Annotated in this window: 46 protein-coding genes and 1 pseudogene; 15 read left to right on the top strand and 32 right to left on the bottom strand. The window is 74.8% G+C overall.

Annotation, left to right across the window (positions count from 1 at the left end; all coding sequences use genetic code 11):
* Window positions 1–109: 109 nt before the first annotated feature.
* From dapF to ACSNN9_RS10285, 3 genes are read right to left on the bottom strand one after another with little or no spacing between them, the layout of a single operon-like run.
* Entirely contained in the window at window positions 110–961 is an 852-nt protein-coding gene (dapF, locus tag ACSNN9_RS10295; protein WP_436672816.1) for a diaminopimelate epimerase, read from the bottom strand.
* Window positions 962–968: 7 nt separating this feature from the next.
* A complete protein-coding gene (gene miaA / locus ACSNN9_RS10290) occupies window positions 969–1,895 on the bottom strand; it encodes a tRNA (adenosine(37)-N6)-dimethylallyltransferase MiaA (RefSeq protein WP_436672815.1) in 927 nt (308 codons plus the stop codon).
* Entirely contained in the window at window positions 1,892–2,611 is a 720-nt protein-coding gene (locus ACSNN9_RS10285; RefSeq protein ID WP_436672814.1) for a hypothetical protein, read from the bottom strand. Before ACSNN9_RS10285 ends, miaA begins: the two co-directional genes overlap by 4 nt.
* A gap of 278 nt (window positions 2,612–2,889) precedes the next feature.
* Here ACSNN9_RS10285 and ACSNN9_RS10280 point away from each other — a divergent pair, with 278 nt between their 5' ends.
* The 3 genes from ACSNN9_RS10280 to ACSNN9_RS10270 all read left to right on the top strand — a co-directional run bounded on the left by ACSNN9_RS10280 (window position 2,890) and on the right by ACSNN9_RS10270 (window position 7,269).
* A complete protein-coding gene (locus ACSNN9_RS10280; protein WP_358091695.1) occupies window positions 2,890–4,098 on the top strand; it encodes a DUF349 domain-containing protein in 1,209 nt (402 codons plus the stop codon).
* Window positions 4,099–4,432: 334 nt separating this feature from the next.
* Window positions 4,433–6,034, top strand: coding sequence for a cellulase family glycosylhydrolase (locus ACSNN9_RS10275; protein ID WP_436672813.1), 1,602 nt, complete (start codon window positions 4,433–4,435; stop codon window positions 6,032–6,034).
* 275 nt (window positions 6,035–6,309) lie between these two features.
* Window positions 6,310–7,269, top strand: a complete 960-nt coding sequence (locus tag ACSNN9_RS10270) for a pectate lyase family protein (RefSeq protein WP_436672812.1) — start codon at window positions 6,310–6,312, stop codon at window positions 7,267–7,269.
* A 52-nt stretch (window positions 7,270–7,321) separates the two neighbouring features.
* On the opposite strand, the gene miaB is transcribed toward ACSNN9_RS10270, so the two are convergent.
* Window positions 7,322–8,848 (bottom strand): tRNA (N6-isopentenyl adenosine(37)-C2)-methylthiotransferase MiaB, encoded by a 1,527-nt coding sequence (gene miaB, locus ACSNN9_RS10265; RefSeq protein ID WP_436672811.1) that lies wholly within the window; start codon window positions 8,846–8,848, stop codon window positions 7,322–7,324.
* Between the two features lie 52 nt (window positions 8,849–8,900).
* Between miaB and ACSNN9_RS10260 the strand changes: the two genes are divergently transcribed.
* On the top strand, window positions 8,901–9,131 hold the full coding sequence (locus ACSNN9_RS10260) for a DUF2277 family protein (protein ID WP_436672810.1): 231 nt from the start codon (window positions 8,901–8,903) through the stop codon (window positions 9,129–9,131).
* Window positions 9,132–9,230: 99 nt separating this feature from the next.
* Here the strand turns inward: ACSNN9_RS10260 and ACSNN9_RS10255 are convergent, their stop codons facing one another.
* Both ACSNN9_RS10255 and selD read right to left on the bottom strand, forming a co-directional pair.
* Complete coding sequence (locus ACSNN9_RS10255) at window positions 9,231–9,710, bottom strand: hypothetical protein (RefSeq protein WP_436672809.1); 480 nt, start codon at window positions 9,708–9,710, stop codon at window positions 9,231–9,233.
* A gap of 232 nt (window positions 9,711–9,942) precedes the next feature.
* Window positions 9,943–10,932, bottom strand: coding sequence for a selenide, water dikinase SelD (gene selD / locus ACSNN9_RS10250; RefSeq protein ID WP_358091687.1), 990 nt, complete (start codon window positions 10,930–10,932; stop codon window positions 9,943–9,945).
* 189 nt (window positions 10,933–11,121) lie between these two features.
* On the opposite strand from selD, the gene ACSNN9_RS10245 reads away from it, so the two are divergent.
* The 4 genes from ACSNN9_RS10245 to ACSNN9_RS10230 are packed head-to-tail and all read left to right on the top strand — an operon-like array spanning window position 11,122 to window position 14,525.
* Window positions 11,122–11,877: an amino acid ABC transporter ATP-binding protein gene (locus tag ACSNN9_RS10245; RefSeq protein WP_091620503.1), complete on the top strand. Its 756-nt coding sequence runs from the start codon at window positions 11,122–11,124 to the stop codon at window positions 11,875–11,877.
* A 58-nt stretch (window positions 11,878–11,935) separates the two neighbouring features.
* The gene (locus ACSNN9_RS10240) at window positions 11,936–12,814 is read left to right on the top strand and encodes a glutamate ABC transporter substrate-binding protein (protein WP_436672808.1); all 879 of its coding nucleotides are present in this window, start codon (window positions 11,936–11,938) and stop codon (window positions 12,812–12,814) included.
* Between the two features lie 41 nt (window positions 12,815–12,855).
* The gene (locus ACSNN9_RS10235; protein WP_358091683.1) at window positions 12,856–13,563 is read left to right on the top strand and encodes an amino acid ABC transporter permease; all 708 of its coding nucleotides are present in this window, start codon (window positions 12,856–12,858) and stop codon (window positions 13,561–13,563) included.
* On the top strand, window positions 13,560–14,525 hold the full coding sequence (locus ACSNN9_RS10230) for an amino acid ABC transporter permease (RefSeq protein ID WP_358091681.1): 966 nt from the start codon (window positions 13,560–13,562) through the stop codon (window positions 14,523–14,525). The genes ACSNN9_RS10235 and ACSNN9_RS10230 overlap by 4 nt, the downstream gene beginning before the upstream one ends.
* A gap of 60 nt (window positions 14,526–14,585) precedes the next feature.
* Here the strand turns inward: ACSNN9_RS10230 and rny are convergent, their stop codons facing one another.
* The 9 genes from rny to ACSNN9_RS10185 all read right to left on the bottom strand — a co-directional run bounded on the left by rny (window position 14,586) and on the right by ACSNN9_RS10185 (window position 25,211).
* The gene (gene rny / locus ACSNN9_RS10225) at window positions 14,586–16,352 is read right to left on the bottom strand and encodes a ribonuclease Y (protein ID WP_436672807.1); all 1,767 of its coding nucleotides are present in this window, start codon (window positions 16,350–16,352) and stop codon (window positions 14,586–14,588) included.
* A gap of 805 nt (window positions 16,353–17,157) precedes the next feature.
* The gene (locus tag ACSNN9_RS10220) at window positions 17,158–17,871 is read right to left on the bottom strand and encodes a 3-keto-5-aminohexanoate cleavage protein (RefSeq protein ID WP_436672806.1); all 714 of its coding nucleotides are present in this window, start codon (window positions 17,869–17,871) and stop codon (window positions 17,158–17,160) included.
* A gap of 135 nt (window positions 17,872–18,006) precedes the next feature.
* A complete protein-coding gene (locus ACSNN9_RS10215) occupies window positions 18,007–18,702 on the bottom strand; it encodes a regulatory protein RecX (RefSeq protein WP_436672805.1) in 696 nt (231 codons plus the stop codon).
* 14 nt (window positions 18,703–18,716) lie between these two features.
* Window positions 18,717–19,763: a recombinase RecA gene (gene recA / locus ACSNN9_RS10210; protein ID WP_089001435.1), complete on the bottom strand. Its 1,047-nt coding sequence runs from the start codon at window positions 19,761–19,763 to the stop codon at window positions 18,717–18,719.
* Window positions 19,764–19,947: 184 nt separating this feature from the next.
* On the bottom strand, window positions 19,948–20,148 hold the full coding sequence (locus tag ACSNN9_RS10205) for a DUF3046 domain-containing protein (protein ID WP_121395993.1): 201 nt from the start codon (window positions 20,146–20,148) through the stop codon (window positions 19,948–19,950).
* A 4-nt stretch (window positions 20,149–20,152) separates the two neighbouring features.
* On the bottom strand, window positions 20,153–21,469 hold the full coding sequence (locus tag ACSNN9_RS10200) for an MFS transporter (RefSeq protein ID WP_436672804.1): 1,317 nt from the start codon (window positions 21,467–21,469) through the stop codon (window positions 20,153–20,155).
* Between the two features lie 78 nt (window positions 21,470–21,547).
* Window positions 21,548–22,690 carry an acyl-CoA dehydrogenase family protein gene (locus tag ACSNN9_RS10195; protein WP_436672803.1) on the bottom strand — a complete coding sequence of 381 codons (1,143 nt, stop codon included), beginning with the start codon at window positions 22,688–22,690 and terminating at the stop codon, window positions 21,548–21,550.
* A gap of 346 nt (window positions 22,691–23,036) precedes the next feature.
* Complete coding sequence (locus ACSNN9_RS10190; protein ID WP_436672802.1) at window positions 23,037–23,783, bottom strand: UdgX family uracil-DNA binding protein; 747 nt, start codon at window positions 23,781–23,783, stop codon at window positions 23,037–23,039.
* Window positions 23,784–23,870: 87 nt separating this feature from the next.
* The gene (locus ACSNN9_RS10185; protein ID WP_436672801.1) at window positions 23,871–25,211 is read right to left on the bottom strand and encodes an aminotransferase class I/II-fold pyridoxal phosphate-dependent enzyme; all 1,341 of its coding nucleotides are present in this window, start codon (window positions 25,209–25,211) and stop codon (window positions 23,871–23,873) included.
* Between the two features lie 33 nt (window positions 25,212–25,244).
* Here ACSNN9_RS10185 and ACSNN9_RS10180 point away from each other — a divergent pair, with 33 nt between their 5' ends.
* A complete protein-coding gene (locus ACSNN9_RS10180; protein ID WP_436672800.1) occupies window positions 25,245–26,489 on the top strand; it encodes a bifunctional pyridoxamine 5'-phosphate oxidase family protein/GNAT family N-acetyltransferase in 1,245 nt (414 codons plus the stop codon).
* A complete protein-coding gene (leuE, locus tag ACSNN9_RS10175; protein ID WP_436672799.1) occupies window positions 26,486–27,154 on the top strand; it encodes a leucine efflux protein LeuE in 669 nt (222 codons plus the stop codon). Before ACSNN9_RS10180 ends, leuE begins: the two co-directional genes overlap by 4 nt.
* A gap of 11 nt (window positions 27,155–27,165) precedes the next feature.
* Here leuE and ACSNN9_RS10170 read toward each other — a convergent pair whose 3' ends face one another.
* From ACSNN9_RS10170 to ACSNN9_RS10125, 10 genes are all read right to left on the bottom strand, one after another.
* Complete coding sequence (locus ACSNN9_RS10170) at window positions 27,166–28,092, bottom strand: sporulation protein (RefSeq protein WP_436672797.1); 927 nt, start codon at window positions 28,090–28,092, stop codon at window positions 27,166–27,168.
* Between the two features lie 201 nt (window positions 28,093–28,293).
* The gene (locus ACSNN9_RS10165; protein WP_436672795.1) at window positions 28,294–29,358 is read right to left on the bottom strand and encodes a hemolysin family protein; all 1,065 of its coding nucleotides are present in this window, start codon (window positions 29,356–29,358) and stop codon (window positions 28,294–28,296) included.
* Window positions 29,355–30,704 carry a hemolysin family protein gene (locus ACSNN9_RS10160; protein ID WP_436672794.1) on the bottom strand — a complete coding sequence of 450 codons (1,350 nt, stop codon included), beginning with the start codon at window positions 30,702–30,704 and terminating at the stop codon, window positions 29,355–29,357. The genes ACSNN9_RS10165 and ACSNN9_RS10160 overlap by 4 nt, the downstream gene beginning before the upstream one ends.
* 260 nt (window positions 30,705–30,964) lie before the next feature.
* Entirely contained in the window at window positions 30,965–31,297 is a 333-nt protein-coding gene (mnhG, locus tag ACSNN9_RS10155; protein WP_436672793.1) for a monovalent cation/H(+) antiporter subunit G, read from the bottom strand.
* A complete protein-coding gene (locus ACSNN9_RS10150) occupies window positions 31,297–31,566 on the bottom strand; it encodes a monovalent cation/H+ antiporter complex subunit F (RefSeq protein WP_091620573.1) in 270 nt (89 codons plus the stop codon). Before ACSNN9_RS10150 ends, mnhG begins: the two co-directional genes overlap by 1 nt.
* The gene (locus ACSNN9_RS10145) at window positions 31,563–32,144 is read right to left on the bottom strand and encodes a Na+/H+ antiporter subunit E (protein WP_436672792.1); all 582 of its coding nucleotides are present in this window, start codon (window positions 32,142–32,144) and stop codon (window positions 31,563–31,565) included. Before ACSNN9_RS10145 ends, ACSNN9_RS10150 begins: the two co-directional genes overlap by 4 nt.
* The gene (locus ACSNN9_RS10140) at window positions 32,141–33,646 is read right to left on the bottom strand and encodes a Na+/H+ antiporter subunit D (RefSeq protein ID WP_436672791.1); all 1,506 of its coding nucleotides are present in this window, start codon (window positions 33,644–33,646) and stop codon (window positions 32,141–32,143) included. The genes ACSNN9_RS10145 and ACSNN9_RS10140 overlap by 4 nt, the downstream gene beginning before the upstream one ends.
* A 25-nt stretch (window positions 33,647–33,671) precedes the next feature.
* Window positions 33,672–34,151 carry a Na(+)/H(+) antiporter subunit C gene (locus ACSNN9_RS10135; protein WP_436672790.1) on the bottom strand — a complete coding sequence of 160 codons (480 nt, stop codon included), beginning with the start codon at window positions 34,149–34,151 and terminating at the stop codon, window positions 33,672–33,674.
* The gene (locus ACSNN9_RS10130; RefSeq protein WP_436672789.1) at window positions 34,148–36,982 is read right to left on the bottom strand and encodes a Na+/H+ antiporter subunit A; all 2,835 of its coding nucleotides are present in this window, start codon (window positions 36,980–36,982) and stop codon (window positions 34,148–34,150) included. Before ACSNN9_RS10130 ends, ACSNN9_RS10135 begins: the two co-directional genes overlap by 4 nt.
* 244 nt (window positions 36,983–37,226) lie before the next feature.
* Complete coding sequence (locus tag ACSNN9_RS10125; RefSeq protein WP_436672788.1) at window positions 37,227–37,628, bottom strand: hypothetical protein; 402 nt, start codon at window positions 37,626–37,628, stop codon at window positions 37,227–37,229.
* Window positions 37,629–37,764: 136 nt separating this feature from the next.
* Between ACSNN9_RS10125 and ACSNN9_RS10120 the strand changes: the two genes are divergently transcribed.
* Window positions 37,765–42,519, top strand: a complete 4,755-nt coding sequence (locus ACSNN9_RS10120; protein ID WP_436672787.1) for an Lhr family helicase — start codon at window positions 37,765–37,767, stop codon at window positions 42,517–42,519.
* Window positions 42,520–42,714: 195 nt separating this feature from the next.
* Here the strand turns inward: ACSNN9_RS10120 and ACSNN9_RS10115 are convergent, their stop codons facing one another.
* Together ACSNN9_RS10115 and ACSNN9_RS10110 are read right to left on the bottom strand one after the other, a co-directional pair.
* A complete protein-coding gene (locus tag ACSNN9_RS10115; RefSeq protein WP_436672785.1) occupies window positions 42,715–44,343 on the bottom strand; it encodes an ABC-F family ATP-binding cassette domain-containing protein in 1,629 nt (542 codons plus the stop codon).
* Between the two features lie 249 nt (window positions 44,344–44,592).
* Window positions 44,593–45,174 (bottom strand): hypothetical protein, encoded by a 582-nt coding sequence (locus ACSNN9_RS10110; RefSeq protein ID WP_436672783.1) that lies wholly within the window; start codon window positions 45,172–45,174, stop codon window positions 44,593–44,595.
* Window positions 45,175–45,322: 148 nt separating this feature from the next.
* Between ACSNN9_RS10110 and ACSNN9_RS10105 the strand changes: the two are divergent.
* Together ACSNN9_RS10105 and ACSNN9_RS10100 are read left to right on the top strand one after the other, a co-directional pair.
* A pseudogene (locus tag ACSNN9_RS10105) lies at window positions 45,323–45,688 on the top strand (GNAT family N-acetyltransferase); the annotation flags it as partial.
* A gap of 168 nt (window positions 45,689–45,856) precedes the next feature.
* Window positions 45,857–46,699 (top strand): SAM hydrolase/SAM-dependent halogenase family protein, encoded by an 843-nt coding sequence (locus ACSNN9_RS10100; RefSeq protein WP_436672818.1) that lies wholly within the window; start codon window positions 45,857–45,859, stop codon window positions 46,697–46,699.
* A gap of 70 nt (window positions 46,700–46,769) precedes the next feature.
* Here ACSNN9_RS10100 and ACSNN9_RS10095 read toward each other — a convergent pair whose 3' ends face one another.
* Window positions 46,770–47,978, bottom strand: coding sequence for a hypothetical protein (locus ACSNN9_RS10095; protein WP_436672781.1), 1,209 nt, complete (start codon window positions 47,976–47,978; stop codon window positions 46,770–46,772).
* A 110-nt stretch (window positions 47,979–48,088) separates the two neighbouring features.
* Here ACSNN9_RS10095 and ACSNN9_RS10090 point away from each other — a divergent pair, with 110 nt between their 5' ends.
* Window positions 48,089–48,997: a zinc finger domain-containing protein gene (locus ACSNN9_RS10090; RefSeq protein ID WP_436672780.1), complete on the top strand. Its 909-nt coding sequence runs from the start codon at window positions 48,089–48,091 to the stop codon at window positions 48,995–48,997.
* A gap of 205 nt (window positions 48,998–49,202) precedes the next feature.
* A complete protein-coding gene (locus ACSNN9_RS10085; RefSeq protein ID WP_436672778.1) occupies window positions 49,203–52,850 on the top strand; it encodes a hypothetical protein in 3,648 nt (1,215 codons plus the stop codon).
* A 124-nt stretch (window positions 52,851–52,974) separates the two neighbouring features.
* On the opposite strand, the gene pspM is transcribed toward ACSNN9_RS10085, so the two are convergent.
* From pspM to ACSNN9_RS10065, 4 genes are all read right to left on the bottom strand, one after another.
* A complete protein-coding gene (pspM, locus tag ACSNN9_RS10080; RefSeq protein ID WP_358084224.1) occupies window positions 52,975–53,754 on the bottom strand; it encodes a phage shock envelope stress response protein PspM in 780 nt (259 codons plus the stop codon).
* Between the two features lie 23 nt (window positions 53,755–53,777).
* Window positions 53,778–54,650: a PspA/IM30 family protein gene (locus ACSNN9_RS10075; protein ID WP_436672776.1), complete on the bottom strand. Its 873-nt coding sequence runs from the start codon at window positions 54,648–54,650 to the stop codon at window positions 53,778–53,780.
* A 204-nt stretch (window positions 54,651–54,854) separates the two neighbouring features.
* The gene (locus tag ACSNN9_RS10070; RefSeq protein WP_121396018.1) at window positions 54,855–55,289 is read right to left on the bottom strand and encodes a helix-turn-helix domain-containing protein; all 435 of its coding nucleotides are present in this window, start codon (window positions 55,287–55,289) and stop codon (window positions 54,855–54,857) included.
* 145 nt (window positions 55,290–55,434) lie between these two features.
* A complete protein-coding gene (locus tag ACSNN9_RS10065; protein WP_436672773.1) occupies window positions 55,435–55,992 on the bottom strand; it encodes a CinA family protein in 558 nt (185 codons plus the stop codon).
* Between the last annotated feature and the right edge of the window lie 75 nt (window positions 55,993–56,067).

Raw genomic sequence — 56,067 nt, 5'->3', positions numbered from 1 at the left:
ATCATGCAGTTGTGGTGCCCCACAAACGGGGTTCCGGAGGGCAGACCGCCCACCACAACTGCATGATCGACGCCTGGGAGGAGCGAGGAGCGCCGAGGGGCGAGGCGGGTCAGGCAGCGGTGGTGAGGGTGGTGGGGTCGAGGGTGCCCGCAGCCACCAGGGTGGCCGGGCCGGCCAGCCAGCAGGAGTCCTCGGTCACCGTGACCGACAGGCGTCCGCCGGGGACGTCCACCGCCAGTACGCCGATGTCCCGGCCGGCGTCGCGCAGGGCCACCGCGGCCACCGCGCAGGCCCCCGTGCCGCAGGAGAGCGTCTCGGCGGAGCCGCGCTCGTACACGCGCATGAGCACGTGCCCGTCGGTGCCGTCGACCGGCTCGCCCGGTGCCGTGAACTCCACGTTCACCCCGGCCGGGAAGACCGCCGAGTCGACGTCGGGGGCCCGGGTGAGGTCGAGCGCGGTCAGCTCCAGCCCGGCCGGCAGCGCGCAGACCAGGTGCGGGTTGCCCACGTCGACCGCCGTGCCGGGCAGGGTCAGCCCGCCGAGGGTGGCGGTCGCGGTGTCGTACAGCCGGGGGCGGCGCATCTCGACGGCGACGGCGTCGGCCGTGACCAGCGCGCGCACGACGCCGGCCCGGGTGGCCACCGGCAGGGCCCCCTCCTCCGGCTCGGCCAGCCCGGAGGCGACCAGGTAGCGGACGAAGACCCGGGCACCGTTGCCGCACATCTCCGCGAACGACCCGTCGGCGTTCCAGTAGTCCATGAACCACTCGGCCTCGCCGGACGCCCCGGCGCCCTCCGGATGCGCGGCCGCCCGGACCACCCGCAGCACGCCGTCGCCGCCGAGCCCGCGTCGCCGGTCGCAGAGGGCCGCGACCAGCCCGGGTGTCAGGTCGAGCCGGTTGTCCGGATCGGGCAGGATGACGAAGTCGTTGCCGGTGCCGTGGCCCTTGGTGAACTGCACGCCCCCATCATCGCGCAGCGGCGGGAAGCCGGCGCAGGGCGGCCGGGATCAGGTCCGGCGCGCACGAGTCCAGCCAGTGGATCCGCGGGTCGCGGCGGAACCAGGAGCGCTGCCGCCGCACGAAGCGCCGGGTGGCCCGCACGGTCTCGTCGTGCGCCTCGGCCTCGGTCAGCTCCCCGGCGAGGAAGCGCAGCACCTGCTGGTAGCCGAGCGCGCGGCTGGCCGTACGCCCCTCGGACAGGCCGCGCCCGACCAGGCCCCGGGTCTCGGCGACCAGGCCGTCGGCCCACATCCGGTCCACCCGCAGCGCGATCCGCTCGTCCAGCAGCGCGGTGTCCAGGTCCACGCCGAGCTGCACCGAGGGGTAGTACGGGCTCGGGTCGGGCAGCGAGGCGGTGAACGGCGCCCCGGTCAGCTCGATGACCTCCAGGGCGCGGACGATCCGCCGGCCGTTGCCGGGCAGGATCCCCGCCGCGGCCGCCGGGTCGGCCTCGCGCAGCCGGGCGTACAGGGGCGCGGGGCCGACCTCGGCCAGCTCCCGTTCCAGCCGCTCGCGCACCGCCGGGTCGGTGCCGGGGAACTCGAACCGCTCCAGCACCGCCCGCACGTAGAGGCCGGAGCCGCCGACCAGCAGCGGCACCCGGCCCCGGGCCAGGATGTCGTCGACGGCGGCGCGGGCCAGCCGCTGGTACTCCGCGACGCTCGCCGGCTCGGTGACGTCCCAGATGTCCAGCAGGTGGTGCGGCACCCCCTCGCGCTCGGCCGGGGTGAGCTTGGCGGTGCCGACGTCCATGCCCCGGTAGAGCTGCATCGAGTCGGCGTTGACGACCTCGCCGTCGAGGGCGTGCGCGAGGGCGATGCTCAGCGCCGACTTGCCGGCCGCCGTGGGGCCGACCACGGCGACGACCGTCCCGGCCGGCGGGCGGGCGGTCACGCCGGCGCCCAGGACGACACGAGGTAGGCGACGCCGTAGGGCGCCGAGTAGTGGCGCAGCTCGCCGCGCCAGTCGCCGCCCGTCGCGCGGACCGCGCCGGCCAACACCTGCCAGGGCGCGCGGCCGGCGGCCTTCAGCTGCGCCGACAGGTCCGGGTCCAGGTCGAGCAGGGCCTCGGCGTCCGCGTCGGCCAGGGCGCGGGCGACCCCGTCGTCGTACGCCTCGGCGCGCGGGTCGTCGTAGCCGGGCGACTTCGGGCCGCGGCAGGCCGACCCGTCCCCCGTCACCAGCAGCGCGGTACGCGGCTCCGTCGCCGCGCCGAGCGCCGCCCCCAGCTCGGCGCACCGCGCCGGGGACGCGTCGGTCGCGACGGAACGGGCCAGCCGGGGCAGCTCGGTGCGGGAGCGCCCGACCAGCCACGCGCCGATGGTCAGGCTCAGCGGCAGCCGCTCGCCGCCGGCGCAGTTCACCTTCCACAGCCGCACGTCCCGGTCGAGGCCGAACTGGCGCAGCGAGCCGCGGTCGGCCGCGTTGAAGCGGGTGGTCTCCGGCCCGCCGCCGACCAGGACGATCACCTCGGGCCGGGCGGCGAGCAGGCCGGCGACCGCGGCGTCGCAGGCGGCACGGAGCTCGTCGAGCTCGGGCGCGGCGGCACCGGCCAGCTCGGGGACGATCAGCGGCGGATGGGGGCAGACGGCGGCGGCGACCAGGGGCACCCGGCAACGGTATCGGCACGACGGCGTCCGGCGCCCCGCACCCGCCCGACGACGGCCCCCCGCGTCGGGGCGCGCCGTACGGTACGCCGTACGCCGGATTCCGACACTCCTCCCAGGAAGCCTGTCCGCGGGCGCTAGGACACCGTATGGTCACGGTCGGCGATAGGCGCTCGACGGGAACGGGGTCGCACCTGTGACAATGCCGGGGGGAAACTTTGCTGCGCCGTGGCGGCGATCGCGGGACTGCTCCCCGACGCCGGGAGAACGAGGATGGGCACATGAGCGACTGGACTGCCTTCGGACGGGTGGACGCGGACGGCACCGTGTACGTCAAGACCGCCGACGGCGAGCGGGTGGTCGGATCCTGGCAGGCGGGAGCGCCCGAGGAGGGGCTGGCCCACTTCGCCCGCCGCTTCGACGACCTGGTGACCGAGGTCAACCTGACGGAGGCCCGGCTCAACTCGGGTGCCGCCGACGCCGGCCATTCACTGACCACCATCCGGCGGATCCGCGCGTCGCTGGCCGAGGCGCACGTCGTCGGCGACATCGACGCCCTGGCCGCCCGGCTGGACCGGCTCGCCACGGTCGCCGAGGAGAAGGCCGGCGAGGCCAAGGCCGCCCGGGAGGCCGCCCGCGGCGAGGCGCTCGCCCGCAAGCAGGCCCTCGTGGAGGAGGCGGAGAAGCTGGCCGCCGAGTCGACCGGCTGGAAGACCGCCGGGGACCGGCTCAAGGAGATCCTCGACGAGTGGAAGACCATCCGCGGGGTCGACAAGAAGACCGACGGCGAGCTGTGGAAGCGCTTCGCCGCCGCGCGGGACGGCTTCACCCGCCGCCGGGGTGCTCACTTCGCCTCCCTCGACGCGCAGCGCAAGCAGGCGCAGACGGTCAAGGAGGAGCTGGTCGCCGAGGCCGAGAAGCTCAAGGAGTCCACCGACTGGGCGGCCACCGCCAACCAGCTCAAGGACCTGATGAACCAGTGGAAGGCCGCCCCCCGCGCCTCGAAGGAGGCGGAGCAGAAGCTCTGGGAACGGTTCCGTGCCGCGCAGGACGAGTTCTTCACCCGGCGCAGCGAGGTCTTCTCGGCCCGCGACAACGAGCAGCGGGGCAACCTGGAGCGCAAGCAGGCGCTGCTCGCCGAGGCCGAGGCGCTGGACGTCGACGGCGACCCGAAGGGCGCGCAGGCCAAGCTGCGGGAGATCCAGGCCCAGTGGCACGAGGCCGGCCGGGTGCCCCGTGAGGCGGCGGCCGGGCTGGAGCGCCGGCTGCGCGCGATCGACGAGAAGGTCCGCGAGGTGATGGACTCCGCGTGGCGGCGGACCACCAAGGAGGACAACCCCCTGCTCGCCCAGATGCGGGCGCAGGTCGCCGAGGCCGAGGAGCGGCTGGCCCGGGCCCAGGCCGCCGGGGACGCCCGGCGGGTCAGGGAGGCCGAGCAGGCGCTGGCATCCAAGCGGCAGTTCCTCCAGCTCGCCGAGCAGGCCGGCTGAGCCGGACGAGCCACCACGGAAGCCCCCGGTCCGCCACGGACCGGGGGCTTCCGGCTGTCCGCCCGGGGCCGTCCGCCCGGGCACGGGACGGTTGACGCATCGAGGCGCGCTGATCAGAATGAGCGGCGGAGCCAGGTCCGGCACCGGTGTGAGGGCACCGAGGGCGCACACCGCGTCGTCGGGAACGCCGGGTGGTCCCGCGAGCGGCCGCATCCCGCGTGGCACGTCCCGTCGCGCCCTGTCCGCGTACTCCCTCCAGGGAGCGTGACGGCCGTCGCCCGGTTCCCGTCCGCGCCACCTCGGGTGGCGGCGGGCAGTTCGAAGTGGAGCTCGCATGCACCGACGCAGCGCCCTCGGCGGCGCGATCACCGCGCTCGCCACCGCCGCGGCCGGCGTCCTCGTCGCCGCCGCCGTCAGCACCGCCCCGGCCGTCGCCGCCCCCGCCGGCACCGGGACCGGCTACCTGCACACCAACGGCAACCGGATCGTCGACAGCACCGGCGCGACGGTACGCGTCACCGGCATCAACTGGTTCGGCATGGAGACCGACAACAAGACCTTCCACGGGCTGTGGTCCACCAACCCGTGGCGGGGACAGATCGACAAGATGGCCAGCCTCGGCTACAACACGCTGCGCGTGCCGTACTCGAACGACGCGTTGAAGCCGGGCGCCACGGCCAGTGGCATCAACGACTTCGTCAACCCGGACCTGGTCGGGCTCTCCCCGTTGCAGATCCTCGACAAGGTCATCGACTACGCCGGCGGCAAGGGGATGCGGGTCATCCTGGACCGGCACCGGCCGACCTCGGCCGGCCAGTCCGCGCTCTGGTACACCCCGACGGTCTCGGAGGCGACCTGGATCGACGACTGGAAGATGCTCGCCCGGCGGTACGCCGGCAACACCACCGTGATCGGGGCGGACCTGCACAACGAGCCGCACGCCGAGGGGACCAACCCGGCGGCCACGGGCGCGTGCTGGGGCTGCGGCGATCCGGCGCGGGACTGGCGGCTGGCCGCCGAGCGGGCCGGCAACGCGATCCTGTCGGTGCAGCCGAACTGGCTGATCTTCGTGGAGGGCGTGAGCTGCCCCAGCGGCGGCCTCTCGAACGTCTGGGACAACGACCCGAGCAACGACGAGGACTGCGGCTGGTGGGGCGGCAACCTCACGAAGGCCAAGGACTTCCCGGTCCGCCTCGACGTGCCGAACCGGCTGGTCTACTCGCCGCACGAGTACGCCACCTCGGTCTTCGAGCAGGCCTGGTTCAAGAGCCCGGACTTCCCGGACAACCTGCCGGGCATCTGGGACAGGTACTGGGGCTACCTGCACAGGCAGAACATCGCGCCGATCATGCTGGGCGAGTTCGGCAGCACCCTGGCCGACCCCCGGGACAAGGTGTGGCTGGAGAAGCTGATGGCCTACACCGGCACCGGAGTCGACGGGATGTCCTTCACCTACTGGTCGTGGAACCCGAACTCCGGTGACACCGGGGGCATCGCGCTGGACGACTGGACCAGCATCAACACCACCAAGCAGGCCATCCTCCAGCCGTACCTGATCCCGCCGGTCGGCGGCGGGGGCGGCCCCACGGGCACGCCGACGGCGACGCCGACCTCGTCGCCGCCGCCCACCGGGGGCTGCACCGCCGCGTACCGGCAGGCCAACGCGTGGCAGGGCGGCTTCCAGGGGGAGCTGACGGTGACGAACACGGGCACCGCGGCGGTCGACCCGTGGCGGGTCACCTGGAGCTGGCCGGCCGGGGTGACCCTGGCAAGCGGCTGGAACGCCACGGTGACCCAGTCCGGTCAGACGGTGACGGCGGCGGCCCCGACCTGGGCGGCGGCGCTGGCGCCGGGCGCCTCGGTGACCGTCGGTTTCACCGCCAACGGCCCGTCCACCGCGCCGGGCACGGTGCGCCTCGACGGCGTCGCCTGCTGAGCCACCCTCCGATCGGCGGTCGTCCCCGCCTCGGGGACGGCCGCCGATCCTTGTGCGGGCCGAGGGCCTTTACATCGATGAGGGTCTGTGTTTATATCAGGAAAGCGCTTACCTGATCGCTCGGGAGCGCCAGCACGGGAGCCGCAACTTCGCGCAGCCAGTCCGCACCTCTGCGGGGCCGCAGCCCGCCGTCCCCGCCGACCAGACGCCACCGGGCACGGCGTCGCAGGGTCGGCCCGCGGTCCGCGAGCCCGCCACCACCGAAGGGAAGCACCATGCGTACGTCCCGACGTCGCACCATCCTGCTCACCGCCGCCGCCAGCGCCGCGCTGCTCGCCGCGGGGGCGCTGACCACCGGCACCGCACCCGCCTCGGCCGCCCCCACCGGCCTGGTCGGCTGGGCCACCCAGAACGGCGGCACCACCGGCGGCAGTGGCAACCCCGTCACCGTGACCACCGCCTCCGCCCTGACCAGCGCGGTCGGCTCCAGCAGCGCGGCGGTGATCCGGGTCTCCGGCACCATCTCCTGCTCCGGCATGCTGCGCGTGCGGTCCCACAAGACCATCCTCGGCAACCCCGGCGCGACCATCGCCGGCTGCGGCTTCAACATCAGCGGCGACCGCAACGTCATCATCCGCAACCTGACCTTCCGGAACTGGAACGACGACGCGATCAACGTGCAGGAGTCGGCCACCAACGTCTGGATCGACCACAACAGCTTCACCAACGGCTACGACGGCGCGGTCGACATCAAGCGCGGCTCGGACTTCGTCACCGTGTCGTGGAACCGGGTCTACGACCACGACAAGTCGATGCTGCTCGGGCACAGCGACAGCAACGGCAGCCAGGACACCGGCCACCTGCGGGTGACCTACCACCACAACTGGTTCGACGAGAGCACCCAGCGCCATCCCCGGGTCCGCTTCGGCAACCCGGTCCACGTGTTCAACAACTACTACGACAGCAACAGCGGCTACGGCGTGGCGTCCACCGAGAACGCCGGGGTGCTGGTCGAGGGCAACTACTTCGAGAACGTCGAGGACCCGTACCACCTCGGCGAGGGCGACTCCGGCCCCGGCACGCTGGTGGCCCGGAACAACCACTTCGTCAACTCCGGCAGCGGCCAGGCCGGCGGCAGCGTACGGAGCATCCCGTACTCGTACAGCCTGGACGCCGCGAGCAGCGTGAAGTCCATCGTGACCGCCGGCGCGGGCGCGGGTCGGATCACCGTCTGACGGCCTGAGCGCACCGGCCGGGGTCCGTGCGCGGGCCCCGGCCGGTCGCGGGTCAGTGTGCGGCGCAGCCGGTCGTCGGCGCGGGCGCCGCGGCCGGCGCGCCGATCGTGGGCAGCCCGAGCAGCACCCCCGGCGTACGCGGGGCGCGCCCCGCCTCGGCGGCGTCGCCGGCCCGGGTGCGCCGGTGCGACAGCGGCTCGCCGTCGGCGTTGAGGTGGTGCGGGGCGGCGTAGGTGATGGTGGTGTGCACGATGTCGCCCGGGCGGATCCGCCCGGCCGGGGAGCCCTCCTCGCCGGCCCGGCCGTCCGCGCCGGTGGCGAAGTGGACCAGGCGGCCGTCGCGGGCGCGGCCGGACATCCGGCCCGTGCGCTCGTCCTTGCGCCCCTCGCCAACGGCGACCAGCACCTCGACGGTCTCCCCCACGAGCTTCCTGTTCTCCGCCCAGGTGATCTCCTCCACGCAGGCGATCAGCCGCTCGTAGCGCTCCTGCACGACCTGCTTGGGCAGTTGGCCGTCCATGGTGGCGGCCGGCGTGCCGGGGCGCTTGGAGTACTGGAAGGTGAACGCGGAGGAGAAGCGGGCCTCGCGGACCACGTCGAGGGTGCGCTCGAAGTCGGCCTCGGTCTCGCCGGGGAAGCCGACGATGATGTCGGTGGTGATCGCCGCGTCCGGCATCGCCGCCCGGACCTTTGAGATGATGCCGAGGTAGCGGTCGGCCCGGTACGAGCGGCGCATGGCCCGCAGCACGTCGTCGGAGCCGGACTGGAGCGGCATGTGCAGCGAGTGGCAGACGTTGGGCGTCTCGGCCATCGCGGCGATCACGTCGTCGGTGAAGTCCTTCGGGTGCGGGCTGGTGAACCGGACCCGCTCCAGCCCCTCGATGTCGCCGCAGGCGCGCAGCAGCTTGCCGAAGGCGAGCCGGTCGCCGAACTCGACGCCGTAGGAGTTCACGTTCTGCCCGAGCAGGGTCACCTCCAGCACACCCTCGTCGACGAGCGCGCGGACCTCGGAGAGGATGTCGCCGGGGCGGCGGTCCTTCTCCTTGCCCCGCAGGGAGGGCACGATGCAGAAGGTGCAGGTGTTGTTGCAGCCGACGGAGATCGACACCCAGCCGGCGTACGTGGACTCGCGCCGGGTGGGCAGCGTCGAGGGGAAGACGTCGAGGGACTCGAGGATCTCCACCTCGGCCGCCGTGTTGTGCCGGGCCCGCTCCAGCAGCACCGGCAGCGACCCGATGTTGTGCGTGCCGAACACCACGTCGACCCAGGGCGCCTTGCGGACGATCTCGCCCCGGTCCTTCTGGGCCAGGCAGCCGCCCACGGCGATCTGCATCCCCGGGTGCCTGGCCTTGACGGGGCGCAGGTGACCGAGGTTGCCGTAGAGCCGGTTGTCGGCGTTCTCCCGGACGGCGCAGGTGTTGAACACCACCACGTCCGGGTTGTCGTCGGCGTCGGCGGCGCGCACGTAGCCCGCCTGCTCCAGCAGGCCGGAGATGCGCTCGGAGTCGTGCACGTTCATCTGGCAGCCGTAGGTGCGCACCTGATAGGTGCGCGGGCTGCTCGCCGCTGCGGTAGTCATGACCCGGACAGCGTATCCGCCACCCACCGACCGAACTCAACGAGGAGCAGCCGTGTGCCGGAGCATCAAGACCCTGCGTGAGCCGTACGTCGCCGAGGTGACCCCGGCCGACGTCGACGCGGCGGCGTTGCAGTACGTCCGAAAGATCTCGGGTTTCCGCAAGCCCGCCGCCCACAACGCCGCGGCCTTCGACGCCGCCGTCGCCGCGGTCGCCGCGGCCACCGCGACCCTGCTCGCCCAGCTGGAGGTACGCGGCGGCCGCTCCGCCGGCCCGGCGAGCTGATCCCGCCGCCGGGCCGGGTGGGGGACCTCGCCCCCATCCGACCCGGCGCTCGGGCTGCCTCCGCCGGGTTGGCGCGGGAGCCGACAGCCGGTGGGCGGGTCAGGCGGCGGCGAGCGCCGGGAGCACCGAGTCCGGCGCCCAGCGCGAACGGTGGCACTGCGACCAGCCGCGACAGCGGGGATCCGCGTCGGTGCACAGGCGCTGGTTGGCCAGCAGCTCGCCGTCGTCGGTCTCCCGGACGTCGAAGTGCACCGGCCGGATCGTGCCGTCGGGCGCGACGAGCAGGTGCCGCCCGGCGTCGAGCGTGTCGTCGCGCAGCAGGCAGTTGCGGTCCAGCAGCCGCGCCAGCGCGGCTATGCTGCCGTGCTCGGAGAGGCGTTCGGGCACCCCGTAACAGTCCACGATCGTGGCGAACTCCCCCGGCGCCTGCCAGACGTCGCAGATCACCGCGTACGTCGGCAGGCGGGCGGGGTCCGCCGCCGCCAGGGGCATCACCACCCGGCCGAGCGCCTCGGCCAGTGCCGGGTAGACCTCCACCGGCCGCACCTGCTCGATTCTCCAGTTCCACAGCTCGGTCATGCCGCCTCCTCGCTGTGCTCGTCCCACCGGCCTCCGGATCGGGCCTTAATGACGATGGTGGGGTGCATATGACCTCAGCCGGGGGCAAGTTACCGGTCTGTGACCATTCCGGGCAAAATTTCCTCGAGCGCCGTTGCTCGGAGTAGCGGAAAGGTGACAGTTTATCGGGTACGGTGGCCGGCCCGGCGCGCCACCACGCCGGTCGGGCGAGATTCCCGCCGGCGGGCCGCCCTCAGCGCACGACCACGCGGTGCTCCCCCAGCGGCAGCAGCTCGCCGACCACGGTGGCGCCCGGCAGCTCGCCGGCGACCAGCAGGCCGCCCGAGGTCTGCGCGTCGGCCAGCAGCAGCCGCTCGTCCTCGGCCACCCGGCCGAAGTCGGTCCACGGCGTCACCCACTCCAGGTTGCGCCGGCTGCCGCCGCTGACGTGCCCGTCGCGCACCGCCTCCCGGGCGCCGGCCAGGTAGGGCACCCGGGCCGCGTCGATCGCCACCGTGAGCCGGCTCGCCCGGGCCAGCTTGGACGCGTGCCCGAGCAGGCCGAAGCCGGTCACGTCGGTGCCGCAGCGGACGCCGGCCGCCACCGCGGCCCGCGCCGCGTCGCGGTTGAGGGTGGTCATCGCGGCGACCGCCTCGGGGAAGCTCTCGCCGGTGGCCTTGTGCCGGGTGTTGAGCACCCCCACGCCGAGCGGCTTGGTCAGCGACAGCGGCAGGCCCGCCCGGCCGGCGTCCAGGGTGATCAGCTCCTCCGGCCGGACCACCCCGGTGACGGCCAGCCCGTACTTGGGGCCCTCGTCGTCGACGCTGTGCCCGCCGGCGAGGTGGCAGCCGGCGTCGCGGGCCACGTCCTGCCCGCCGCGCAGCACCTCCCTGGCCAGCTCCAGCGGCAGCACGCCGCGCGGCCAGCAGAGCAGGTTGAGCGCGACGAGGGGGGTGCCGCCCATGGCGTACACGTCGGAGAGGGCGTTGGTCGCGGCGATGCGCCCCCAGTCGTACGCGTCGTCGACGACGGGGGTGAAGAAGTCGGCGGTGGTGACCAGGCCGGTGCGCTCGTCGAGCCGGACCACCGCGGCGTCGTCGCCGTGGTCGAGCCCGACGAGCAGCTCGGCGGTGCCGGTGGCCGGGCCGAGCCCGGCGACCATGGTCTCCAGCTCTCCCGGGGGGATCTTGCACGCGCAGCCGCCACCCCGGGCGTACCGGGTCAGCCGTACCGGTTCGGTCATCCCCACATGATCTCCGGGCCGCCCCGGCTCCGCCACACCGGCGGTCCGGATCGCGGTCAGAATCGGACTCTTGACCCCGATCCCAACTGGTGTTATCGCTCCGTGACCAACTGAGTTGCGTACCGCCACATCCCCCCGCCTACAGTTGCCCAACCGGGGGTCACCCGACCCCGCGCGACGACAGGGACGGTGAACGACGTGACGACGGGCGAACCGCTCATCGTGCTGGACTCGGTCAACAAGTGGTTCGGGCCGCTGCACGTGCTGGACGACGTCTCACTGTCGGTCGGGCGCGGCGAGGTGGTCGTGGTGATCGGCCCGTCGGGCTCCGGCAAGTCGACGCTGTGCCGCACCATCAACCGCCTCGAACCGATCAGCTCCGGCACGATCACCTTCGACGGGCAGCCGCTGCCGGCCGAGGGCAAGGCGCTGGCGAAGCTGCGCAGCGAGGTCGGCATGGTGTTCCAGTCGTTCAACCTCTTCGCGCACAAGACGATCCTCGAGAACGTCACCCTGGGGCCGGTCAAGGTCCGCAAGGAGAAGCCGGCGGCGGCGCGCGAGCGCGGCCTGGCCCTGCTCGACCGGGTCGGCATCGCCAACCAGGCCGACAAGTTCCCGGCCCAGCTCTCCGGCGGCCAGCAGCAGCGGGTCGCGATCGCGCGGGCGCTGGCCATGCAGCCCAAGGCGATGCTCTTCGACGAGCCGACCAGCGCGCTGGACCCGGAGATGGTCGGCGAGGTGCTGGACGTGATGACGTCGCTGGCCCGCGAGGGCATGACCATGGTCGTGGTGACCCACGAGATGGGCTTCGCCCGGCACGCGGCGAACCGCGTCATCTTCATGGCCGACGGGCAGCTGGTCGAGGACGCGCCGCCGGCCGAGTTCTTCGCCAACCCGCGCAGCGAGCGGGCCAAGGACTTCCTCTCCAAGATCCTCACGCACTAGGCGTCCGTACCTGGAGCGCGCCGTCCCCCGGCGGGTTCCGTCGAAGAAGGAGAACAACATGCGTATCACGCGCGTAGCGGCGCTCGCGGCGGCCGCCACCCTGGCGCTCGGCATGACCGCCTGTGGTGGCGACGACGCCGAGGAGGGCACCGGCGCCGGCAGCAAGTCCTTCGCCGCCGGCAGCACGATGGAGCGCCTCAACAAGGCCCAGGCCATCAAGATCGGCACGAAGTTCGACCAGCCCGGCTTCGGCCAGAAGGGCCTGTCGGGCAAGCCGGAGGGCTTCGACGTCGAGGTCGCGAAGATCATCGTCAAGGAGCTCGGCATCCCCGAGGACAAGATCGAGTGGGTCGAGGCCCCCTCGAAGGTCCGCGAGGACGTGATCGTGAACGGCACCGTCGACCTGGTCGCCGCCACCTACACGATCAACGACAAGCGCAAGGAGCGCATCGCGTTCGCCGGGCCGTACTACGAGGCCGGCCAGAACATCATGGTGAAGAAGGACGACAGCACCATCACCGGCCCGGACTCGTTCAAGGACGGCGCCAAGAAGGTCTGCTCGGTCACCGGCTCCACGCCGGCCGAGGAGATCAAGAAGTACGTCAAGGACGTCGCCACCCAGCTGGTGCTCTTCGACACCTACGACAAGTGCCGCGACGCCCTGAAGGGCGGCCAGGTCGACGCGGTCACCACGGACAACGTGATCCTGCTCGGCTACATCGCCAAGGACGAGGCGTCGTTCAAGCTGGCCGGCGACAACTTCACCAAGGAGCCGTACGGCCTCGGGGTGAAGAAGGAGGACACCGCCTTCCGGAACTTCGTCAACGACACGCTGGAGAAGGCGTTCGCTGACGGCAGCTGGAAGAAGGCCTGGGACGACACCGCCGGCAAGTTCGGTGCCGAGCTCGGCGCCGCGCCGACCGTCAACCGCTACTGAGCTGATCCGTTGATCTGGAGGGTGGGGAGGAAGACCGGCCCGTGAGTGTGCTCATCGACAAGTTCGACGTCTTCGCGGGTGGTTTCTGGCTCACCCTCCAGATCTGCGTACTCGCCGCGGTCGGCGCCCTGATCCTGGGCGCCGTCCTGGCGGTGCTGCGGATCTCCCCGGTGCCGCCGCTGCGGGCGGTCGGCACCGGATACGTCAACGTCTTCCGCAACATGCCGCTGACCGTGGTGATGTTCTTCGCCGCGTTCGGCCTGCCGGCGCTCGGCTCCAACGCGGACTTCCTGCGCGTCCCCGGCCTGGACGCGGTATTCAGCCGGCTCGACACCGATCTGCCGTACTTCCGCTTCGCGCTGATCGCACTGGTGCTCTACACCGCGGCGTTCGTCTGCGAGGCACTGCGCTCCGGCGTGAACGCCGTGCCCGCCGGTCAGGCGGAGGCCGCCCGGTCGCTGGGCCTGACCTTCGGCCAGAACCTGCGCTACGTGGTGCTGCCGCAGTCCTGGAAGGCCTCGGTGGTGCCGCTCGGGTCGGTGATCATTGCGATGATCAAGAACTCGGCCCTGGTCGGCTTCTTCGGCGTGGTCGGAGACCTCTCGCAGACCGCCGACCAGCTCACCTCGGCTGAGGGCTACGCCTTCGTCCCCGTCGCCATCGGCATCTCGATCGGATACCTGATCATGACCGTCCCCCTCGGCGCACTCCTCGACCGGATCGAGAAGCGGCAGGCGGTGGCCCGGTGAGCCAGCAGAGCGTCCTCTACGACGTACCCGGCCCCCGGCAGCGCCGGCTCACCCTGGTCGGCAGCGTGGTGGCGACGGTGCTGCTGCTCGTCGCCGCGTACTTCCTGATCTACCGCCCGCTGGACGACAAGGGCCAGTTCTCGATGGAGCTCTGGGGGCCGCTGATCGACCCCTCCAACGAGAACTTCTCGCTGGTGTGGGACCGGATCGCCCTCGGCTTCAAGAACACGCTGACCGCCGCCGCCCTGGCGATCGTCTCCTCGCTGGTCGTCGGCACCCTGCTCGCGGTGCTGCGGATCCAGCTCAAGAGCCTGACCCGGCGCCGGTTCACCGGGCTCGCCACGCCACTGGCGTACCTGCTGCGCGGGCTGAGCCTGTTCCTGTCGGCGGTCACCCGGGTCTGCGTCGAGGTGTTCCGGGGCCTGCCCGTGGTCATCACGATCTTCTTCGTGGCCCGCGGTTTCCCTGAGTTCGGCGTCTCGTTCGACACGCTCTGGTACCTGGTCATCGGCCTGACCATCTACAACTCGGTGGTGATCGCCGAGATCCTCCGCTCCGGCATGGAAGGGCTGCCCGGCGGGCAGGCCGAGGCGGCGGCCGCGATCGGGCTCTCCCCGGCGCAGACCACCCGGATGATCCTGCTGCCGCAGGCGTTCCGGATCATGCTGCCGGCGCTGATCAGCCAGCTCGTCGTGGTGCTCAAGGACACCTCGCTGGGCTTCATCATCAGCTACGAGGAGACCCTGAACATCGGCAAGCAGATCATCGGCGTGCTGGACAACCCGATCCAGGTCTACGTCGTGATCGCGGTGCTGTTCATCCTGGTGAACTACTCGCTGTCGAAGCTGGCCCAGTACGTCCAGCGCCGGCTCTCCCGCGGTCGCAAGACCGCCGGCACCCCGGCCCAGAACCCGCCCCCGGCCGCGCTCACCGCGCAGGCCGAGGGCACCGGCGGCGCCTGATCCCCGACCGACGACGAAGGGCCGGCCCGATGATCGGGCCGGCCCTTCGCGTTGACGCCGTCAGCGGGCGATCTCGGTGACCCGGGACTCGCGGACCACGGTCACCCGGATCTGCCCCGGGTAGGTCAGCTCCTCCTCGATCTGCTTGGCCACGTCCCGGGCCAGCACGGCCGCGCCGATGTCGTCCACGTCGTCCGGCTTGACCATCACCCGGATCTCCCGGCCCGCCTGCATGGCGAAGACCTTCTCCACGCCGAGCTTGCCGGCCGCGATCTCCTCGATCCGCTCCAGCCGCTTGACGTACGCCTCCAGGCTCTCCCGCCGGGCCCCCGGCCGACCGCCCGAGCAGGCGTCGGACGCCTGGGTGAGGACGGCCTCGATGGTCTGCGGCGGCACCTCGTTGTGGTGCGCCTCGATGGCGTGCACGACGTCCTCGCTCTCGCCGTACTTGCGGGCCAGGTCGGCGCCGATGATGGCGTGGCTGCCCTCCACCTCGTGGGTGAGCGCCTTGCCGATGTCGTGCAGGAACGCCGAACGCTTGATGAGCGGCACGTCCAGCCGCAACTCGGCGGCCATGATGCCGGCGATGTGCGCGGTCTCCACTAGGTGCTTGAGCACGTTCTGCCCGTACGACGTCCGGTAGCGCAGCCGGCCCAGCAGGGTGACCAGCTCCGGGTGGATTTCGGTGATGCCGACCTCGACCAGGGCGTCCTCGGCGGCCCGCTGGCAGAGCTCCTCCACCTCGTGCCGGGCCAGGTCGTAGACCTCCTCGATGCGGTGCGGGTGGATCCGCCCGTCCAGGACCAGCTTCTCCAGGGTCAGCCGGCCGACCTCCCGGCGCACCGGGTCGAAGCAGGAGAGCAGCACCGCCTCGGGGGTGTCGTCGATGATCAGGTTGACGCCGGTGACCGACTCGAAGGCGCGGATGTTGCGGCCCTCCCGGCCGATGATCCGCCCCTTCATCTCGTCCCCGGGCAGGTGCAGGACGCTGACCACGCTCTCCGCGGTCTGCTCGCTGGCGACCCGCTGGATGGCGTCCACGACGATGTGCCGGGCGCGCTGCTCGGCGGTGCCGCGGGCGTCGGACTCGATGTCCCGCACCAGCAGCGCGGCCTCCCGCTTGGCCTGGACCTCGATCGCCTCGATCAGCTCCGCCCGGGCCGCGTCGGCGGTGAGGCCGGCGACCCGCTCCAGCTCGCGGCGCCGCTGCTCCTCCGCCTCGGCCAGTTCGGCCTCGCGCTGGGCGAGCGCGGCCTCGCGGGCCGACAGGGCCGCGCTGGCGGCGGTGAGCTGCCGCTCCCGCTCGGCGAGCCGCTCCACCTCCTCGGTGTGCAGCCGCTCGCGCTCGTCCATCCGGGCCGCCCGCCGCTCCACCTCGGCGGCCTGCTCCCGGGTGGTGGCCGCGAGCACCGCGACCTCCCGCTCGCCGCTGCGCCGGGCGGTGGCCCGCAACTGCTCCGCGTCGGCCTCGGCCTGCTTGTGGGCCCGTTCCAGGACGGTGTCGGCCTCCGCCCGGGCGTCGTCGAGCACCCGGCGGGCCTCCGCCCGGGCCGCCTTCGCCTCGGCCTTCGCGGCGGCCGCCTCGGCGCGCGCCGCCGCGGCGGCCGACTTCGCCACGTCGATCGTGCTGTTGGCCTCGTCGGCGGCGGTGCGCAGGGCCGCGAGGGACTGCTCCTGCCGGTCCTTCTCGGCGATGAAGGCGGGATCCTCGGGCGCCGGCGCCGCGTTGAACCGACGCAGCGCCCGTACGCCGAGCAGTACCGCCCCGAGCACGACCACGGTCAGGACCAGCACCACGGCGAGGATCACGACGTCGAACCCGCTCATGCCGGCGCCCCGGCCCGCCCGATGCCCACGGGTCCGCGCCCGATGCCCACCGGCCCCTGCCCGGCGACCGGCGTGCTCATGTCGGCACCCCGGTGGAACTGCGCCGCCTCGCCATGGCCGCCTCCCCTGAACGTCGGGACCGCAGCGACCGTGCCGATGGGCACGCACCCTGCGGCTGTGGACGCCCGACCGGAGCGACTGGCCGTGGGGTAGCTTCCGTCGGCGGTGCCCACGCGGGAGCATCGCCGACGGCCGGGTGCAGTTGTCGCGCCAGCGCCGGACCGGCCAGTCCGAACTGCCGCCAATGACCGATCGGATCGGTCAAAGTGATGCTGTTCCGTTACGCGATCTATGTTGTGCGCTTAGCCTGCGCTTGGTCGGGCAAGTTGAGCCTGTATGGCGAGGCTAGGTCTCCCGGGGTGCTCTGGTCAAGAACTCATGATCAAACCCCCCGAACGGAGAGAAGTTGCCGCGTCACGCACCGCTGATGCACGCCCGGACACCGGCGGACAAAACGGCAGCGGATCCGGCCGCCCGGCACGTCGGCCCTGCTCAGCCCGGCCCCTGCGGACGCACCCGCCCCGGCCGTACGCCCGGCGGGCTGTGACGCAACCGTCGGCCCCAGGGGGCGCCACCGGAGCCCAGGGCAGCCGCGCGTGCGCTACCGCCTTGATCGTCTGTCGCCGAACCGGCGGTTCGGGCGTCCGGGGCCGGTTCCCCGTCAACCGATCATGAGCACCAGGCGTGACCGGCGCACGGCACAGGCACCGGGCCAGACCGGCACGCCGCGCGGGGTCGGGGCGGGTCAGCGGGCGCCTGCGGCCAGCGCCGCCGTCACCAGTGCGGCGTTGTCGGGCGCGGTCGAGCCGTTGGGCAGCGACAGCGTGTCCTCCAGCCCGACGCGGCTGTGCAGCCCCCGGCGCACCGCCTCGGTCAGCACCGCCCAGGTCGCCGGCCCCTCGGCGTGCAGCAGGATCGGCGGGCCTCCGGCCGCAGGGGGCGGCAGCGCCGCCAGCATCGCGGCGGCGTCCGCCAGCGCCACCGCCGGGTCCTCGGCCATGCACTCGATCAGGATCCGCCCGGCCGGCACCCGCCAGCGCGCGTACGCCCCGACCGCGTCGACCGTCCAGAGCCCCGCCTCGACCATGACGCCCCGCTCGTGCAGCGCCGCCGCCACCGCCTCCGCACCCGGCTCGTGCGCGTTGACCGAGGCGAAGTCGGGCAGCACCCGCCAGGCCCGGACGGCGGCCACCCGGGCGGCCGGCTCCGGCGCGATCCAGGCCCCGGTGCTCACCCCGACCGGCAGCCCCGGCCGGGCGGCCCGGATCGCGTCGAGCGCGGCGGCGACCACCGACGGGTGCAGGGACTCCCGGCCGGCGGCGTCCCGGGGGTGGACGTGCACCGCGCCGGCGCCCAGCCCCGCGCAGCGGGCCGCGTCGGCCGCCAGCTCGGCCGGGGTGACCGGCACCGCCGGATGCTCGTCACGCCCCCGGGCCCCATTGAGACACGCCTTCAGCATGGAAGCCTCCCTCCGGCCCGCTTCAGCATGGCAGCTCCCGCAGCCAGCCTCGGCGGACCACGGCGCGACGCGCCTTGAGCGCCGGGTCCCGCCGCGGTGGGGTGCACAGGGCCCCGGCCGATCGGGCCGCCCCGTTCACCCGAGGGAGCGGTTGTCCCGGTCCAGCTCGCCCTCGGCGTCGGCGAGCGCGTCGGCGTCGATCTGCTCGGCGAACTCGGCCGCCTCCGCGCTCTGCGCGGCGAGCGCGTCCTTCACCGCCCGGATCGCCACGCCCGGCGGGTAGCCCTTGCGGGCCAGCATGGCCACCAGCCGCCGGAAGACCGCGTCCGGCTCGCCCCGGGCGGTGCGCAGCTTGCGCTCGACCAGGGCGCGGGCGGTCTCGGCCTCGGTCTCCTCGTCGAGCTCGCCCAGCGCCTCGCTCGCGACCTCGCCGTCCACCCCGCGCTGGCGCAGCTCGTTGGCGAGGGCCCGGCGGGCCAGGCCCCGGCCGGAGTGCCGGCTGGCCACCCACGCCCGGGCGAACGCGGCGTCGTCGATGATGCCGACCTCGTCGTAGCGGTCGAGCACCTCCGCCGAGACCTCGTCGGAGACGCCCCGCTTCGCCAGCGCCCCGGCCAGCTCGGCCCGGGTGCGGGGCCGGACGGCGAGCTGGCGCAGGCAGATCTCCCGCGCCAGCTCGGCCTCGTCGCGCGGTGGGGCCGGGGGCGCCTCGGGGTCGGTGTCGTCGGTCCGGTCGCGCCGGGCCCGACGGGGCCGGGGCGCGTTGTCGTCACCCGCGCGGGCAGGGCTGGCATCCCAGCCCCGCCCGGTGCGGGCGCGTCGTCCTGCCACGGGTCAGGGACCGGTCAGAAATCGACCGGCGGCAGCTCCGGGCCACCGGCGGCGTCACCCGCGCCGACCCCGACGCCGAGCTTCTCCAGGATCTTCTTCTCGATCTCGGCGGCGACGTCCGGGTTCTCCCGGAGGAACTCGCGGGCCTTCTCCTTGCCCTGGCCCAGCTGGTCGCCGTCGTAGGTGTACCAGGCGCCGGACTTGCGGATGATCGCCTGCTCGACGCCGACGTCGATCAGCGAGCCCTCGCGGGAGATGCCCTTGCCGTACATGATGTCGAACTCGGCCTGCTTGAACGGCGCGGCGACCTTGTTCTTCACGACCTTGACCCGGGTGCGGTTACCGACCACGTCGGTGCCGTCCTTGAGGCTCTCGATGCGGCGCACGTCGAGCCGGACCGAGGCGTAGAACTTCAGCGCCCGGCCACCCGTGGTGGTCTCGGGGCTGCCGAACATCACGCCGATCTTCTCGCGGAGCTGGTTGATGAAGATGGCCGTGGTGCCGGTGTTGTTGAGCACACCGGTGATCTTCCGCAGCGCCTGGCTCATCAGCCGGGCCTGGAGACCCACGTGGCTGTCGCCCATCTCGCCCTCGATCTCGGCGCGCGGCACCAGCGCGGCCACCGAGTCGATCACGATGATGTCGATCGCGCCGGAGCGGACCAGCATGTCCGTGATCTCCAGCGCCTGCTCGCCGGTGTCCGGCTGGGAGACCAGCAGGGCGTCGGTGTCGACGCCGAGGGCCTTGGCGTATTCCGGGTCGAGCGCGTGCTCGGCGTCGACGAAGGCGGCGATGCCGCCGGCCCGCTGGGCGTTCGCCACCGCGTGCAGAGCCACCGTGGTCTTACCGCTGGACTCCGGGCCGTAGATCTCGACGACCCGGCCCCGGGGCAGGCCGCCCACGCCGAGCGCCACGTCGAGCGCGATCGAACCCGTCGGGATCACGGAGGTCTGGACGACCGGCCGCTCCCCCAGCCGCATCACCGAACCCTTGCCGAACTGCTTGTCGATCTGAGCGAGAGCAAGGTCGAGTGCCTTCTCCCGGTCGGGCCCTGCGGCCATGTTTGCCACCCCTGCCTTCGCCGGCGTCTTTCCTGAGCTTCGCGTCACGCGGACACGCTAGGCGCTGGGTCCGACAGAAAACCAGCCGACCGGCCGTGAGCTGTGGACGAGCACCCCGCTGTGGACAATAGCCGAACAGGTGTACGAGGCGGCAAGCGACACGCGGAAGCCGCGAACCAGCTGCTCAGCGTAGTCGCGCGGGCACCCGGTCGGGATAGGCCGCGCAGACCGCCCGCCACACCACGTGGGTCTGCTCACCCGACGCCAGGGCCTGCTCGATGGTCCGCCCACCGAGCTGCGAGAGCACCTGGTCGCGGGCGATGCTGCCCGCGTAGCCGGGCCCGAAGGCCTCCTCCAGCCGGGACCAGAAGTCGGTCAGCCGCACGTGATCAGTCCTCCTCGTCCGGTGCCCCCACCGGCACCGGCCGCAACGCTAGCGTCACCAGGGGCAGCACCGCGACCGCCGCGAGTCCGGTGAGCACCGGATAACCGGCCGCCTCCACGACAAACCCGCTCACCGCCCCGGCGGCGGCGCCGGCCAGCCCCATGGTCAGGTCGGAGAGGCCCTGGACGCTCGGCCGGATCCCCACCGGCACCGACTCCGACAGCAGCGTCGAGCCCGCGACCATGGTCCCCGACCAGCCCAGGCCGAGCAGGAACAACCCGGCCGAGAGCCGGGCCGTGTGGTGCCCGGCCGTGCCGGCGACCGCGCACGCCGCGAGCAGCAGCCCGACGCCGCCGAGGATCACCGCCCGGCGGCCGACCCGGTCGGTGAGCCAACCCGCCACCGGGGCGAGGGCGTACATGCCGGCGATGTGCAGGCTCAGCACGAGACCGACCACCCGCAGCACGTCGGCGTCGTCGTGCCACTCGTGCAGGCGCACCGGGGTCATCACCATCACCGCGACCATGACCAGGTGGCCGACCGCCACCGACACGATGCCGAGCCGGGCGGCCGGCCGCGCGCGTACCACCGTCCAGGCGGCCCGCATGCCCGCGGCGCGTCGGGCGGTCGGCGGCGGCGCGACGACGGGGGTCGCCGTGGCGCCGGCCGGGCCGGCGGCCGCCAGCCGGCGCGCCGTGAGCAGCGGGTCCGGTCGCAGCAGCGCCAGGATCGCCCCGGCGGCCAGCACGAGCGCGACGGCGCTGAACGCGAACGGGCCGGCCAGCGTCGGCAGCCCCCAGCCGCTGGTGGTGCGGTCGGCGAGCGAGGCGAAGTTCGGCGCGGCGACCGCGCCGATGGTGGTGGCCCAGACGATCAGCGAGAGCTGGCGGCCCCGGCGCGCCGGGGCCGCCAGGTCGACCGCCGTGTAGCGGGCCTGGAGGTTGGCCGCGTTGCCGCCGCCGAACAGGAGCATGCCGAGGAAGAGCAGCGGCACCCAGCGGGTCACCGCGGCGAGGACCACCAGAGCACCGCCGGCCGCGCCGGTCAGGTAGGCCACGACCAGGCCGGGCCGCCGGCCACGGGCGGTCATGATCCGGGTGACCGGCACGGCGAGCAACGCCCCGCCGACCACGGCGGCGCTGCTGACCAGGCCCGCGACGGCGGTGCCGGCGATGTCGGAGGCGAGCAGCGCCCCGACGGCGACGCCGATGGTCACCCCGATCCCGCCGATGATCTGGGTGACGAAGAGCAGCCGCAGGGTACGCCGCTGGATGGGCGCGACGTCGGGCGCGGCGAGCGGCGCGGCGAGGTCGGTGGCCATGGCGGCTCCTTCGAGGTAAGGGGCGAGGTGCCGTTTCATCCTTGCGCACCCGCCCCGCCGCCGGGCAGTCGGTCGACGCTAGAGCCCGAGGCCGCGGCCGATGATCTCCTTCATGATCTCGGTGGTGCCGCCGTAGATCGTCTGCACCCGCCCGTCCAGCCAGGCCTTCGCCACCGGGTACTCCAGCATGTAGCCGTAGCCGCCGTGCAGCTGCACGCAGCGGTCGGCGACCCTGTTCTGCAACTCGGTGGTCCACCACTTCGCCTTGGCCGCGTCGGTGACCGAGAGCCGGCCGGCGCCGTACTCCGCGACGCAGTGGTTGACGAAGGTCCGGGCGATGGTGACCTCGGTGTCCAGCTCCGCCAGCAGGAAGCGGTTGTGCTGGAACGCGCCGATCGGCCGGCCGAACGCCTGCCGGGAGCGGGCGTGGTCGAGGGTGAGGGCGAGCAGCCGCTCGGCGGCGGCCACCGCCGCGACCGCGATGCTGAGCCGTTCCCGGGGCAGGTTGGCCATCAGGTGGTAGAAGCCGTGGTTCTCGGTGCCGATCAGGTTTTCCGCCGGCACCCGGCAGTCGTCGAAGAACAGCTCGGCGGTGTCGTTGGCCTTGAGCCCGACCTTGGCCAGCCGCCGGCCCCGGGAGAAGCCGGGGGTGCCGCTCTCCACCGCGATCAGGCTCACCCCGTGCGCGCCCTGGTCCGGCGCGGTACGCACGACCACGACCACCAGGTCGGCCAGTTCCCCGTTGGTGATGAAGGTCTTCTGGCCGTTGAGCACCCAGCTGTCGCCGTCACGGACCGCGCCGGTGCGGATCCCGGCCAGGTCGGAGCCGGCCCCGGGCTCGCTCATCGCGATCGCGGTGACCAGGTCGCCGGAGCAGAACCCGGGCAGCCAGCGCTTGCGCTGCTCGTCCGTGGTCAGCTCGGTCAGGTACGGCGCCACCACGTCGTTGTGCAGGCCGAAGCCGAGCCCGGTGCAGCCGGCGGCGATGATCTCCTCGTCCAGCACGGCGTTGAACCGGAAGTCGCGCTGCCCGCCGCCGCCGTACTCCGTGTCGACGTCCATGCCCAGCAGGCCGGCGGCCCCGGCCCGGCGCCACACCTCGCGGTCGACGATCCCGTCGGCCTCCCAGCGCTCGTGGTGGGGCACCGCCTCGCGGGTCAGGAACTCGCGGCACAGCTCGCGGAACTCCTCGTGGTCGCGCTCGTAGAGATGCTGCTCCATGGCGGCAAGTGTGGCACCGCTCACCCACCCTGCCCAGGGCCGCCGGCGCTCCCCGCACTCGCTCGGGCCGTGCACGGGGTGGAGCGCGGGCCTGCCGCCCTGACTCGACATGCGTCCTGCAACGGGGCAGGCGCGGCCGGGGTGGACCCATCGCTTCCTTTGGAGCTGATGTCGCAAACGCATCAGCAACCAGGACGCCCCGATGTCGCAAACGACTCAGCTCGAAAGGTCCAGCGCGGCACCCCTTGCCGCTGCCCGGCCCGAGTCGAGCCCGCTGCCAGGCCCGGGACCGCTGCCCTGCCCGAGCTCCAGCCCGCTGCCCGGCCCCAGCCCGGTCAGGGCCTCGCTACCGGCGGGCCAGGGCGCGGGCGGCCACGGTGAGGTCGGCGACCAGCCCCTCGTACGCCTTGTCCTGGTCGTCCGCGCGCAGCACGGCGGACGGGTGGATCGTGGCCAGCAGCCGCGCCGGCGGCGCGTCGGCGACGCCGCCGCGCGCGTCCACCGGCACCCGCCGGAAGTCCTCCGGGTGCTGGGCCGACTCCGGCCAGGGCAGCAGTTCGCCCCGCTGCCGGGTGACCCGGAACGTCGGGCCGAGCAGGGCCTTGGCGGCGGTGGCGCCGAGCACCACCACGACCTCCGGGCGCAGTTGGGCGAACTCGGCCACCAGCCAGGGCCGGCAGGCCGTGATGTGCACCCGGTCCGGGGTCTGGTGGATCCGCCGCTTGCCGCGCTGCTCGAAGCGGAAGTGCTTCACGGCGTTGGTGAGGTAGATGTGGCCGGGGTCGAGCCCGGCGTCGTCGACCGCCCGGCGCAGCAGCCGGCCGGCGGGGCCGACGAACGGCAGGCCCTTCTGGTCCTCCATGTCGCCGGGCTGCTCGCCGACGAAGACCACCCGCGCGCCCGCGTCGCCGCGCCCGAAGACCGTCTGAGACGCGTCACGGTAGAGCTCGCAGCCCCGGCAGCCGGTGGCGGCGGCGCGCAGGTCGTCGAGGGTGTCGGCCCGCGGCGGGATGAACTGCTGCGCGCCCGGCGCGGTCTCGGGAGCGGTCTGCTCGGCCATGGCGACTGTTCTACCCCGCGCGGGGTGGAACACGCGCGGGGACCCGCCGCAACGGGACACGCGGGCCCCGGACCCGCCGGGAAGTGGCGGAACCAGGCGCCCGCGACGGGCCCGGCCGGCTCACGCGGCGAAGCCGCCGGGCGGGGTGGGCCGGACCGCCCGGGCCACCGCGTCGGCCAGGTCCGGGATCTCCGCCTCGTCCAGCGAGCTGACGGTGATCCGCAGCGCCGGCGGGCCGGCGATGCGGTGCAGCGCGCCGGGGGCGACCGCCCAGCCGGCGTCGCGCAGCGCGGTCAGCACGCTGGTCTCGTCGTCGACCGGCAGCCAGACGTTGATGCCGCTGCGCCCGTGGGCGACCACGCCGTGTCGGGCGAGCGCGCCGATCAGCCCCACGCGCCGCCGCTCGTAGCTGCCGGCGGCCCGGTCCACCAGCTCGGCCACGGCCGGGTCGCGCCAGAGCGCCAGGACCAGTCGTTGCAGCACGGTGGAGACCCAGCCGGCGCCGACCCGCGCCCGGCCGGCCACCCGGGCCACCGTGGTCTCGTCGCCCACCAGCACGGCCAGCCGCAGGTCCGGGCCGAACGGCTTGCTCACCGAGCGGACGAAGGCCCACGTCGGGGTCGCCCCGGCGAGCGGGTGCAGCGGTACGCGGGCCAGCTCGGCGGCGTGGTCGTCCTCGATCAGCAGCAGGTCGGACCGGCCGGCGAGCAGGGCGCGCAGCTCCCCGGCCCGCTCGGCGGAGACCGCCGCGCCGGTGGGGTTCTGGGCCCGGCTCGTCACGATCAGCGCCCGCGCGCCGGCGGCGAGCGCGGCTCCGACCCCGCCGACGAGCGGGCCGTCGTCGTCGACCGGCACGCCGATCGGCCGCAGCCCGAGCGCGGCGACCAGGTCGAGCAGGTTGGCCCAGCCCGGGTCCTCCAGGGCGACCGCGTCCCCGGGGCGCAGGTGCGCGCCGAGCAGGCGCTCGATGCCGTCCAGCGCGCCGCCGGTGACGGTCAGCTCCGTCGCCGGCACGCCGTCGGCGACCAGCCGCTCCCGGGCCGCCTCGGCCAGCTCGGGCAGCACCCCGGCCGCGGGGTAGCCGACCGGCGGCCCCGCGGCGGCGGCCAGACCGGCCAGGTGCTCCCCGAGGGGTGGCAACAGCCGCACGTCCGGCTCGCCCCGGGAGAGGTCGCGCAGGCCGGGGGCGGTCGGCGGGCGCAGCGCGGAGCGGCGGGCCGCCACCGGCGGGCGGGGGCGGACCCGGGTGCCGTGCCGGCCGGCGGTGACCACCAGGCCCCGCTGGCGCAGTTCCTGGTAGGCCCGGGCCGCGGTGGCCGGGCTCACCGCGAGCTGGGCGGCGAGCTCCCGCACCGGCGGCAGCGCGTCGCCGGGGGCGAGGGCGGCGCAGCGGATGCCCGATTCGATGCTGGCCGAAATCTCGGCGGCCGTCGTACCGACGACCTGATAGCGTGCTGACACAATCAGGGATTGTACTAGAACAAAGGTCGAGCCATGTACGCACCCACCGACCGGACCACCGCCAGCCGCTCCCGGGAGCGGATGAGCTACGACGAGGCCGCCGCGCACGCCGTCCTCGACGAGGCGTACGACTGCGCGCTCGGGTTCACCGTCGACGGCGAGCCCCGGGTCCTGCCGACCCTGCACGTCCGCGTCGGCGACACCCTCTACCTGCACGGCTCCACCGGCAGTCGGCCGCTGCTCGCCGCCCGGGGCGACGGGCTGCCGGTCTGCGTCGCGGTCACCCTGCTCGACGGCCTCGTCTACGGCCGCTCGCAGTTCCACCACAGCGCCAACTACCGCTCGGTGGTCGCGCACGGCACCGCGCGGCTGGTCACCGACGAGCGGGAGAAGGCCCGGGTGCTGACCGCCCTGGTGGAGAAGGCCGCGGCCGGGCGCAGCGCCGACAGCCGGCCCCCGTCGCGCCGGGAGCTGGCCGAGACGGCCGTGCTGGCCCTGCCGCTGCGCGAGGTGTCGGTCCGCGCCCGCACCGGCGGCGTACGCGACGAGGAGGCCGACCTCGCCCTGCCGCACTGGGCCGGCGTGGTGCCGCTGCGGCTGAGCGCCGGGACGCCCGAACCCGACGCCGGGGTGGCCGTGCCGGTGCCGGCGTACCTGCGGCCGGAGACGTCGCCGTGGCTCGATCCGGCGGTGCTGCGCGGGGAGCACGTGCTGCTGGAACCGCTCGACCTCGCGCACGCCGACGAGCTGCACGCCGCGACCGCCGACCCGGAGGTCTGGCGGCACCTGGGCAGCCCGCTGCCGGCCGACCCGGCCGGCACCGCCGGGCAGATCGCCGCCGCGCTGGCCGCGCACCGGCGGGGCGAGCGGGTGCCGTGGGTACAGCGCTGCGCGGTGACCGGCGCGGTGGTCGGCACCACCTCCTTCTACGAGGTGGACCCGGAGCGCCGGGCGGTGGCGATCGGCTACACCTGGCTGGGCCGGCCCTGGTGGCGCACCGGGATCAACACGGAGGCGAAGCTGCTGCTGCTCACCCGCGCCTTCGAGGAGCTGGGCGCGGTGCGGGTGGTCTGGCACACCGACATCCGCAACGAGCGCTCGCAGCGGGCCATCGAGCGCCTCGGCGCGTCCCGCGAGGGGGTGCTGCGCCGGCACCGGCTCCGCCCGGACGGCTCCTGGCGGGACACCGTGCAGTATTCGATGACCGTCGACGAGTGGCCGAACGCACAGGTCACGCTCCGGGAAAGGCTTCGCCGGGCGGCACCCGTGGCCTCATGATGGCGGGCGTGCTGGGCATCACCGACATCTGGACGTACGTGCTGGGCACCGTGGCGATCGTTCTGCTGCCCGGGCCCAACTCCCTCTTCGTGCTCTCCACCGCCGCGCAGCGGGGCGTGGCGGCCGGCTACCGGGCGGCCGGCGGGGTCTTCGTCGGCGACGGGGTGCTGATGTTCCTCTCCGCCGCCGGCGTGGCGTCGCTGGTCCAGGCGTACCCGCCGCTCTTCCTGGTGATCAAGTACGCCGGCGCCGCGTACCTCGGCTATGTGGGGTTGACGATGCTGCGCGGCGCGTGGCGCCGCTGGCGGACGCGCAACGACCCGGACGCCCCGCGGCTCATCGACGCCGCGCGGCCGGCGGCGATGCGCAGCCCGTTCCGCAAGGCGCTGGTGATCAGCCTGCTCAACCCGAAGGCGATCCTCTTCTTCGTCTCGTTCTTCATCCAGTTCGTGGACCCGGGCTACGCCTGGCCGGCGCTGTCGTTCCTGCTGCTCGGACTGATCGCACAGGTCACCAGCGTGCTCTACCTGACCGCGCTGATCTTCACGGGCACGTTCCTGGCGGCCCAGTTCCGCCGGCGCCACCGCCTGGCGGCCGGCGCCACCACGGGCGTCGCCGCGCTCTTCCTCGGCTTCAGCCTCAAACTGGCCACCGCCACCGCCTGACCCCGGCCGGGTCAGGTGCCGTCGCCGCCGCCGGAGCCGCCGATGCCGGCTCCGCCGGCGGTGCCGCCCAGCCCGAAGCCGGGGTGGATCGGCTCGTCCGGCGGGCGGCTGACGTGCGCCGACCCGGAGAGGGTCGCGGACCAGTCGGCGTGCGCCGCGGCGGCGGCGTGCCGGTTGATCGCCGCGCGCAGCCAGGCGTCCACGATCGCGACCCAGTCCCGCTGGTCGGCGCCGGTGTGCCAGACCCGGAACCGGCTGATGCTCTGGTGGGTGATCCCGGCCAGGGCCAGCCGCCGGTCCATCCAGAGGATCACCTCCAGGCCGGCCGGGTCGGCGACGAAGATCAGCTCCAGCTCGGTGATCGGCCCGGCGTAGAGCGGCGCCACCCAGTAGCCCAGCCGCTGGTGCAGCGGCAGGGCCTGCGCCACCCCGGGCAGCCGCCCGTCGACCAGACCGGCCTGGCGCATGCTGAAGCCGAGCGTGTCGAGCGCCGCCAGGACGTGCGCCTGGGTGGGCAGCGGATGCACGAAGACCGGCACCATGGCGCCCTGGTCGAGCCGGGGCTCGACGGCCACCTCCGTGCGTAGCCCCGTCCGCAGGCTGAGCAGGGGCACCCCACCGAACACGGTCACCGGGGTCTCCCACGGCAGCGGGAACTCGAACGGGATCGACCGGCCCCGCCCGGCCCGCAGCACGAAACCGTCGGCCACCGTCGCCTGGTGGAACTGCACCAGGCGACGGGGCGCGTCCGGGTCCTCCGGCTCGGCCGTGGTGACCAGGCCGAGCCGGACGTGCAGGACGGGCACGTCGGTGGAGCCGGCGATGACGGTGACCCGCCCCGGCAGGCGCAGCCCGGGGCGGGTGCTCGGGTTGGCCAGGGCCGTCCGCACCGACAGGCCGGTCCAGCCGGACTCGGGTGACACTCCCGTCAACCGCACGGCACTCCCCCGTCCGCCCCCGGGCCGGGCCCGCTCAGCCGCCCGCGAGCCCCGCCGGCCGGGACCGCGGTGTCCGCCGCGGACCTCGCGCGCGGGGCCACCCCCCACGGTCGCGGACCTCCCGCGGGGGGCACCCTCCATGGTCCCGGACCCCGCGGGTGGCCGCCCCGACTTCGGCGAAGAGCGGCCACCTGTCCGGTCTCATCTCATGCGTCGCCCGCGCGGCACCGGGTCGGTCTCGTCGTCGAACTCGCCGATGACCTCCTCCAGCAGGTCCTCCAGCGCGACGAACCCGATCGGCCGGGTCGGCCCGCCGCCGTTGCGCACCAGCGCGAGCTGGGACTGCCGGGCCCGCATCTCCGCCACGGCCTCGGAGACCGAGGCCGAGGCCGGCAGGGTGAGGGCGTTGGTCATCAGGTCGGCGGCGGTGACCGTGCGGCCCGTGGTGGTGGCGCGCACCGCCTCCCGGACGTGGACCAGGCCGCAGACGTCGCCGTGGGCGTCCAGCACGGCCAGCCGCGACCGGCCGCTGTCCCGGCTGACCTGCTCGATCCGGTCGGCCCCGTCGTCGCGGCGCACCGTCACCATCTGGTGGAACGGCTCCATCACCTGGGCCACCGTGGTGCCCTGCAACTCCAGCATGCTGGTCAGCATCTGGTGCTGCTCGGCGCCGAGCAGGCCGTGCTCGCGGGACTGCTCCAGCAGCATGCGCAGCTCGTCCGGGCCGTGCACCTGGGCGAGCTGGTCCTGCGGGTTGACCTTGACCAGCCGCAGCATCACGTTGGCCAGCGCGTTCATCACCGACAGCACCGGCCGGGCGACCCGCGCGAAGGCGCGGAACGGCAACGCCAGCAGCACCGCCGAGCGCTCCGCGTCGGTGATCGCCCAGGACTTCGGCGCCATCTCCCCGACCACGAGGTGCAGGAAGGTGACGACGCTGAGCGCGAAGACGAGCGCGACCACGTGGCTCGCGGCGTCCGGCAGCCCGACCGCGTGCAGCAGCGGGCTGAGCAGGTGCTCGATCGCCGGTTCGGCGAGCGCGCCCAGGCCCAGGGTGCAGAGGGTGATGCCGAGCTGCGCGCCGGCGAGCATCAGCGACAGCTCGCGTACGCCGTCCAGCGCGGCCCGGGCGGCGCGGCCGCCACCGGCGGCCGCGTGCTCCAGCCGGTAACGCTTGCTGGCCACCAGGGCGAACTCGGCGGCCACGAAGAAGCCGTTCAACGCCAGCAGGATCACCGACGTGAAGAGTGCGATGCCGGGGCTCACGCGGACACCTCCCCCGGCTCGGCGATCCGCAGCCGTACGGAGTCGGCCACGTGCCGGTCGACGGCCAGCACCTCGACCAGGGCGCGCGGCTCGTCCGCGCCGTCCTCGCCGTCGGCCGGCAGGCTGATCTCCAGCCGGTCACCGACCTCGGGGACCCGCCCCAGCTCCCGCATGACCAGGCCGGAGAGCGTGTCGTACTCCGGGGCCTCGGGCAGCGAGATTCCGGTGCTGTCGGCGACCTCGTCGATGCGCCAGCGGGCCGGCACCACCCAGGAGCCGTCCTCCTGCCGGGCCGGGGCCCGCTCCGGCGGGTCGTCCTCGTCCCGGATCGGGCCGACGAGTTCCTCGGCGATGTCCTCCAGCGTGATCACGCCGGCGAAGCCGCCGTACTCGTCGACCACGCAGGCCAGTTGCCGGTGCCCGGAGCGCAGCCGGTCCAGCACCGTCGGCAGCGGCAGCGTCTCCGGCACCAGGAGCGGGGGGCCGGCGACCGCGCTGACCGGGGTGGTCGCGCGCCGCTCCGGGGGTACGCCGAGCACGTCGGCGATGCCGACGACGCCGACCAGGTCGTCGACGCCCTCGGTGCCGCGCACGGGGAAGCGGGACTTGCCGGTGTCCAGCAGCTCGACCACCCGACTGAGCGGTTCGTGCGCGCGTACGGTGTGCACGTCGACGCGCGGCACCATCGCCTCGCCGGCGGTCAGCTCGCGGAAGTCGAGCCCCCGGTCGAGCAGCGTGGACATCTCGGCGGTCAGGTGCCCCTCCTGGCGGGACTCGGCGATGATCTGCTCCAGGTCCTGCGGGGTGGCGCCGCTGGGCAGCTCCTCGATCGGCTCGATGCCGACGCGGCGGAGCAGCCGGACCGCGGCCCGGTCGAAGAGCTTGATCAGCGGACCGGCGACCTTGAGGTACATCAGGGTGGAGCTGCTCAGGGCCTTCGCGAGGGGCTCGGGCCGGGCGATGGCGAGGTTCTTCGGGGCCAGCTCACCGAGGACCATCTGCACCACGGTGGCGATGGTCAGGGCCAGGACGACCGAGAGCGGCAGGCTGACGGCCGTGGAGACGCCGGCGACCCCGAGCAGTTCGGCCAGCCCGGCGCCGAGGAACGGCTCGGCGACGTAACCGACCAGCAGGGCGGTGACGGTGATGCCGAGCTGCGCGCCCGAGAGCATGAACGACAGCCGCCCGGTCACCTCCAGCGCCCGGGCGGCGGCCTTGTCGCCGTCGTCGGCCAGCTGCTTGAGCCGGCCCCGGTCCACGGCGACGTAGCCGAACTCCTGGGCCACGAAGTAACCCGTGGCGACGGTGAGAACGATGATGAGAAGAAGACCAACGACGATCAACACGGGTCGCTCAGGGCTCCCGGGGACGTCGGGGTCGGGGTACGCCGGGCACGACCCGGCTGGCTACTGCTGCCCTCCTGGGCAGAAGAGTCGATCATGCGGCCCATTTTATCGGGATCGGCTGGATATCCGCTGAAGGTGTGCGGAAGGCCCTCCGGCGTCCGGGGCCGCCGGGTCGGCGGGGGGCCTCCGGGGCGTCAGCTCTGGCTGATCCGCACGTCGCCCACGGCCGTCTCCACGAGGCTGGCGCCGCTGGCGGGCGGTCAGCGGTCGGCGAGTTCGTCGGCGTCGAGCAGCGCCGGGTCCACCCGCCCGGTGCGGTACGCGGCCCGCCCGATCATCTGGGCCGCCACCGGCGCGGTGGCCAGCTGGAAGACCCCGACCAGCGCCACCATGCCCAGGTCGGCCGGGGCACGCAGCCGCAGCGCCAGGCCGAGCAGCAGGAGCAGCACCCCGAGCACCTGCGGCTTGGTCGCGGCGTGCATCCGGTCCAGCGTGCCCGGGAAGCGCAGCACCCCGATCCCGGCGGCGAGGCTCAGCAGGGCGCCGACCACCAGGCAGCCGCCGCCCAGCCAGTCGGCCAGCGTGCCCCACATCACGCCTCCCCGTCCTCGCGGACGGCGAAGCGGACCAGCGACACCGATCCGACGAAGCCGAGCATGGACAGCGCCACCAGCACCGGCAGCGTGGTGGCGTGGCGGTTGACCGCGGCCTCCGCGCCGACCGCGCCCACCATCGTGGCGAGCAGCATGTCGGCCGCGACCACCCGGTCGATCAGCGACGGCCCCCGGTAGAGCCGGATCAGGGCCAGCAGCGCGGTCACCGAGAACAGGGTGGTGAGGGTGACGGCGAGGAACGTGGTCACGGGTCAGGTCCCCTCTCGACGGGATCGGCGCTCACCCGGCGGACCTCGGCGACGGAGCCGACCGCGCGCACGAGCCGCCGCTCGACCGCGAGGATCCGCTGCCGGCTGCCGCTGAGGTCCTGCGGGCCGTGGGTGTCGAACACGTGCACGTAGAGGACTCCGACGTCCCGGTCCACCTCGACGATCAGCGTGCCCGGCACCAGCGAGATCGCCTCGGCGGTGAGCGCCAGGTTCAGGTCGGTGCGGATCCGCAGGCGGACCGCGATGATCGCCCCCCGGGGCCGGTAGCCGGGCTGCACCGCGACCCGGGCGACGTGCGCGCTGGCGCTGACCAGCTCACCGACGAAGCGCAGCGCGAAGACCAGCAGCGGTCCGGGGCGCAGCCGGCCGCCGAAGCTCACCGGCGGCAGCGGGAAGAACAGCAGTACGGCACCGGCCACCAGCGCCCCGCCCGCGAGGTTGCCCCAGGAGAAGTCCCCCCAGAGCAGGCTCCAGACCAGCACCAGCCAGCCGAAGGCGATCAGCTGGTCGCGCCGCCGCCCCCGCCCGCGCGGCGGCGCCCCGGGGGCCGGGGTCACGGGGCACCGGCCGGCAGCACGGAACGGATGTACGGGGTGCGCTCGCGCAGGTCGGCCGCCGCGTCGGCGGTGACGTCGAACAGCGGCCCGGCGACGACGGTCAGCGCCAGCCCCAGCCCGACCAGCGCGATCGTCGCGCCGACCATCAACGCGGGCAGGCGGACGACCGGCTCGGTCGTGGCGAGTCGGGGAGCGCGCCAGAAGGCGATGTTCCACACCCGCGAGGCCACGTAGAGGGTGAGCAGGCTCGTCACCGTCCCCGCCGCGACCAGCACGCCGGGCAGCGGCTCGCCGGCCGCGACGCCGGCCTGGAGCAGGCCGAGCTTGCCGAGGAACCCGGAGAAGGGCGGCACGCCGGCGAGGTTCATGGCCGGGACGAAGAAAAGGACGCCGAGCAGCGGGGCCGCCCGGGCCAGCCCGCCGATGCGGCGCAGGTCGGTGCTGCCGGCCCGCTCCTCGACCAGCCCGGCGACCAGGAACAGCGTGGTCTGGATGGTGATGTGGTGCACCACGTAGAAGATCGCGCCGGAGAGCCCGGCCATGGTGCTCAGCCCCACTCCGAAGATCATGTAGCCGATGTGGCTGACCAGGGTGAACGAGAAGAGCCGCTTCATGTCGGACTGGGCCACCGCGCCGAGGATGCCGACCACCATGGTCAGCCCGGCCACCACCATCAGCGGTCCGGCGAGCCGACCACCGGGGAAGAGCAGCGTCTCGGTGCGGATGATCGCGTACACGCCGACCTTGGTGAGCAGGCCGGCGAAGACCGCCGTGACGGGGGCCGGCGCCGTCGGGTAGCTGTCCGGCAACCAGGCCGAGAGCGGGAAGACCGCCGCCTTGACCCCGAAGGCGAGCAGCAGCATCAGCTGCAGGGTCAGCCGTACGCCGTCGGGCAGCGCGTCCAGCCGGTGCGCCAGCTGGGCCATGTTCAGGGTGCCGGTGGCCGCGTACACCAGACCCACCGAGGCGAGGAAGATCATCGAGCTGAGGATGCTGACGACCACGTACGTCGAGCCGGTGCGGATCCGGGTCTCGGTGCCGCCGAGGGTGATCAGCACGAAGCTCGCGGCCAGCAGGATCTCGAAGCCGACGAAGAGGTTGAACAGGTCGCCGGCGAGGAACGCGTTGGTCACGCCGGCGGTCAGCACCAGGTAGGTGGGGTGGTAGATGGTCACCGGGGCGGTCTCGCCGACGTCCCCCTGCCCCTGGCCGACGGAGTAGAGCAGCACGCACAGGGTCACCGCCGAGGAGACCACCAGCATCAGCGCGGCGAGCTGGTCCGCGACCAGCACGATGCCCACCGGTGCCGGCCACCCGCCGACCTGGACCACCACCGGCCCGTGCCGGTACGCCTGCACCAGCAGCACCGCCGCCACCGTCAGCGTGGCCGCCAGGCAGCTCACGCTGACGACCCGTTGCAGCCCGGGCCACCGGGCCAGCAGCAGGGTCAGCGCCGCGCCCAGCAGCGGCACCACCACGGGCAGCGGCACGAGCCGGCTCATCGGGCGCTCCGTGGCGCGTACCCGGTCATCCGGGGCCGTCCCCGCGCCGGAACCGGCCCGGCGGCTCCGGGTCGACCTGCTCGGGGTCGGCGTCCGGGCCCTCGCCCCCGAAGTCGGCGGCGGCCGGCTCGTTGCGCTCGGCCGCCTGCCTGACCTGCCGGTCCTCGATGTCGTCGGGCACCTCGTCGTCGCCGGTGACATACCAGCTGCGGTAGCTGACCGCCAGCAGGAACGCGGTCAGCCCGAAGGTGATCACGATGGCGGTAAGGATCATGGCCTGCGGCAGCGCGTCGCTCAACGTGCCGGCGGGCGCCGTGCCGACCAGCGGGGCGGCCCCCGCGCGGCCGCCAAGCAGGATGAGCGCGTTGACCCCGTTGCCGAGCAGGATGACCCCGAGCAGGATCCGGGTCAGGCTGCGTTCCATCAGCAGGGTGACCCCGCAGCCGACCAGCACCCCGGCGGCGACGACCAGCACCAGGGTCGGTCCGGCCGCGCCCGTCCTCACGTCCGCTCCCCCCGCCGGTCGACCCGCAGCCCGCCCCCGGACTCGCCGGCCGCCTCGATGTGCCGGTCCACCTCGGCGCCGAGGCTGCGCAGGATGTCCAGCACCAGCCCGACCACCACCAGGTAGACGCCGACGTCGAAGAAGAGGGAGGTGACCAGGTAGAACTCGCCGATCACCGGCAGCCACAGGTCGATCCGGGCGCTCTGGAGCACCGACCCGCCCGCGAACAGGGCGACGGCCCCGGTGCCGATCGAGACGAGGAGGCCGGCACCGAGCACCGTGCCCGCGCCGACCGGGGCGGCCTCGGCCAGCTCGTAGCGGCCGCCGGCCAGGTAGCGCACGGCCAGCGCCAGGCCCGCCACGAGGCCGCCGGCGAAGCCGCCGCCCGGCGCGTTGTGGCCGGAGAAGAGCAGGAACAGGGAGAAGACCACCACCGTGTGGAAGACCAGCCGGGTCACCACCTCCAGCACGATCGAGCGCTGCCGCTCGTGCAGGGTCGCCCCGCCGCGCAGCCAGACCCGGTGCCCCGGCCGCTGCACCCGGCTCGGCGGCTCCGGGCGGCGGGGGCGGGGTCCGGTCCGGGACCGCTGGAAGACCAGGCTGGCCACGCCGGTCGCGGCCACCACCAGCACCGACAGCTCGCCCATGGTGTCCCAGGCCCGGATGTCGACCAGGGTCACGTTGACCACGTTGCGGCCGTACCCCTGGGTGACGGCGAGGTCGGGGAACGCGTCGGAGATGGTGGGTGCCCGCCGGGCCGAGGCGGCGGTGAGAGCCAGCCCGCCGACCACCACGCCGACGGCCAGCCCGATCACCCGGCGCACCCACCGCCGGCGTTTCGGGCGGGCCGAGAACCGCTCCGGCAGCCGGCGCAGCACCAGCACGAACACCGCGATGGTGGCGGTCTCGACGAGGAACTGGGTCAGCGCCAGGTCCGGCGCGCCGTGGACCACGAAGAGCATCGCGGTGCCGTAGCCCGTCATGCCCACCAGCAGCATCGCCGTCAGCCGCCGACGGGCGCCGACCGCGAGCACCGCCGCGACGGCGACGATCGCCACCACCAGGACCTGCAACGGGCTGTCCCAGAGGGCGATCCGGTCCTGCCACGGACGGGTGGCCAGCATCGCCCCGCCGGGCACCACGGTGAGCACGAGCAGGATGACGCCGAGGTACTGCGGCAGCGAGCCGCGCTGGGTGGCGCCGGTGACCTCGATGGCGAGCCGGTCGAAGCGGCGGGTGAACCACTCGTACCCCTGGTTGCCGCTGACCGGGACGTGCAGCCGGGCCAGCACCGGGGCGAGCGGCCCGCGCAGCGCGAACAGCGCCGCACCGCCGGCCACGGCCAGCGCGGAGAGGCCGAGCGCGGGGCTGAGGCCGTGCCACAGCGCCAGGTCCTTGCCGACGACGCCGAACAGCTCGGCGTACGGGCGGAGCAGGCCGTCGAGGATCCCGGCGGCCGGGCCGGCGACCAGCCCGACGGCGGCCAGCACGGCCGGCGGGGCGAGCATCGGCGCGGGGACCCGCCCGAGGACGGTCGGTGCCACGCCCGGCCGGGTGGCGAACGCCCCCCAGACGAGCCGGGCGCTGTAGGCGACGGTGAGCGCGGTGCCGGCCACCAGCACGGCGACGACGGCGGGCCGGTCGGTGAAGGCGGCCAGCACGGCCTCCTTGGCGACGAAGCCCACCAGCGGCGGCAGCCCGGCCATCGACGCGGCGGCGAGCACCGTCACGGTGACGAGCAGCGGGGCCCGGCGCCCCAGCCCGGACAGCTCCCGCAGGTCGCGGGTGCCGGCGCCGTGGTCGATGATGCCGACGACCAGGAAAAGCGGCGCCTTGAACAGGGCGTGGGCCAGCAGCATCGCCACCCCGGCCAGCGCGGTGTCCGGGGTGCCCGCCCCGATTGCCACCGCGATCAGGCCGAGCTGGCTGACGGTGCCGTACGCCAGCAGCAGTTTCAGGTCGGTCTGCCGCAGCGCGGCCCAGCCGCCGGTCAGCATGGTGGCCAGCCCGGCGACCACGACCACCGGCCGCCATGGCCCCGTGCTCGCCAGCGCCGGGGCGAGCAGCCCGATCAGGTAGACGCCCGCCTTCACCATCGCGGCGGCGTGCAGGTACGCGCTCACCGGCGTGGGGGCCGCCATCGCCACCGGCAGCCACGAGCTGAACGGCAGCAGCGCCGACTTGGACAGCGCCCCGGCGAGGATCAGCCCGACCGCCGTGACGAGGTACGCCCCGCCCGGCAGCGGGGCGGCGGCGATCTCGGACCAGCGGTAGGTGCCGGCGTGGCCGCCGAGCATGATGAACCCCACCAGCATCGCCAGCCCGCCGAGCGTGGTCACGGTCAGCGCCTGCGCCGCCGCCCACCGGCTGGCACGCCGCTCGGCGCTGTGCCCGATCAGCAGGTACGAGAAGATCGTGGTGAGCTCCCAGCAGACGTAGAGCAGCAGCAGGTCGTCGGCCAGGACCAGGCCGAGCATCGCCCCCGCGAAGGCCACCAGCACGGCCGCGAACCGGGCCACCCCGATGGACTCCCGGCCGAAGTAGTGGGCGCTGTAGACCAGGACCAGCGCGCCGACGCCGCCGACGAGCAGGGTCATCAGCCAGGACAGGGTGGTCAGCCGCAGCGCCAGGTCGACGCCGAGTTGGCCGATCCACGGGTACGTCTCGACCACCGCGCCGCCGTCGCGGACGGCGGGGGTGCGGGCCAGCGCCCACCCGAACGCGGCCGCCGGCGCCAGCGCCAGCGGATAGCAGGCGCGGGGACCCCACCACCGGGCGAGCAGGGGCGCGACGAGCGCCGCCACGAAGTGGAGGATCAGCAGTACGAGCACCCGCGCTCCCGGTCGAGGTGGCTGCGGCGCGCGCCGGAGGTGGGACGGCACCTAGGTGCGATCACACGCCAGTTCGCCGCCCGGCGGGCGGTTTTGCGCGAATTCGTCCCCGTTGCCGGGCGTGGCCGGTCAGCGGACGGCGACGGACCGGCGGTCAGCGAACGGCGGCGGGACGGCCGTCACCCACAACGGCGGGGCCAGCGGTCGGCGGACGGCGGCGGGCGGCGGGCGGCGGGCGGCCCGCTCAGCCGACGGCGACGTCGGCGGTGGGTGCGACGGGCTCCCGGGCGGGGCGTTCGCGACGGGGCTCCACCAGCAGGTCGGGACGGCCGAGCTGGACCACGACCTTGTTGACCACCCGCTGCGCGGCGGCGAGGGAGCGTACCGGCAGCAGCCGGCCCCGGCTCTCCCGCCGCAGCACGAAGTAGTGCACCGCGGCGCGGACCTGGCCCCGATCCACCGCGCTGGCCTGCGCGGTGGAGACGACCAGCTCGCGCAGCGCGGCGGCGAGCCGCTCGGCCAGCTCCAGCTCCGGGCCGGAGAGACCGGTGCGGACGGCGGCGAGGTGACTGTCGACCTTGCGGATGAGCACGTCGGTGCCGGGCTCGAAGCTCCGCTGCTCGACGGCCAATCCGATCCCCTCCACCCCAGGCTGACGCTCCGGGTGAAGTTACTTTATGTTGTGGGACACAAGCAAGCAGTTAAGTAAGACTTAACGGATTGACCGCGCAAACATCGCGTATGAGCCGGAGCAGGGCACTCCACCCCTGCCGTAGGCCTGGATGTCACACCGCCGGGGCAGGATGGATGGCGTGACGGAGGCGATGGCGGGTTTCGGCGCGGCCACCCGGGAGTGGTTCGGCGCCGCCTTCGCCGCGCCCACCGCCGCCCAGACCGGCGCCTGGAGTTCCGTCTCCGCCGGGCGCAACGCGTTGGTGGTGGCCCCCACGGGTTCGGGCAAGACGCTGGCCGCGTTCCTCTGGTCGCTCGACCGGCTGGCCCGCGAGCCTGCCCCGGCCGACCCCCGGCACCGGTGCCGGGTGCTCTACGTCAGCCCGCTCAAGGCGCTCGCGGTCGACGTCGAGCGCAACCTGCGCACCCCGCTCACGGGCATCCGGCAGGCCGCCACCCGCCTCGGCGTCGCCCCACCGGAGATCACCGTCGGGATGCGCACCGGCGACACCCCCGCCGACGAGCGGCGGGCCTTCGCCCGCACCCCGCCCGACATCCTCATCACCACACCCGAGTCGCTGTTCCTGCTGCTCACCTCCGCCGCCCGCGACTCCCTGCGCGGCGTCGAGACGGTGATCGTCGACGAGGTGCACGCGGTCGCCGGCACCAAGCGCGGGGCCCACCTCGCGCTCTCCCTGGAACGCCTCGACGAGCTGCTGCCCGCCCCGGCGCAGCGGATCGGCCTCTCCGCGACCGTCCGGCCGGTCGACGCGTGCGCCCGTTTCCTCGGCGGCGTCCACCCCGTCGACGTGGTCGCGCCGCCCACCGCCAAGACGATCGAGGTCAGCGTCCAGGTCCCGGTGGAGGACATGACCCGCCTCGACGAGCAGGAGCCGCCGGAGGACGACCTCGGCGGTCTCGGCGCGCGGCGGGCGTCCATCTGGCCGGCGCTGGAGGAACGCGTCTTCTCCCTGGTCAGGGCGCACCGCTCGACCATCGTCTTCACCAACTCCCGGCGTTCGGCGGAGCGCCTCTGCGCCCGGCTCAACGAGCTGGCCGGGCAGGAGCTGGTTGCCGCCGCGCTGGCCGCCCCACCCGCACGGCCCGACGGTGCGCTGGCCGCCCCACCCGCACGGCCCGACGGTGCGGGGGATGCCCCAGCCACAGGTCCCGGCGACGCGGGGACCGAGCTCGCGGGACGCGACGCCGGGGCCGAGGCCGGGCCCACGCCGGGCGGCGCGGACGAGTGGGGCGGGCCCGTGGGGCCGGCGCGCGTCGGCCGTCCGCCGGCGGAGCTGATGGCGCAGGCCGGGGCGGCGGCCGGGGCGCCGCCGGTGATCGCCCGCGCCCACCACGGCAGCGTCTCCCGGGAGGAGCGCAAGCACATCGAGGAGGCGCTCAAGTCCGGCCAGCTGCCCGCCGTGGTGGCGACCTCCAGCCTGGAGCTGGGCATCGACATGGGCGCCGTCGACCTGGTGGTGCAGATCGAGGCGCCGCCCAGCGTGGCCGCCGGGCTGCAACGGGTGGGTCGGGCCGGGCATCAGGTCGGCGCGGTCTCCCGCGGGGTGGTCTTCCCCAAGCACCGGGGCGACCTGCTGTCGTGCACGGTGGTGGCCGAGCGGATGGCCGACGGCGCGATCGAGGAGCTGCACCACCCGCGCAATCCCCTCGACGTGCTGGCCCAGCAGATCGTCGCCATGGTGGCGCTGGAGCCGTGGCGCGTCGGTGACCTGGCCGTGCTGGTGCGCCGGGCGGCGCCCTTCGCCGAGCTGCCCGACTCGGCGCTGCACGCGGTGCTCGACATGCTCTCCGGCCGCTACCCGTCGACCGCGTTCGCCGAGCTGCGGCCCCGGCTGGTCTGGGACCGCGCCACCGACACGCTCACCGGCCGGCCCGGCGCGCAGCGCCTCGCGGTGACCAGCGGCGGCACGATCCCCGACCGGGGCCTGTTCGGCGTCTTCCTGGCGGGGGCGGAGCGGGCCGCCCGGGTCGGCGAGCTGGACGAGGAGATGGTCTACGAGTCCCGCGTCGGCGACGTCTTCCTGCTCGGCTCGTCGTCCTGGCGGATCGAGGAGATCACCCCCGACCGGGTGCTGGTCTCCCCGGCCCCGGGGCAGGCGGCGAAGATGCCGTTCTGGAAGGGCGACCAGCTCGGCCGACCCGTCGAGCTGGGCCGGGCCATCGGCGCCCGCGTGCGGGCCCTGCTCAAGCAGGACGACGAGACGGCGGTCGCCGCGCTGCGGGCCGGCGGCCTCGACGACTGGGCCGCCGGCAACCTGATGGCCTACCTGCGCGAACAGCGCGCCGCCACCCGGTCCCTGCCCGACGACCGCACGGTGGTGGTCGAACGGTTCCGCGACGAGCTGGGCGACTGGCGGCTGGCCGTGCACAGCGTGCTCGGCGCCCGGGTCAACGGGCCGTGGGCGCTGGCCATCGGCCGCCGGCTCGCCGAGCGCTACGGCGTGGACGCCCAGGTGATGCCGTCCGACGACGGCATCGTGGTCCGCCTGCCGGACACGGCGGACGAGCCGCCCGGCGCCGACGTCGTGGTCTTCGAGCCGGAGGAGATCGCCCAGCTCGTCGAGGAGTCGGTCGGCACGTCCGCGCTCTTCGCGTCCCGGTTCCGCGAGTGCGCCGCCCGGTCGCTGCTGTTGCCCCGGCGCGACCCGCGCCGCCGCCAGCCGCTGTGGCAGCAGCGGCAACGCGCCGCCCAACTGCTCGACGTCGCCCGCGAGTACGCCGACTTTCCGGTCACCCTGGAGGCCGCCCGGGAGTGTCTCCAGGACGTCTTCGACCAGCCCGCGCTGGGCCAGCTGATGCGCGACCTGGCCGCCCGCAAGGTGCGCCTGGTCGAGGTGGAGACCCCCCAGCCGTCGCCGTTCGCCCGGTCGCTGCTCTTCGGCTACGTCGGTGCCTTCCTCTACGAGGGCGACGCGCCGCTGGCCGAGCGCCGGGCCGCCGCGCTGGCGCTGGACTCGACCCTGCTGGGCGAGCTGCTCGGCCGGGTCGACCTGCGGGAGCTGCTCGACCCCGCCGTGCTGGCCGAGACCGAGCGGCAGCTGCGCTGGCTGACCGAGCAGCGCCGCCCACGCGACGCGGAGGACGTGGTCGAGCTGCTCCGCGTGGTCGGTGACCTCTCCGAGGCGGAGCTGGCCGAGCGGGGCGCCTCCCCCGGGTGGCTGACCGAGCTGGCGGCGGCCCGCCGGGTGCTGCGGGTGCGCGTCGCCGGCGAGGAGCGCTGGGTGGGCATCGAGGACGCGGCCCGGCTGCGGGACGCCCTCGGCGTGGCCCTGCCGGTCGGGGTGGCCGAGGCCTACCTCGCCCCGGTCGCCGATCCGCTCGGCGACCTGGTCGCCCGCTACGCGCGTACGCACGGGCCGTTCGCCGCCGCCACCTGCGCGGCCCGCTTCGGGCTCGGCGTCTTCGTGGTCGAGCAGGCGCTGCGCCGGCTCGCCGCCACCGGTCGGGTCGTCGCCGGCGAGTTCACCCCTGACACGGTCGGCAGCCAGTGGTGCGACGCGGAGGTGCTGCGGCTGCTGCGTCGCCGGTCCCTGGCCGCGCTGCGCCGGGAGATCGAGCCGGTGCCGCCCCGCGCGCTGGCCGCGTTCCTGCCCCGCTGGCAGCAGGTGGGCTCGTCCGCGCGGGGGGTCGAGGCGCTGGCCGCCGCCGTGGAGCAGTTGCAGGGGGCGGCGGTGCCGGCGTCGGCGCTGGAACGGCTGGTGCTGCCCGGCCGGGTCGCCAACTACTCCCCCGCCCAGCTCGACGAGCTCTGTGCCAGCGGCGAGGTGCTCTGGGCCGGCTCCGGGGCGATCTCCGGCGGCGACGGCTGGGTCACCCTGGCGTACGCCGACGTGGCCCCCCTGCTGCTTCCCCCGCCCGACGAGGCGCTCACCCGCACCCCGCTGCACGACGCCGTCCTGGACGCGCTCGGCGACGGGCAGGCGTTGTTCTTCCGGTCGCTCTCCGACCGGGTCGACTCGACCGACGACGCCGCGCTGACCGCCGTCGTCTGGGACCTGGTGTGGGCCGGTCACCTCACCAACGACACCCTCGCCCCGTTGCGCGCGGCGCTCGGCGGCGGCGGGGCGCACAAGTCCCGGGCCACCGCGCCGCGCACCCGTTACCGGCGCCCCGGGCGGGTGGCCCTGCCGACGCGTGGCGGCCCGCCGACCGTCGCCGGCCGCTGGTCCCGCCTGCCGGAACGCGACACCGACCCGACCCGCCGCGCCGCGGCCCTCGCCGACGTGCTGCTCGAACGGCACGGCGTGGTGACCCGGGGCGCGGTGATGGCCGAGCAGGTGGTGGGCGGCTTCGCCGCGGTCTATCCGGTGCTCTCCGCGCTGGAGGAGCGCGGCGCGGCCCGGCGGGGCTACTTCGTGGAGGGACTGGGCGCGGCGCAGTTCGCCGTGCCGGGCGCGGTGGACCGGATCCGGGCGCTGGCCGAGCCCACCGACGGCGGGCGGGGGCGCGGCGGGCCCACCCTGGTGCTCGCCGCGACGGACCCGGCCAACCCGTACGGCGCGGCGTTGCCCTGGCCGGAGCGGGTGGTCGACTCGGGCGACGGGGCCGCCCCGGCGACCGGGCACCGGGCGGGGCGCAAGGCCGGCGCCGTGGTGGTGCTGGTCGCCGGCGACCTGGTGCTCTACGTCGAACGCGGCGGGCGGACGATCCTCTCCTTCACCGACGAGACCGACCTGCTGGCGGCCGCCGGCAAGGCGCTCGCCGACGCGGTCCACTCCGGCGCCCTGGGCGCGATGTCGGTGGAGCGGGCCGACGGCGAGGCGGTGCGCTCCTCGCCGCTGCGCGACGCCCTCACCGCCGCCGGCTTCCGCGCCACCCCGCGCGGCCTGCGCCTACGCGGCTGAGCCGCACCGGCACGTCCGGCACGGCTCACCCCCCAGCCGCCGGGCGGCGTGCCTTCGCCGGGAAGCAGTCCGGCCGCGACGCCGACCCACGTCCCCGACCCGCGGCTACCGGCTGCCGGCCGGGTGCGCGCGATGGTGCCCGCGGCGCGCTGAGCAGCAAGCCGGACCGCCGTCGTTCGCAGCTGGTGACACCCCCTACCGATCCTCAAGCTCCAGGCGCGGCCAGTCGGAAAGATCTCGCAGCAGCTGCCGGTCGTGCGTGGCGACCACGACGGCGGCGCTGGTGGCGCGTATCGCGTCGGTCAGCTCGTCGACCAGCGCCGACGACAGGTGGTTGGTCGGCTCGTCGAGCAGGATCAGGCTGGGCCGCCCGGCCAGCGCCAACGCCAGGTCGAGGCGCCGCTGCTGCCCCTGCGACATCCGCCCGATCGGCGTACGCATCGCATCGGAGCCCAGCAGCCCCAGCGCCCCGAGCGGAATGGCGTCGGCGTCGCGGAGCGCCCCGCAGCCCACCAGCCGCCCCACCCGGCGGGCGTACGCCTCGCCGGCGGTGAGGCCGGGGTTCTGCTCGGCGGTCTCCTGGGCGATCAGAGCGACCCGTGCCTCCTTCGCCGTCGAGACGTGTCCGTACGTGGGTTGGAGCGACCCGGCCAGCACCGCGAGCAGCGTGGACTTTCCGGCACCGTTCGCTCCGGTGACGAGCAGCCGGTCGCCGCCGTCGAGAGTGAGGTCGACCGGACCGTCCAGGCGCCCCCCGACGGCGACGGCGTGCGCCCGCACCTGTGGCGCACCCGGCCGGACGCCCAGGTCGGGCCATCGCAACGTCGGCGGCGGCTCCGGCACGTCGATCCGGTGCGACTCCAGGGCATCCTGCTGACGGTGCAGAGCCTGCACGACGCCCGGTGCCCGGGACTGGCGCTGATGCTTGCCGGTCCCCTTGTCCGGCCGCCAGCCGGTGGAGAGCCGGTCGCGGGCCTTGGACACCGCGTCCTGCAGCCGCCGGTGCTCGGTCTGCTGCTCTTCGTAGTCCTGCTGCCAGCGCTCACGTTCGTGACGCCGGGCGTCCTGCCAGGCGTCGTAGCCTCCGGCGTACAGACGCGGCTTGCCGTCGCGGGTCGGGTCGAGGTCGAGGAACCGGTCGGCGACGTCGCGCAGCAGCGCCCGGTCGTGGCTGACGACGGCGAGGCCGCCGTCGTGCTCGCGCAGCCTGCGGGTCAGGAAGTCCAGTCCGCCGGCGTCGAGGTGGTTGGTCGGCTCGTCGAGCAGCAGCACGTCGTGCCGCGCGCCGAGCAGGCACGCCAGCCGCACCCGGTAGCGCTGCCCGACCGACAGCGTCGACAACGGGCGGTCGCGGTCCGTACAAGCGCCGAGGGCCTCAAGTGCGACATCGATGCGACGCTCGGCGTCCCACGCGTCTAGCCGGGTGGCGGCGTCGAGCGCGGCGGCGTAGCGATCGTCGGCGGCGGGATCGCCCGCGGCGACGGCGCCGGTGGCCTCGTCGAGTGCGGCGAGGGCCGCGAGCGACGCGGCCAGCGCCTCGGACGTCAGGGTGCCGACGGTCTCACCGTCGCGCGCGGCCAGTTCCTGGCGGGCCAGGCCGATCGTGCCGGCTCGGTGCACGGTGCCCTCGTCAGGCGCGATCAGGCCGGCGAGAACGTGCAGCAGCGTCGTCTTGCCGCGGCCGTTCTCGCCGACGACGGCGACCCGTGACCGGGCGGAGACAGTGACCGAGACGTCGTTCAGAACACGCCGGGACCCACGGACGACGGTGACGCCAGTGGCGCGCAGGTGTGCGCTACCGCCCGCCTTGACGGGCGGGGACATGGTTTCGGGATTCGGGTTGAGGTTCAAGGGTGCTCCGCAGCAGCTCGCAGTGGAGCCGGGCAGCGTCAAGCGACCGCCCGGCGGGAACCGGAACGGCAAGCGCGGATTTCAGCAGAGAGGAGGCGCCGCCGTCAGCGGGCGGAGCGGACCTTCTGCGACCAGATACCTCGTGCCACGACGGTGATTTTAGCAGCGCCGACGCCCTCCACCCGTTTCGAGGAGGATGGAGCGGAGGCCCGGCTCGGACGGTCAGCGCAGGCTGGTGAGGACCTTCTCGTACCTGGCGCGGTCGGCCGTGGGGGTCTTCGCCTCCAGGTAGTTGAGCACCACCGTGCCCCGCCGGAACGACTGGCCGCCCCACGTCTCGGCGATCTCGCTGGCGCTGGTCTCGTCGGGGAAGACGTAGACCGTGACGGCGTCGGTCGCGACCAGCTCGGAGCAGCCCAGGCCGAGCCCGTCCGGGCCGCAGTCGACCGACCGGTCCCGGGGGTTGGGCACCTTCAGCCCGGCGGCCTTGAACGCGTCCACGACCTGCCGCGCGCCGGGCGTGCCGGTCGGCTTGACCGGGAGCTTCACCGGCGGCGGGCTGGCGGGACGGCGCTCGGTCGTCCCGCCGGCGCTCGGACCGGCCGGGCCCGCCCCGGTCGGCCGGGCGGCCGGCGGCGTCGCCGTTGCGCCGGTCGGGGCCGACGACGGCACGTCGGCCGGGGTCGACGCCGAGGCGGCCGGGGGCGCGGCGCGCGGCGGCTCCTCCGCGTCGTCGCCGCAGGCGGCGGTGAGGGCGGCGGCGATCACGAGGACCGCGACGGCGGGCAGGCTCCGGTTGGTCACCCCTGGCAGTCTGCCCAACCGGCTCCCGTCCCGGCAGTGGCCGGTCGGTCAGTGCCGTTGTCCCATTTCTGCCACCCCGCGCCAGTCGACCGGACGGCGCGGGGTGGCACCGGTACGATCCCGACCCGGTCGACGAGGGGAGCCGAGGATGACCGGGACGAACGGGATGACCGGGGTGACCGTACGGCCCGCGCGGGCCCGGGACCGCGCGGCGGTCGACGCGCTGCACGACCGCGAGTGGGGCGGGCCGTACGTCGTCGCCCACGACACCCGGCACGACCTGCGTACGCTGCCCACGCTGGTGGCGACCGACGGGGCCGGGGCGGTGGTCGGGGCGCTCGCCCACCACGACGGCGCCGACGGGCTGGAGGTGGTCAGCGTGGTGGCCGCGACGCCCGGCGGCGGCGTCGGCACGGCCCTGCTGGCGGCGGCCGAGGAGGTGGCCCGGGCCGCTGGCCGGCCCCGGCTCTGGCTCGTCACCACGAACGACAACCTGCGGGCGCTGCGGTTCTACCAGCGGCGCGGCCTGCGGCTGGTGCGCGTGGACCGGGGCGCGGTGGACCGGGCGCGCCGGCTCAAGCCGAGCATCCCGGCAACCGGCGAGGACGGCATCCCGCTGCACGACGAACTGGTCCTGGAACTGCGCCTCAGCGCGGACGAACCGGTCCCCGCCGGCCGTCCGGTGCACGGTCGGCAGGCCGCCGCCCCACCCGCCGGCGCGGCCCGCGTCCCGTGGATCTCGCTGACCACCGACTACGGCCTCGCCGACGGATTCGTCGCCGCCTGCCACGGGGTGATCGCGCGGCTGGCGCCGCAGGCCCGGGTCGTCGACGTGACCCATCTCGTCCCGCCGGCCGACGTACGCCGGGGCGCGGCGGTGCTCGCGCAGACCGTGCCGCACCTGCCGGAGGGGGTGCACGTGGCCGTCGTCGACCCGGGCGTGGGCACGACCCGCCGGGGCGTCGCGCTGGCCACCCCGCGCGGGCTGCTGGTGGGGCCGGACAACGGCCTGTTGCTGGAGGCCGCCGAGGCGCTGGGCGGGGTGCTCGCCGCCGTCGAGCTGACCGATCCGGCCTGGCTCGCGCCCGAGGTGTCGCGCACGTTCCACGGCCGGGACGTCTTCGCGCCGGTGGCCGCGCGGTTGGCGCTGGGCGCGCCGCTGGCCGGGGTGGGCCCGGCGGTCGACCCCGGGTCCCTGGTCCGGCTGCCGGCGCCGGTGCTCCGCCGGGAGGCGGACGGCTTCACGGCCGAGGTGCTGACCGTCGACCATTTCGGCAACGTCCAGCTGGCCGCGCCGGCCGACCTGCTGGCGCCGCTGCCGGCCCGGGTCCGGGTGCGGCCGGGCAGCGGTTCGGAGCCCGGCCGGGAGGCCGTGCACGGGCGTACCTTCGGCGACGCCGCAGCGGGCGGGCTGGTGGTGCACGCCGACTCCGCCGGCCGGGTCGCCGTGGCGGTCAACGGTGGCCGGGCGGCGGACCTGCTGGCGGTGGTCCCGGGCGACCTGCTGCGGATCGCGGCCGGCTGAGCACCACGGTGGCCGGCACCGGGCCGGACCGGAGGTGCCCGGCCGGCCCGGTGGGCGTACGCGGCGGTGGTCAGCAGAGCGGCACCGTGCCGCCGTAGACCGCCGAGACGTACGCGTGGCTGACGTACTGGCCGCCGGCGAGGCGGTTCCACCGGTTGGTGGTCCGGTACGGGCCGGCCACGGTCTGCCCGGTCACGTAGCACTGGATCGGCACGTTGGCGTACCGGGCGGCCAGGCCCCGCACCGCGTACCCCGTACCGGCGCCGGCGCGGACGTTGAGCGGACCGTCGCCGACCACGCCGCGCGGGCCGCTGCCGGTCCACAGGTACGCCACGTCCACCCAGGCGTTGGTGGTCAGCTGCAACCCGTCCCAGAAGGTGCCGTCGGCGAGGTCGACGCCGGCCGGGTTCAGCACCACCCGCCCGAACTGGTCCCGCCCGCCGTTGTAGCCGGACTGGTAGGCCGCCTGCGCCTGCGGCCGGCCCTGCGGGAGGTCCTTCCAGTTCTCCCGCACGGCGCTGAGGTTCCAGTAGTCGTCGCGGGTGTTCCACGGGCCGACGTCCCAGACCGGGGCGTACTCGCAGCGGCTGCCGGTGGTGGTGCAGACCCGGACGGTGTAGTCGCCGGTGTTCGTTGGGGCCAGGCCGCGCCGGGAGGGCAGCGCGACGAAGTGGTCCCCGGCCACGATCGTGTGACCGTTGGCGGTCACCCCGCCGACCAGCCCGATCCGGGTCGCGTACACCCGGTAGGTGAGGCCGGGCGTGGCGGCGGAGACGGCGGCGCCGGCGTCGGCGGTGAGTCGCACGGCGCGCACCTCGGCGGTGGCGCCGGACCGGCTCGCGGTGAGCACCACCCGGGTCTGCACGCGGGTGACCGGCCGGTCGAAGACCGCCCCGCCGGTGGCCTCGCGCCACTCGGTCCAGCCCGCCGCCCGCCAGCCCCGTACCTGGGCCTCGGCGGTGGCGCCGGCGGTGGCGCGGGCGTCGACGGTGGCGCGGACCCGGGTGGCGGGCCGGGCCAGGGTGCGCGGTGGCGCGAGGAAGATCCCCTCGGCGACCGCGCTGCGGGGCGCGCGGGCCGGCGCGGGGCGGGGGTCGGCCAGGCGGAGCCCGGCGCGGGTGTGCCGGACGTTGACGTCGTCGGCGTCGACGCGGGAGAGGTCGGTCGTCCACCGCTCGCCGTCGGCGGCGGCGAGCGCGGGGCTCGGGGAGGGTAGGAGGGCGAGGGCGAGGATCACGGTCAGGGCGGCGGTACGGGTGCGACGTTGGGGCAGAATCATGGGCATTCTCCTCAGAACTCCCTGATCCTCTCCTTGTCAGTAGATCGACAGGAACCTCCATACAAATAGCGACACATGCGAATTCGGCTCGGACGAGGAAGGATGGGCGGGTGCCCGAAGGCGACACCGTCTGGAACACCGCCCGCGTACTGCACCGTGCCCTGGCCGGCGCCCGCCTGACCGGCAGCGACTTCCGGGTGCCGCAGCTCGCGGCGACCGACCTCGCCGGCTGGACCGTGCGGGAGTCGGCCAGCCGGGGCAAGCACCTGCTGCTGCGCCTCGCCGCCCCGCCGCACGCCGCGGCCCCGCCGCACGCCGCGGCCCCGCCGCACGCTGCGCCGGGAGCGAACGACGCGACCCCGGCGCGGGACGGCGGTCCTGCCGGGGACCCGGGAGACGACGGCGGGACGCGCTGGACGCTGCACTCGCACCTGCGGATGGACGGCTCCTGGCGGGCGTACGCGCCGGGGGAACGGTGGGCGGCCCGGCCGGCGCACCTGATCCGCGTCGTGCTGCGCAGCGCGCGGGCGGTCGCCGTCGGCTACCACCTGCACGAGCTGGCGCTGGTGCCGACCGCCGAGGAGGAGTCGCTCGTCGGGCACCTCGGCCCCGACCTGCTCGGCGCGGACTGGGACCCGGCCGAGGCGGTGCGCCGGTTGGCCGCCCACCCGGACGCCACCATCTCCGAGGCGCTGCTGGACCAGCGCAACCTGGCCGGCGTCGGCAACCTCTACAAGTGCGAGGTGCTCTTCCTGCGCGGCGTCTCGCCGTGGACCCCGGTGCGCGCGGTGCCGGACCTCGCCGGCACCGTGGCCCTGGCCCAGAAGCTGCTCGCCGCCAACCGGGGCCGCTGGACGCAGAGCACCACCGGCTCGCTGCACCGGGGGCAGACCAGTTACGTCTACGGCCGGCGCGCCCAGCCCTGCCGTCGCTGCGGCACCGCGATCCGCAAGGAGGAACTGGGCGAGCGGGTCACCTACTGGTGCCCGGTCTGCCAGCCGGAACCCCCCGCCGGCTGACGCAGCCGGCCGGCGTGTCGGGCGGGACACTCCGGCGGGGCGGCGGCGAGTCGCATCCCCGCCACAGATACGGACGATTGGGTACTTCCTAACCCCGCCGTCGAGGTCGCATGCTGCGGTTGACTCCTCACGCATCGTCAACGAAGCGCGACCGGGTCCGCCACGCCGCCGTGGCGGCCGCCGCGCCCGGACACCGGGGAGAGCCATGGAGCTGTTCCGCAGACTCCGGATCCCGTGGGCGGAGCGGGCGACGGCCCGCGCCGGGGACGACGCCGCCGACGGGACCGGGCCGACGCCCGTCCCGGCGGCCCGGCGCGCGGCGGAGTCCGTCGTCGCGCCCGCCAGCCTCGACCCCGCCGCCGTCCCGCGCCACTTCGGTCCGGTGCCGAACCACGCCCGCAGCCCGCTGCCGGTCGTCGACGCCGACGGCTGCGTGCTGCCCGGCACCGGCATCCGCAAGTTCGTCGACGCGCTGCCCCGCCCCGGCACACTCGGCCGCACCGAGCTGGGCGCCCACCTGCCGGTGGCGGTGCCGGACACCATCAGCTACCCGGGCTGCGACTACTACGAGATCGGCCTCGAGCAGTACGCGCAGCGGCTGCACCGGGACCTGCCGGCGACCCGGCTGCGCGGCTACCGGCAGCTCAACCTCGGCACGGACACGCACGGGCACAACACGGTCGTGCCGGCGGGGCGTCCCTGGCACCTCGGGCCGGTCGTCCTGGCCCGGCGCGGCCGGCCGGTCCGGGTCAAGTTCATCAACCAGCTCCCCACCGGCCGCTCCGGCGAGCTCTTCCTGCCGGTCGACGAGAGCGTCGACGGCGCCGGGACCGGCCCGCTCGACGGTCCCGCGCCCTACCCGCAGAACCGCGCGGTGCTGCGGCTGGCGGGCGCGCACACCGGCTGGACCAGCGCCGGCAACCCCTGGCAGTGGGTGACCCCGGCCGGCGAGATCACCCCGTACCCGACGGGGCCCGGCCTCGCCCACGTGCCCGACATGCCGCCGCCCGGCGCGGGCGCGACCACGCTCTACTACCCGAACGAGCAGAGCGGGCGGCTGTGCTGGTTCCACGACAACACCGTCGGCCTGTCCCGGCTCACCGTCTACTCCGGGCAGCTCGCGCTCTACCTGCTCACCGACCCGGCCGAGGAGAGGCTCGTCGCCGACGGGGTGCTCCCCGCCGACCAACTGCCCCTGGTGATCGAGGACAAGACCTTCGTGCCGGAGGACGCCCAGCTCGCCGGGGAGGACCCGACGTGGGACCGGGCCCGCTGGGGCTCCCGGGGCAGCCTCTGGCACCCGCACGTCTACCAGCCCCGGCAGAACCCGCACCGGGCCGACGGGACGAACCCGACCGGCCGGTGGGACTACGGTCCGTGGTCGCGTACGGGCGACGACGCCGGGGAGCGGGAGCACGGCGGCCCGCCCCACCGGGCGGGGCCGGTGCCGAACCCGCACCACGACCCCGTCGCCGCACCCGACGAGCCGCCGCTCGCGCCCGGCGTCCCGCACCCCTCGGCGGTGCCGGACGCGTTCGGCGACACCATGCTCGTCAACGGGATCGCGTACCCGTACCTGGAGGTCGAGCCGAGGACGTACCGGTTCCGGATCCTCAACGCCTGCCTGGACCGCGGCCTGAACCTCCAGCTCTACCGGGCCCGCTCCGACGGCCCGATGTGGGATGCGGACGGCGCGCTGGCCGACCCCGACGCCGGCGAGGTGCCGATGGTGGACGCGGTCCGCGCGCCGGACCGGCCGGCCGGCTGGCCGACGGACGGGCGGGACGGCGGGGTCCCGGACCCGCGCGCCGCCGGCCCGGAACTCGTCCAGATCGGCAACGAGTGCGGCCTGCTCCCCGCGCCGGTGGTGGTGCCGAACCAGCCGGTCGGCTACCGGTACGACCGGCGCGACCCGACCGTGCTCAACGTCGACGCGCACGCGTTGCTGCTCGCCCCGGGGGAGGTCGCCGACGTGCTGGTGGACTTCTCCGCCGTCCCGCCCGGCGGCACGCTGATCCTCTACAACGACTGCCCGGCCCCGCTGCCCGGCTTCGACCCGCGCGCCGACCACCGCACGGGCGGCCCCGACCGCAGCGCCGAGGGCGGGGCGCCGCCCACCCGCCCCGGGTACGGGCCGAACACCCGCACCCTGCTCCAGTTCCGGGTCGCCGGCACCCCGGCGCCGCCGTACGACCTGGCCCGGCTGCGCGAGCGCCTGCCCGGCGCGTACGCGGCCAGCCAGCGCCCGCCGATCGTGCCGCAGCCGGCGTACGACGCGGCGTTCGGCACCCGCACCGCGCGCGACACGGTGGTCCCGGTGCACGCCGCGACGGTCAGCTTCCTCCCGGCCGGCGCCGCCGCCCCGGTGCGCCTGCCGATCGAGGTCAAGGCGGTGCAGCAGGTCTTCGAACCGGACCACGGCCGGCTCGTCGGCCGGCTCGGCGTCGGCCACCCGCACGCCGGGCCGCTCTCGCCCACCGTCCTGCCGCTCGGGCCGACCGACCCGGCCACCGAGGTGCTGCACGTCACGGACCCCGCCGTCGCGGTGGGCGGCCCCGCGGACGGCACCCAGCTCTGGCGGATCCGCGGCAACAGCCGGCAGACCCAGCCGGTGCGGTTCACCGGCTGCGACGTGCAGCTGGTCAACCGGGTCGGCTGGGACGGCGCCACCCGGGCGCCGCACCCGGCGGAGCGGGGCTGGAAGCAGGTCGTCCGGGTCGACCCGCGCGAGGACGTGATCGTCGCGATCCGGCCGGTCGCGCCGCCCCTGCCGTTCAAGATCGGCGACAGCGTACGGTTGCTCGACCCGCTCCGGCCGGCCGGCGCCCGGACCGGCTCGACCCCGGTCAGTCCGGTGGACGGCCGGCCTGCGGCGGTGGTGAACCAGCTCGTCAACCTCGGCTGGGAATACCAGTGGCACAGCCAGCTCGGCGGCCACCGGGACCAGGGCATGACCCGGCCGCTGGTGCTGCGGGTGTCGCCCCGGGCGCCGACCGGGCTGACCGCCACGCCCGCCCCCGGATCGGCCACCGCGCTGCCGGCCATCGCGCTGACCTGGACGGGCAACGGCAGTCGCCCCCCGGCCACCAGCCACCTGCTCCAGCGGGCCACCGACGCCGCCTTCACGCAGGGGCTCACGGCGATCACGGTGGCGGCCACCGCGACCCGCCACACCGACGCCACCGTCACCCCCGGGGTGACCTACCACTACCGGATCCGGGCGGAGAACGCGGTGAGCTGCTCCACGTGGTCGAACAGCGTGCCAGCCTCGGTGCAGCTCACCGCGCCGACGGGGCTGACCGCGGCGATCCCGCCGGCCGCGCCGCTGCGGATCGCACTGCGCTGGGCCAACCGCTCCTTCGCCACCGGGATCGACGTGCAGCGGGCCACCAACCCGACGTTCAGCAGCGGACCGGGCACCACCGCGATCGGGGTCGGCGACAACCACCTCGACGCCGCCGTCGCCCCGGACACCACCTACTACTACCGGGTGCGGACCACCTATCTCGGCGCCGCGTCGGCCTGGTCGACGGTGGCCCGGGCGACCACCCCGCCGGCGCCGGGCCCGCCCACCGGGGTGACCGCCACGGCGACGGCGTCCGGGCCGGACACGGCGACGGTGATCCTCGCCTGGGCGGCGAGCACCCCGGCCGCGCCGGGCGCGGGGTTCGTCGTGCAGCGGGCGTTGGACCCGGCGTTCAGCCGGGGAGTGGCGGCCTTCACCGTCACCGGCCGGGGCTTCACCAACACCGGCCTGGCGCGCGGCGTCACCTACCACTACCGGATCCGGTCGTTCAACGTCGTCGGCAGCTCCCCGTTCACCGGCCCGGTGCCGGTCACCACGCCGCCGTGACCGACCCGCATGACCCGCGCGGCCCGCGTCGATCATGCAGTTGTGGTGGGGTGCGAAACGCCCGAACGGGTGCGAAGCCGGCACCACAACTGCATGATCGACCAGATCGTGACGGCGGGGCGCGTCAGGGGGTGCGCAGCGGGGCGCCGACGCCGCGCAGCTCGGTCAGCGCCGAGGCGACGCCGTGCAGCAGGTCGGTCGCCTCGGTGAGCCGGGAGGCGGCCGGGTGCGCGGCGTCGGGGTGGGCGTCCCCGGCCACGTAGCCGGCGGCGGCCACGACCAGCCGCTCGTACGCGGTGACGCCCTGCTCCAGCTGTGCGGTCAGGGCCCGGTGCGCCTCGGCCAGCGGCGGCCGGGCCTCGGCCGGGGCGAGCCGCAGCGTGCGCTCGACGCTGGCCACCCGGTCGGCGAGGTCCCGCAGTGACCGGTCGGCCTCGGCGGCCTCCAGCACGGCCGGCGACGCCAGCCCCGTCAGCCGGCCGGTCATCCCGGCGAGGGTGAGGGCGGCCCGGTCCAGCCGGGCCCAGGGCTCGGCGGCACTGGTGCCGCGCAGCGCCACCCGGGAGCGCACCCGGCGGACCTCGGCCAACACGCCGGGGCCGACGGGGAGCCGCTCCACGGCGGCGACCAGCCGGGCGCGGGAGCGCGCGGCGGCCTCGGCCGGGTCGAGCGCCGGCGGTGCCGGCTGGGCGGCCAGCGCCCGCAGGTCGACCCAGCGCCAGGCGGCGAGCACCAACGCGCCGCCCGCCCCGGCCGCCCAGGCCGCGTCGGGCAGTCCCAGCCCGGCGTACGGGGTCAGCACCGCGGCGGCGCCGCCCAGGCCACCGGCCGTGACGCTCCACCGGCGTGCGGACCGCCGCAACCGGCTCAGGCTGCGGAAGTACCGCGTACGCTCGTCTGCCACCTCTGCCTCCTCGACCCGGCCGCTCAGCCGGCGGCGGTGGTGTCCCCGGTGCCGCGTTCGCGGCCCATGCTGGCGCGGATCTCGTCCAGCCGGGCGGCGGCCGCCGGGTCGGCGGCCGGCGCGGCGGGCTGGGCCTGCTGCGCGGCCGGTCGTTCCTGCCTGCCGCCGAGCTGCTCGCCGGCCATGCTCGACCGGATCTGCTCCAGGCGGGAGGAGCCGGCCGAGTCGAGGGTCGCCTTCTGGATCTCCAGCATGCGGCCCTCGACGGAGTTGCCGGCCAGCTCGGCGCGGCCCATCGCCGTGGCGTACCGCTGCTCGATGCGGTCGCGCACCTCGTCGAGCGAGGGCGTGTTGGCGGGGGCGGTCAGGGCCGACATCGACTCCAGCGAGCGGGCCACGCTCTCCTGCATCTTGGCCTGCTCCAGCTGGCTGAGCAGCTTGGTGCGCTCGGCGAGCTTCTGCTGGAGGATCATCGAGTTGTTCTCGACCGCCCGGCGGGCCTGGGCGGCGGCGCCGAGCGCCTGGTCGTGCAGGGTCTTGAGGTCCTCCGTGGCCTGCTCGGCCGAGACCAGCTGGGTGGCGAGGGTCTGGGCGGACTGCTCGTAGCGGCCGGCCTCCGCCTCGTCGCCCCCGGCGCGGGCCTTGTCGGCGAGGACCAGTGCCTGGCGGGCGTTGGCCTGCAACCGCTCGACCTCGGACATCTGCCGGGACAGCTTCATCTCCAGCTGCCGCTGGTTGCCGATCACGGCGGCGGCCTGCTGGACCAGCGCCTGGTGCTGGCGCTGGGCCTCCTCGATGGCCTGCTGGATCTGCACCTTCGGATCGGCGTGCTCGTCGATCCTGGCGCCGAAGAGCGCCATCAGGTACTTCCACCCCTTGACGAACGGGTTCGCCATCTTTGCGTTGTCCCCTCAGTAGCGTCGCTCCGCCTCGACCGCGCCGGGTGCTCCCGGCCGGCTCCGGCGCGGCAGTGGCTCCATCGTCCCAGCCGGACGCCACCCGGGCGTCCGTACCGGCGAGCGAAGCGAGCGCCGACGCCGTCCGCGATCAAGGGTACGCGGCGCGGTCGAGGCCGACCACGTGGCGAGAAAGGGGGTGGCTCAGGCGGCGCAGACCACGTCGCGCTCGCTGCCCCGGACCCGGGAGCTGCGCAGGGTGGCCTTGAGCGGGGAGTCCTGGCGGACCTGGACGGCGACCGTGCCGTCCGAGCTGACCTGGTGGACGCCCCGACCGGTGCTCCTGCGCACGGCGACGGGCGCGGCCGGCTCGTCCTGCACCGGCACCAGCACGCCGGGCATCTGCTCGGCGAGGGCGACGGTGTCGCTGACCTCGCGCAGCAGCTCGGACAGGCGCGCACCGAGGGCGTCGCAGATCGCCGCCAGCAGCTCGCTGGAGGGCTCCTTCTGGCCGCGCTCGATCTCGGACAGGTAGCCGAGGCTGACGTTGGCGGCGGAGGAGACCTCGCGCAGGGTGCGGTGCTGCCCCTGCCGGCGCGCCCGCAGTGCGTCACCGATCACGCGGCGTAGCAGGACCATTCGCACCTCCCCCTGAGGGACACCACTCGTCCACGCGGCCCGTCCGGCGTGTCGAGCCGGACCGGTCGCCGGAGCCTTCCCGCAACCGTACCCGTTACGGGCCCCCACGACATCCCACCCCGCCCCTCGGATCGCGGCAGACCGGTCACCGGCGCCCCGCGCCGGCCGCCTCGGCCCGCCCGCCGTCGGCGTCCGCCGCGTCGGTGTCGTGGATCCGCGCGGCGAGCAGCCGCAGCGCCTCGACGACCGCGGCGGAGCGGATGTGGTCGCGGCCGCCGTCCAGGTCGAGCTGCCGGACGTCGGTGCCGGACGGCCCGGCCACCGCGACGTAGACCAGCCCGACCGGCTTGCCGTCCTGCGGCTGAGGGCCGGCCACCCCGGTGGTGGCCAGGCCCCAGTCGGACCCGCACTGGCGCCGCCCGCCCTCGGCGAGGGCCACCGCCACGTCCGGGTCGACCGGCCCCCGGTCGGCCAGCAGGTCCTCCGACACGCCGGCGAGCCGCGCCTTGAGCTCGGTGGCGTAGACCACCAGGCCGCCCCGGAAGACCCCGCTCACCCCGGCGATCTCCACGATCGAGGCGGCCAGCAGGCCGCCGGTGAGCGACTCGACGGTGGCCAGGGTCTGGTGCCGCTCCGAGAGGCTGTGCACCACGCCGGCCGCCGGACTCCCCACCGGCCGTGCTCCGTCTGCGTCGATGTCCATGTCCCGGATCCTTTCCCCGCCCCGCCTGCCCTACTCATCCTCCCCCGACCGACGTGGGCGCGGGGGGGCCCCCCC

This window comes from Micromonospora sp. URMC 107, assembly GCF_051386315.1.
Lineage (GTDB): Bacteria > Actinomycetota > Actinomycetes > Mycobacteriales > Micromonosporaceae > Micromonospora.
This window is presented reverse-complemented; position numbering and strand designations above follow the sequence as displayed.

Coding starts and splice junctions, on each gene's coding strand:
- ACSNN9_RS10280 (WP_358091695.1), top strand. CDS start 2,890: ATGAGCGACTGGACTGCCTTCGGACGGGTGGACGCGGACGGCACCGTG.
- ACSNN9_RS10275 (WP_436672813.1), top strand. CDS start 4,433: ATGCACCGACGCAGCGCCCTCGGCGGCGCGATCACCGCGCTCGCCACC.
- ACSNN9_RS10270 (WP_436672812.1), top strand. CDS start 6,310: ATGCGTACGTCCCGACGTCGCACCATCCTGCTCACCGCCGCCGCCAGC.
- miaB (WP_436672811.1), bottom strand. CDS start 8,848: ATGACTACCGCAGCGGCGAGCAGCCCGCGCACCTATCAGGTGCGCACC.
- ACSNN9_RS10255 (WP_436672809.1), bottom strand. CDS start 9,710: ATGACCGAGCTGTGGAACTGGAGAATCGAGCAGGTGCGGCCGGTGGAG.
- selD (WP_358091687.1), bottom strand. CDS start 10,932: ATGACCGAACCGGTACGGCTGACCCGGTACGCCCGGGGTGGCGGCTGC.
- ACSNN9_RS10240 (WP_436672808.1), top strand. CDS start 11,936: ATGCGTATCACGCGCGTAGCGGCGCTCGCGGCGGCCGCCACCCTGGCG.
- rny (WP_436672807.1), bottom strand. CDS start 16,352: ATGAGCGGGTTCGACGTCGTGATCCTCGCCGTGGTGCTGGTCCTGACC.
- ACSNN9_RS10220 (WP_436672806.1), bottom strand. CDS start 17,871: ATGCTGAAGGCGTGTCTCAATGGGGCCCGGGGGCGTGACGAGCATCCG.
- recA (WP_089001435.1), bottom strand. CDS start 19,763: ATGGCCGCAGGGCCCGACCGGGAGAAGGCACTCGACCTTGCTCTCGCT.
- ACSNN9_RS10200 (WP_436672804.1), bottom strand. CDS start 21,469: ATGGCCACCGACCTCGCCGCGCCGCTCGCCGCGCCCGACGTCGCGCCC.
- ACSNN9_RS10195 (WP_436672803.1), bottom strand. CDS start 22,690: ATGGAGCAGCATCTCTACGAGCGCGACCACGAGGAGTTCCGCGAGCTG.
- ACSNN9_RS10180 (WP_436672800.1), top strand. CDS start 25,245: ATGTACGCACCCACCGACCGGACCACCGCCAGCCGCTCCCGGGAGCGG.
- leuE (WP_436672799.1), top strand. CDS start 26,486: ATGATGGCGGGCGTGCTGGGCATCACCGACATCTGGACGTACGTGCTG.
- mnhG (WP_436672793.1), bottom strand. CDS start 31,297: ATGTGGGGCACGCTGGCCGACTGGCTGGGCGGCGGCTGCCTGGTGGTC.
- ACSNN9_RS10140 (WP_436672791.1), bottom strand. CDS start 33,646: ATGAGCCGGCTCGTGCCGCTGCCCGTGGTGGTGCCGCTGCTGGGCGCG.
- ACSNN9_RS10120 (WP_436672787.1), top strand. CDS start 37,765: ATGTCACACCGCCGGGGCAGGATGGATGGCGTGACGGAGGCGATGGCG.
- ACSNN9_RS10115 (WP_436672785.1), bottom strand. CDS start 44,343: ATGTCCCCGCCCGTCAAGGCGGGCGGTAGCGCACACCTGCGCGCCACT.
- ACSNN9_RS10095 (WP_436672781.1), bottom strand. CDS start 47,978: ATGATTCTGCCCCAACGTCGCACCCGTACCGCCGCCCTGACCGTGATC.
- ACSNN9_RS10085 (WP_436672778.1), top strand. CDS start 49,203: ATGGAGCTGTTCCGCAGACTCCGGATCCCGTGGGCGGAGCGGGCGACG.
- ACSNN9_RS10075 (WP_436672776.1), bottom strand. CDS start 54,650: ATGGCGAACCCGTTCGTCAAGGGGTGGAAGTACCTGATGGCGCTCTTC.
- ACSNN9_RS10070 (WP_121396018.1), bottom strand. CDS start 55,289: ATGGTCCTGCTACGCCGCGTGATCGGTGACGCACTGCGGGCGCGCCGG.
- ACSNN9_RS10065 (WP_436672773.1), bottom strand. CDS start 55,992: ATGGACATCGACGCAGACGGAGCACGGCCGGTGGGGAGTCCGGCGGCC.